This window comes from Cellulophaga tyrosinoxydans, assembly GCF_900176415.1.
In the GTDB taxonomy this organism is placed as follows: Bacteria; Bacteroidota; Bacteroidia; order Flavobacteriales; family Flavobacteriaceae; genus Cellulophaga; species Cellulophaga tyrosinoxydans.
The window spans coordinates 251,515-308,668 of sequence record NZ_FWXO01000003.1; the positions used below are offsets into that span (position 1 = coordinate 251,515).

66 protein-coding genes (1 of these 66 cut by a window edge) are annotated in these 57,154 nt (G+C 33.4%); 16 read left to right on the forward strand and 50 right to left on the reverse strand.

The genetic code is table 11. The annotated features are described in order from the left end of the window. Positions 1 to 249: 249 nt before the first annotated feature. Entirely contained in the window at positions 250 to 882 is a 633-nt protein-coding gene (locus B8963_RS10670; RefSeq protein WP_084061506.1) for a 7-carboxy-7-deazaguanine synthase QueE, read from the reverse strand. Between the two features lie 130 nt (positions 883 to 1,012). On the opposite strand from B8963_RS10670, the gene B8963_RS10675 reads away from it, so the two are divergent. The 5 genes from B8963_RS10675 (at position 1,013) to B8963_RS10695 (ending at position 4,951) form a co-directional block, all read left to right on the forward strand. Then, entirely contained in the window at positions 1,013 to 2,518 is a 1,506-nt protein-coding gene (locus B8963_RS10675; protein ID WP_084061507.1) for a helicase HerA-like domain-containing protein, read from the forward strand. A 35-nt stretch (positions 2,519 to 2,553) separates the two neighbouring features. Next, positions 2,554 to 3,168 (forward strand): hypothetical protein, encoded by a 615-nt coding sequence (locus B8963_RS10680; protein ID WP_084061508.1) that lies wholly within the window; start codon positions 2,554 to 2,556, stop codon positions 3,166 to 3,168. 111 nt (positions 3,169 to 3,279) lie between these two features. After that, complete coding sequence (locus B8963_RS10685) at positions 3,280 to 3,645, forward strand: cupin domain-containing protein (RefSeq protein ID WP_084061509.1); 366 nt, start codon at positions 3,280 to 3,282, stop codon at positions 3,643 to 3,645. Positions 3,646 to 3,654: 9 nt separating this feature from the next. Next, positions 3,655 to 4,494 carry an alpha/beta fold hydrolase gene (locus tag B8963_RS10690; RefSeq protein WP_084061510.1) on the forward strand — a complete coding sequence of 280 codons (840 nt, stop codon included), beginning with the start codon at positions 3,655 to 3,657 and terminating at the stop codon, positions 4,492 to 4,494. A 31-nt stretch (positions 4,495 to 4,525) separates the two neighbouring features. Then, on the forward strand, positions 4,526 to 4,951 hold the full coding sequence (locus tag B8963_RS10695) for a VOC family protein (RefSeq protein WP_084061511.1): 426 nt from the start codon (positions 4,526 to 4,528) through the stop codon (positions 4,949 to 4,951). Position 4,952: 1 nt separating this feature from the next. Here B8963_RS10695 and B8963_RS10700 read toward each other — a convergent pair whose 3' ends face one another. The 5 genes from B8963_RS10700 to B8963_RS10720 form a co-directional block, all read right to left on the reverse strand. Further along, complete coding sequence (locus tag B8963_RS10700) at positions 4,953 to 6,008, reverse strand: PAS domain-containing sensor histidine kinase (RefSeq protein ID WP_084061512.1); 1,056 nt, start codon at positions 6,006 to 6,008, stop codon at positions 4,953 to 4,955. Positions 6,009 to 6,162: 154 nt separating this feature from the next. Next, positions 6,163 to 8,172 (reverse strand): GAF domain-containing hybrid sensor histidine kinase/response regulator, encoded by a 2,010-nt coding sequence (locus B8963_RS10705; protein WP_084061513.1) that lies wholly within the window; start codon positions 8,170 to 8,172, stop codon positions 6,163 to 6,165. 150 nt (positions 8,173 to 8,322) lie between these two features. Continuing rightward, a complete protein-coding gene (locus B8963_RS10710; RefSeq protein WP_084061514.1) occupies positions 8,323 to 9,207 on the reverse strand; it encodes a bifunctional 5,10-methylenetetrahydrofolate dehydrogenase/5,10-methenyltetrahydrofolate cyclohydrolase in 885 nt (294 codons plus the stop codon). Between the two features lie 57 nt (positions 9,208 to 9,264). Beyond that, complete coding sequence (ffh, locus tag B8963_RS10715) at positions 9,265 to 10,602, reverse strand: signal recognition particle protein (protein WP_084061515.1); 1,338 nt, start codon at positions 10,600 to 10,602, stop codon at positions 9,265 to 9,267. 147 nt (positions 10,603 to 10,749) lie between these two features. Then, positions 10,750 to 12,459, reverse strand: coding sequence for a hypothetical protein (locus B8963_RS10720; protein WP_143312516.1), 1,710 nt, complete (start codon positions 12,457 to 12,459; stop codon positions 10,750 to 10,752). A 117-nt stretch (positions 12,460 to 12,576) separates the two neighbouring features. On the opposite strand from B8963_RS10720, the gene B8963_RS10725 reads away from it, so the two are divergent. The 3 genes from B8963_RS10725 (at position 12,577) to B8963_RS10735 (ending at position 16,635) form a co-directional block, all read left to right on the forward strand. Further along, positions 12,577 to 13,086, forward strand: coding sequence for an RNA polymerase sigma factor (locus tag B8963_RS10725; protein ID WP_084061517.1), 510 nt, complete (start codon positions 12,577 to 12,579; stop codon positions 13,084 to 13,086). A gap of 101 nt (positions 13,087 to 13,187) precedes the next feature. Beyond that, positions 13,188 to 14,102, forward strand: a complete 915-nt coding sequence (locus tag B8963_RS10730; RefSeq protein WP_084061518.1) for a FecR family protein — start codon at positions 13,188 to 13,190, stop codon at positions 14,100 to 14,102. Continuing rightward, the gene (locus B8963_RS10735) at positions 14,083 to 16,635 is read left to right on the forward strand and encodes a TonB-dependent receptor (RefSeq protein ID WP_084061519.1); all 2,553 of its coding nucleotides are present in this window, start codon (positions 14,083 to 14,085) and stop codon (positions 16,633 to 16,635) included. The genes B8963_RS10730 and B8963_RS10735 overlap by 20 nt, the downstream gene beginning before the upstream one ends. Here the strand turns inward: B8963_RS10735 and B8963_RS10740 are convergent, their stop codons facing one another. After that, positions 16,636 to 17,412, reverse strand: a complete 777-nt coding sequence (locus tag B8963_RS10740) for a zinc-dependent peptidase (RefSeq protein ID WP_084061520.1) — start codon at positions 17,410 to 17,412, stop codon at positions 16,636 to 16,638. A gap of 16 nt (positions 17,413 to 17,428) precedes the next feature. After that, positions 17,429 to 19,207 (reverse strand): arginine--tRNA ligase, encoded by a 1,779-nt coding sequence (gene argS / locus B8963_RS10745; protein WP_084061521.1) that lies wholly within the window; start codon positions 19,205 to 19,207, stop codon positions 17,429 to 17,431. Positions 19,208 to 19,499: 292 nt separating this feature from the next. Between argS and B8963_RS10755 the strand changes: the two genes are divergently transcribed. Together B8963_RS10755 and B8963_RS10760 are read left to right on the forward strand one after the other, a co-directional pair. After that, a complete protein-coding gene (locus B8963_RS10755; RefSeq protein ID WP_084061523.1) occupies positions 19,500 to 19,925 on the forward strand; it encodes a hypothetical protein in 426 nt (141 codons plus the stop codon). Then, complete coding sequence (locus B8963_RS10760; protein ID WP_084061524.1) at positions 19,922 to 21,358, forward strand: SDR family oxidoreductase; 1,437 nt, start codon at positions 19,922 to 19,924, stop codon at positions 21,356 to 21,358. The genes B8963_RS10755 and B8963_RS10760 overlap by 4 nt, the downstream gene beginning before the upstream one ends. A 7-nt stretch (positions 21,359 to 21,365) precedes the next feature. Here the strand turns inward: B8963_RS10760 and ctlX are convergent, their stop codons facing one another. From ctlX to B8963_RS16155, 40 genes are all read right to left on the reverse strand, one after another. Then, complete coding sequence (gene ctlX, locus B8963_RS10765) at positions 21,366 to 22,298, reverse strand: citrulline utilization hydrolase CtlX (RefSeq protein WP_084061525.1); 933 nt, start codon at positions 22,296 to 22,298, stop codon at positions 21,366 to 21,368. Positions 22,299 to 22,324: 26 nt separating this feature from the next. Beyond that, positions 22,325 to 23,236 (reverse strand): dimethylarginine dimethylaminohydrolase family protein, encoded by a 912-nt coding sequence (locus tag B8963_RS10770; RefSeq protein ID WP_084061675.1) that lies wholly within the window; start codon positions 23,234 to 23,236, stop codon positions 22,325 to 22,327. A gap of 109 nt (positions 23,237 to 23,345) precedes the next feature. Further along, positions 23,346 to 24,629 (reverse strand): citrate synthase, encoded by a 1,284-nt coding sequence (locus B8963_RS10775; RefSeq protein WP_084061526.1) that lies wholly within the window; start codon positions 24,627 to 24,629, stop codon positions 23,346 to 23,348. Between the two features lie 137 nt (positions 24,630 to 24,766). Next, entirely contained in the window at positions 24,767 to 26,308 is a 1,542-nt protein-coding gene (locus B8963_RS10780; RefSeq protein ID WP_084061527.1) for a glycogen synthase, read from the reverse strand. A gap of 140 nt (positions 26,309 to 26,448) precedes the next feature. After that, positions 26,449 to 27,741 carry a phosphopyruvate hydratase gene (gene eno / locus B8963_RS10785; RefSeq protein ID WP_084061528.1) on the reverse strand — a complete coding sequence of 431 codons (1,293 nt, stop codon included), beginning with the start codon at positions 27,739 to 27,741 and terminating at the stop codon, positions 26,449 to 26,451. Between the two features lie 118 nt (positions 27,742 to 27,859). Then, on the reverse strand, positions 27,860 to 28,972 hold the full coding sequence (gene carA, locus B8963_RS10790; RefSeq protein WP_084061529.1) for a glutamine-hydrolyzing carbamoyl-phosphate synthase small subunit: 1,113 nt from the start codon (positions 28,970 to 28,972) through the stop codon (positions 27,860 to 27,862). A 47-nt stretch (positions 28,973 to 29,019) separates the two neighbouring features. Further along, on the reverse strand, positions 29,020 to 29,688 hold the full coding sequence (locus B8963_RS10795) for a hypothetical protein (protein WP_084061530.1): 669 nt from the start codon (positions 29,686 to 29,688) through the stop codon (positions 29,020 to 29,022). Positions 29,689 to 29,776: 88 nt separating this feature from the next. Further along, a complete protein-coding gene (gene rplQ / locus B8963_RS10800) occupies positions 29,777 to 30,280 on the reverse strand; it encodes a 50S ribosomal protein L17 (RefSeq protein ID WP_084061531.1) in 504 nt (167 codons plus the stop codon). 63 nt (positions 30,281 to 30,343) lie between these two features. Beyond that, positions 30,344 to 31,336 (reverse strand): DNA-directed RNA polymerase subunit alpha, encoded by a 993-nt coding sequence (locus B8963_RS10805; protein ID WP_084061532.1) that lies wholly within the window; start codon positions 31,334 to 31,336, stop codon positions 30,344 to 30,346. An 18-nt stretch (positions 31,337 to 31,354) separates the two neighbouring features. Then, the gene (rpsD, locus tag B8963_RS10810) at positions 31,355 to 31,960 is read right to left on the reverse strand and encodes a 30S ribosomal protein S4 (RefSeq protein ID WP_084061533.1); all 606 of its coding nucleotides are present in this window, start codon (positions 31,958 to 31,960) and stop codon (positions 31,355 to 31,357) included. A gap of 105 nt (positions 31,961 to 32,065) precedes the next feature. Further along, positions 32,066 to 32,458 carry a 30S ribosomal protein S11 gene (rpsK, locus tag B8963_RS10815; RefSeq protein ID WP_084061534.1) on the reverse strand — a complete coding sequence of 131 codons (393 nt, stop codon included), beginning with the start codon at positions 32,456 to 32,458 and terminating at the stop codon, positions 32,066 to 32,068. A gap of 107 nt (positions 32,459 to 32,565) precedes the next feature. Beyond that, positions 32,566 to 32,940, reverse strand: coding sequence for a 30S ribosomal protein S13 (gene rpsM, locus B8963_RS10820; RefSeq protein WP_084061535.1), 375 nt, complete (start codon positions 32,938 to 32,940; stop codon positions 32,566 to 32,568). Positions 32,941 to 32,942: 2 nt separating this feature from the next. Then, entirely contained in the window at positions 32,943 to 33,059 is a 117-nt protein-coding gene (gene ykgO, locus B8963_RS10825) for a type B 50S ribosomal protein L36 (RefSeq protein WP_010181906.1), read from the reverse strand. Positions 33,060 to 33,068: 9 nt separating this feature from the next. Further along, positions 33,069 to 33,284, reverse strand: coding sequence for a translation initiation factor IF-1 (gene infA, locus B8963_RS10830; protein WP_013549436.1), 216 nt, complete (start codon positions 33,282 to 33,284; stop codon positions 33,069 to 33,071). 3 nt (positions 33,285 to 33,287) lie between these two features. Beyond that, positions 33,288 to 34,628 carry a preprotein translocase subunit SecY gene (gene secY, locus B8963_RS10835; protein WP_084061536.1) on the reverse strand — a complete coding sequence of 447 codons (1,341 nt, stop codon included), beginning with the start codon at positions 34,626 to 34,628 and terminating at the stop codon, positions 33,288 to 33,290. A gap of 10 nt (positions 34,629 to 34,638) precedes the next feature. After that, a complete protein-coding gene (gene rplO / locus B8963_RS10840) occupies positions 34,639 to 35,091 on the reverse strand; it encodes a 50S ribosomal protein L15 (protein ID WP_084061537.1) in 453 nt (150 codons plus the stop codon). A gap of 12 nt (positions 35,092 to 35,103) precedes the next feature. Then, positions 35,104 to 35,283 (reverse strand): 50S ribosomal protein L30, encoded by a 180-nt coding sequence (gene rpmD / locus B8963_RS10845; RefSeq protein WP_084061538.1) that lies wholly within the window; start codon positions 35,281 to 35,283, stop codon positions 35,104 to 35,106. A 12-nt stretch (positions 35,284 to 35,295) separates the two neighbouring features. After that, positions 35,296 to 35,820 (reverse strand): 30S ribosomal protein S5, encoded by a 525-nt coding sequence (rpsE, locus tag B8963_RS10850; RefSeq protein WP_084061539.1) that lies wholly within the window; start codon positions 35,818 to 35,820, stop codon positions 35,296 to 35,298. A 6-nt stretch (positions 35,821 to 35,826) separates the two neighbouring features. Further along, positions 35,827 to 36,183: a 50S ribosomal protein L18 gene (gene rplR / locus B8963_RS10855; protein ID WP_084061540.1), complete on the reverse strand. Its 357-nt coding sequence runs from the start codon at positions 36,181 to 36,183 to the stop codon at positions 35,827 to 35,829. Between the two features lie 11 nt (positions 36,184 to 36,194). Next, on the reverse strand, positions 36,195 to 36,737 hold the full coding sequence (gene rplF / locus B8963_RS10860; protein WP_084061541.1) for a 50S ribosomal protein L6: 543 nt from the start codon (positions 36,735 to 36,737) through the stop codon (positions 36,195 to 36,197). A gap of 19 nt (positions 36,738 to 36,756) precedes the next feature. Next, positions 36,757 to 37,155 (reverse strand): 30S ribosomal protein S8, encoded by a 399-nt coding sequence (gene rpsH, locus B8963_RS10865; RefSeq protein WP_084061542.1) that lies wholly within the window; start codon positions 37,153 to 37,155, stop codon positions 36,757 to 36,759. Between the two features lie 67 nt (positions 37,156 to 37,222). Next, a complete protein-coding gene (rpsN, locus tag B8963_RS10870) occupies positions 37,223 to 37,492 on the reverse strand; it encodes a 30S ribosomal protein S14 (protein WP_084061543.1) in 270 nt (89 codons plus the stop codon). 2 nt (positions 37,493 to 37,494) lie between these two features. Further along, a complete protein-coding gene (gene rplE / locus B8963_RS10875) occupies positions 37,495 to 38,046 on the reverse strand; it encodes a 50S ribosomal protein L5 (protein ID WP_084061544.1) in 552 nt (183 codons plus the stop codon). A 2-nt stretch (positions 38,047 to 38,048) separates the two neighbouring features. Next, positions 38,049 to 38,363, reverse strand: coding sequence for a 50S ribosomal protein L24 (gene rplX / locus B8963_RS10880; RefSeq protein ID WP_084061545.1), 315 nt, complete (start codon positions 38,361 to 38,363; stop codon positions 38,049 to 38,051). Between the two features lie 13 nt (positions 38,364 to 38,376). Continuing rightward, positions 38,377 to 38,745: a 50S ribosomal protein L14 gene (gene rplN / locus B8963_RS10885; RefSeq protein WP_084061546.1), complete on the reverse strand. Its 369-nt coding sequence runs from the start codon at positions 38,743 to 38,745 to the stop codon at positions 38,377 to 38,379. 2 nt (positions 38,746 to 38,747) lie between these two features. Beyond that, positions 38,748 to 39,005 carry a 30S ribosomal protein S17 gene (gene rpsQ, locus B8963_RS10890; protein WP_084061547.1) on the reverse strand — a complete coding sequence of 86 codons (258 nt, stop codon included), beginning with the start codon at positions 39,003 to 39,005 and terminating at the stop codon, positions 38,748 to 38,750. 13 nt (positions 39,006 to 39,018) lie between these two features. Then, positions 39,019 to 39,210, reverse strand: coding sequence for a 50S ribosomal protein L29 (rpmC, locus tag B8963_RS10895; RefSeq protein ID WP_084061548.1), 192 nt, complete (start codon positions 39,208 to 39,210; stop codon positions 39,019 to 39,021). Between the two features lie 19 nt (positions 39,211 to 39,229). Further along, on the reverse strand, positions 39,230 to 39,649 hold the full coding sequence (gene rplP, locus B8963_RS10900; RefSeq protein WP_084061549.1) for a 50S ribosomal protein L16: 420 nt from the start codon (positions 39,647 to 39,649) through the stop codon (positions 39,230 to 39,232). A 19-nt stretch (positions 39,650 to 39,668) separates the two neighbouring features. Continuing rightward, positions 39,669 to 40,388: a 30S ribosomal protein S3 gene (gene rpsC, locus B8963_RS10905; RefSeq protein WP_084061550.1), complete on the reverse strand. Its 720-nt coding sequence runs from the start codon at positions 40,386 to 40,388 to the stop codon at positions 39,669 to 39,671. 2 nt (positions 40,389 to 40,390) lie between these two features. Then, on the reverse strand, positions 40,391 to 40,798 hold the full coding sequence (gene rplV, locus B8963_RS10910; RefSeq protein ID WP_084061551.1) for a 50S ribosomal protein L22: 408 nt from the start codon (positions 40,796 to 40,798) through the stop codon (positions 40,391 to 40,393). A 3-nt stretch (positions 40,799 to 40,801) separates the two neighbouring features. Next, complete coding sequence (rpsS, locus tag B8963_RS10915) at positions 40,802 to 41,080, reverse strand: 30S ribosomal protein S19 (protein WP_084061552.1); 279 nt, start codon at positions 41,078 to 41,080, stop codon at positions 40,802 to 40,804. A 13-nt stretch (positions 41,081 to 41,093) separates the two neighbouring features. Beyond that, a complete protein-coding gene (rplB, locus tag B8963_RS10920) occupies positions 41,094 to 41,918 on the reverse strand; it encodes a 50S ribosomal protein L2 (protein ID WP_084061553.1) in 825 nt (274 codons plus the stop codon). 19 nt (positions 41,919 to 41,937) lie between these two features. Continuing rightward, on the reverse strand, positions 41,938 to 42,228 hold the full coding sequence (rplW, locus tag B8963_RS10925; protein WP_084061554.1) for a 50S ribosomal protein L23: 291 nt from the start codon (positions 42,226 to 42,228) through the stop codon (positions 41,938 to 41,940). Positions 42,229 to 42,235: 7 nt separating this feature from the next. Beyond that, positions 42,236 to 42,865: a 50S ribosomal protein L4 gene (gene rplD, locus B8963_RS10930; RefSeq protein ID WP_084061555.1), complete on the reverse strand. Its 630-nt coding sequence runs from the start codon at positions 42,863 to 42,865 to the stop codon at positions 42,236 to 42,238. Then, complete coding sequence (gene rplC, locus B8963_RS10935; protein ID WP_084061556.1) at positions 42,865 to 43,482, reverse strand: 50S ribosomal protein L3; 618 nt, start codon at positions 43,480 to 43,482, stop codon at positions 42,865 to 42,867. The genes rplD and rplC overlap by 1 nt, the downstream gene beginning before the upstream one ends. Positions 43,483 to 43,644: 162 nt before the next feature. Beyond that, a complete protein-coding gene (gene rpsJ, locus B8963_RS10940) occupies positions 43,645 to 43,950 on the reverse strand; it encodes a 30S ribosomal protein S10 (protein WP_084061557.1) in 306 nt (101 codons plus the stop codon). A gap of 10 nt (positions 43,951 to 43,960) precedes the next feature. Then, positions 43,961 to 46,093: an elongation factor G gene (fusA, locus tag B8963_RS10945; RefSeq protein ID WP_084061558.1), complete on the reverse strand. Its 2,133-nt coding sequence runs from the start codon at positions 46,091 to 46,093 to the stop codon at positions 43,961 to 43,963. Between the two features lie 9 nt (positions 46,094 to 46,102). After that, positions 46,103 to 46,579, reverse strand: coding sequence for a 30S ribosomal protein S7 (rpsG, locus tag B8963_RS10950; protein WP_024479348.1), 477 nt, complete (start codon positions 46,577 to 46,579; stop codon positions 46,103 to 46,105). A gap of 20 nt (positions 46,580 to 46,599) precedes the next feature. Beyond that, positions 46,600 to 46,974, reverse strand: coding sequence for a 30S ribosomal protein S12 (gene rpsL, locus B8963_RS10955; protein WP_013305196.1), 375 nt, complete (start codon positions 46,972 to 46,974; stop codon positions 46,600 to 46,602). Positions 46,975 to 47,061: 87 nt separating this feature from the next. After that, the gene (locus B8963_RS16155) at positions 47,062 to 47,190 is read right to left on the reverse strand and encodes a hypothetical protein (RefSeq protein WP_262487891.1); all 129 of its coding nucleotides are present in this window, start codon (positions 47,188 to 47,190) and stop codon (positions 47,062 to 47,064) included. Positions 47,191 to 47,348: 158 nt separating this feature from the next. Between B8963_RS16155 and B8963_RS10960 the strand changes: the two genes are divergently transcribed. From B8963_RS10960 to rlmB, 5 genes are all read left to right on the forward strand, one after another. Then, complete coding sequence (locus tag B8963_RS10960) at positions 47,349 to 50,540, forward strand: SusC/RagA family TonB-linked outer membrane protein (protein ID WP_084061559.1); 3,192 nt, start codon at positions 47,349 to 47,351, stop codon at positions 50,538 to 50,540. Between the two features lie 11 nt (positions 50,541 to 50,551). Next, positions 50,552 to 52,243 (forward strand): SusD/RagB family nutrient-binding outer membrane lipoprotein, encoded by a 1,692-nt coding sequence (locus B8963_RS10965; RefSeq protein WP_084061560.1) that lies wholly within the window; start codon positions 50,552 to 50,554, stop codon positions 52,241 to 52,243. Positions 52,244 to 52,269: 26 nt separating this feature from the next. After that, entirely contained in the window at positions 52,270 to 53,154 is an 885-nt protein-coding gene (locus tag B8963_RS10970) for a hypothetical protein (protein WP_084061561.1), read from the forward strand. Between the two features lie 11 nt (positions 53,155 to 53,165). Further along, on the forward strand, positions 53,166 to 54,020 hold the full coding sequence (locus B8963_RS10975; protein WP_084061562.1) for a hypothetical protein: 855 nt from the start codon (positions 53,166 to 53,168) through the stop codon (positions 54,018 to 54,020). Positions 54,021 to 54,113: 93 nt separating this feature from the next. Further along, a complete protein-coding gene (gene rlmB, locus B8963_RS10980) occupies positions 54,114 to 54,851 on the forward strand; it encodes a 23S rRNA (guanosine(2251)-2'-O)-methyltransferase RlmB (RefSeq protein ID WP_084061563.1) in 738 nt (245 codons plus the stop codon). Here the strand turns inward: rlmB and B8963_RS10985 are convergent, their stop codons facing one another. After that, on the reverse strand, positions 54,852 to 55,586 hold the full coding sequence (locus B8963_RS10985) for a rhomboid family intramembrane serine protease (protein ID WP_084061564.1): 735 nt from the start codon (positions 55,584 to 55,586) through the stop codon (positions 54,852 to 54,854). An 89-nt stretch (positions 55,587 to 55,675) separates the two neighbouring features. On the opposite strand from B8963_RS10985, the gene B8963_RS10990 reads away from it, so the two are divergent. Further along, complete coding sequence (locus B8963_RS10990; protein ID WP_084061565.1) at positions 55,676 to 56,953, forward strand: replication-associated recombination protein A; 1,278 nt, start codon at positions 55,676 to 55,678, stop codon at positions 56,951 to 56,953. On the opposite strand, the gene B8963_RS10995 is transcribed toward B8963_RS10990, so the two are convergent. Beyond that, positions 56,950 to 57,154: the 3' end of a hypothetical protein gene (locus tag B8963_RS10995; protein ID WP_084061566.1), read on the reverse strand. Its footprint extends 617 nt past the window's final position; only the last 205 of its 822 coding nucleotides appear in the window; its start codon lies beyond the right edge, outside the window; it ends in the stop codon at positions 56,950 to 56,952. The two genes, B8963_RS10990 and B8963_RS10995, sit on opposite strands and share 4 nt — an antisense overlap.

The window sequence follows — 57,154 nt, forward strand, 5'->3', positions numbered from 1 at the left end:
TGGTTGATGGTTGATGGTTGATGGTTGATGGTTGATGGTTGATGGTTGATGGTTGATGGTTGATGGTAATTTAAAAAAATTGAACCTGAAATTCAATAAAATTCAAAGCTAAAATGTCAGTTCGAGTGATTATTTTTTAATTCTTTCATTAAAAAATAATTGTATCGAGAACCAATGGTAATTAATCCGTGTAATGTCAAGAACTAATTGCTATTGAAAGCTTGTTTTCCCTATCCGGATAGTCCCAAATTAAGGAATATTAAGATATTTATGTGTTTGTAAAGAAACTTTCCATTTTGGATTTTTCATCACATAATCAACAATTAACGGCACCATTTTATCACGAACACTCCATTCTGGCTGCAAATACAGAATACAGTTTTTATTTGTTTTTGCTGCTTGTTCTTCTGCAAAAATAAAATCATGCTTATTGAAAATGATGATTTTTAATTCGTGGGCTTTATCATAGATCTCCCCTTCAGGAAGTTTATTTTTTTTAGGTGATAAGCAAATCCAATCCCAAACTCCAGAAAGCGGATAAGCACCTGAAGTTTCTATATGTGTTTGAAGATTTCTTTCTTTTAGCCCTAAGGTTAATGGTCCCATATCCCAAGTAAGTGGTTCACCTCCTGTGATTACAATGGTATCGGAATATTTTGCAGCATTAGAAATGATACTTTCAATTGCGGTAGGCGGATGCGTTTCGGCATTCCAACTTTCTTTAACATCACACCAATGGCAACCTACATCGCAACCACCCACTCTAATAAAGTAAGCAGCAGTTCCTTTGTGGAATCCTTCACCTTGAATAGTGTAAAATTCCTCCATTAGGGGCAACATCTCCCCTTTATTGACCAATGTCAAAACATCATTTTCTATCATTCGGCAAAGATACATTTTAGTTGGGATTCTTAAGCAGTACAATTAAAATTGTAAACTCTGAAAAAAACTAAGCCCAATTACATTTTCAAAGTTGCCTAAAAATCCCTTATTTTTATGCAAAATTAAGCACATGAGTACAAAAGACGATTTCTTTAAATATATAGAAGAAGGCTACACCACAAAAGGCGATTATATTACAATGGGTTCTGCTATTTTAGATGGCGAAACACTTACCAATGCCTTTGTTAAAATACCTTTAAAAACTTTAAACAGACATGGGCTTATAGCTGGTGCTACTGGTACCGGAAAAACAAAAACATTACAAGTAATTGCCGAAAATTTATCCGAAAAAAGCATTCCAGTGCTATTAATGGACCTTAAAGGTGATTTAAGTGGTTTAGCACAACCAAGTCCGGGGCATGCCAAAATAGAAGAACGCCATGCTAAAATTGGAATACCTTTTGAATCCAAAGGATTTCCAGTAGAAATATTATCGCTTTCTGAACAAGATGGTGTTAAATTAAGAGCAACTGTTTCAGAATTTGGACCTGTGCTTTTATCAAGAATTTTGGATCTATCCGAAACACAAGAAGGTATAGTAGCTGTAATTTTCAAGTATTGTGATGACAATAAATTACCGCTATTAGATTTAAAAGATTTTAAAAAGGTTTTACAATATGCCACAGAAGGCGGTAAGGAAGAATTTACCAAAAGTTATGGTCGTATAAACACCAGCTCAACAGGCACTATTCTTAGAAAAGTAATAGAACTAGAACAGCAAGGTGCCGAATTATTTTTTGGAGAAAAATCTTTTGATGTTAATGATTTAACCAGAATTGATGAAAACGGAAAGGGATATATTAATATTTTAAGGTTAACCGATATTCAAGATCGTCCTAAATTATTTTCCACTTTCATGTTAAGTTTACTTGCAGAAATATACAGCACCTTTCCAGAACAAGGTGATAGTGATAAACCAGAATTGGTGCTTTTTATAGATGAAGCACATTTAATATTTGACGAAGCTTCAAAAGCATTGTTAGATCAAATAGAGAATATTGTAAAACTAATACGTTCTAAAGGTATTGGCGTATACTTTGTAACCCAAAACCCTACAGATGTTCCAAATGATGTATTAGCGCAACTAGGGTTAAAAGTACAGCATGCTTTAAGAGCTTTTACTGCGCGCGATAGAAAAGCTATAAAACTTACCGCAGAGAATTATCCAGAATCGGATTATTATGACACTAAAGAGGTCTTAACATCATTAGGTATTGGTGAAGCACTAATTTCCGCACTAGATGAAAAAGGTAGACCAACACCTTTAGCCGCTACCATGCTACGTGCGCCTATGAGCCGTATGGATGTGCTAACCGATAAGGAATTAAAAGAACTAACCTCTAGTTCTAAACTAGTTAAAAAATACGAAGAGATTATAGATCGTGAAAGTGCTTATGAAATTCTAAATGAAAAAATTGAACGAGCAGATAAACTTGCCGAAAAAGAAAAGAGCCAGCCAAAAACAAGCTCAAGATCTAGAAGCACTAGCAACAGACAAAATCCAGTAATTAAAGTATTAACGAGCGCTACCTTCATACGAGGAGTTTTAGGAGTGCTAAAAAAAGTAATGCGTTAAAAAAACCAATAAAATTAAAAATTGATTCTATTAAAATGAAAAAAACACTTTTGGTTGCGCTATTTGCAACTTCTCTTCTTTTATTTAATTGTGAAAATGAAAATGCCGATTTTAAAATAACCAAAGACTCCATTGGCAAAATCAACAAAAACACTAAAGTATCCGAATTAGAATCAATTTTTGCAACAGATTCGATAGTTGCGGAAAACGGAGTTCCTAATTTAAATCTAGGACTAAATATTAAAATTGAACCACAAACGGATTCAACTTCAACAGGCATACAAGCCGGTTTTATTTATGATAAAATAGAGCTTTTTGAAAAAGGAGGCAATCAATTATTAAGCTTAACACCAACAAAAGATAGTGTTCCTACCATAGAAAATATAAGAATCTACGATCCACGTTACAAAACAGATAAAGGCTTAACAATCAATAGCACTTTTAAAGATATTTCAGAGAAGTATACTATTAAAAAGATAATTACTTCTATGAATAATGTGGTGATTTTGATTAAAGATTCTGGGTTATATTTTACTATTGACAAAAAAGAATTGCCGGAAAGTTTACGTTATGATGCTAGTTTAAATATTGAAGCGGTACAAATACCAGACGCTGCTAAAATAAAGTACATGATGCTCGCTTGGGAATAATCAGGTTATTGGGTACTGTCTTTTAGTTTAGGAGATTTTAACGAGGACACCAATCAAAAACAACCTAAACAGCCAAACAAAAAATATATTTTTGACATTTAAGTTTTACGCATGAAAAAGTATACGATTCAAAAATCACCTTTTGTGGTACCTACAACTGATGGTAAAGTAATAGAAGAGCATTTTGGAAAAGCTAGTACGCAAGACCCTAATTTAAGCCTTGCGCATATGATTGCCCCTCCTGGTTGGAAAGAGCCATTTCAAACTCCAGAATTTGACGAATACACCTATATTATAAAAGGCAAAAAACAGTTTATTGTAGCGGATGATATTGTTGTATTAGAAGCCGGACAATCTATTAAAATAACCAAAAATACTAGAGTTCAATACTCCAACCCGTTTAGTGAGCCTTGTGAGTATATTGCTATTTGTTTACCCGCTTTTGAGTTTAACAAAGTGCACAGAGAAAGTGAATAAACAATTGCTATGAAAAAACTTTTAAATAAATACATTCCCCTAGCTTACGGTAGTTATTTTAATACTGTGGCATTATTCTCAAAAGAGAAAGCTGCAAAAAAGGCATTTACCTTATTCTGTTCTCCAAGAAAAGGAAAGGTATTAGAACACCAAAAAGAATATCTGGATAGCGCCAAAAGCGATATTATACAAGTTGATGATTTAGCTCTACAAACTTACCATTGGCAAGGTAACAATGAAACAATTCTGCTTTTACATGGTTGGGAAAGCAATGTGTTTAGATGGCGAAATTTGATTGAATTTCTGCAAAAGGAAAACTATAACATTATTGCTTTTGATGCCCCTGCGCATGGTAATTCTTCGGGAACTATTTTGAATGTTCCTTTATATACCACATGTACCAATAAAATTATTGCCAATTATAATCCTAAATATATTATTGGACATTCTATTGGTGGAATGACTACGCTTTACAATCAATACAAAAATCCAAGGAACACCATTGAAAAAATTGTTTCATTAGGTGCTCCATCTGAACTTTCTGAAATCATTGGACATTACCAAAACCTTTTAAGGTTTAATGCTAAGGTAAAAGAAAGTTTGGATTTGTATTTCAAGCAAAATTTCAACTTTATGATTGATGACTTTTCAATCTCAAAATTTTCACAAAGTATATCACCTGAAGGATTAATAATTCATGATGAATACGATCTTATTGCACCTTTTAGGGCTTCAGAGCAGATACATAAAAATTGGAAAAATAGCACCCTTGTAAAAACTCAAGGCCTCGGACATTCATTACATCAAGAAGGAGTGAATACTAAAATTATCGATTTTTTAAAATCGTAAAAAATAAATACATTTAAATTAAAATAATCTTATGACCAATGTAACTCCTTTCCATATTGCAATTCCTGTTCATAATCTTGCAGAATGTAGAACTTTTTATCGCGATATTCTTAACTGTGAAGAAGGTAGAAGTAGTGATCATTGGGTAGATTTTAATCTGTTTGGCCATCAATTGGTAATTCATTACAAACCAAAATCTAAAACCGAAGAATTACACCACAATCCTGTGGACGGTCATGATGTTCCTGTTCCACATTATGGTGTAGTATTACCATGGGAAGTTTTTGAATCTTTTTCAAAGGAATTAAAAGCAAAAAACGTGAAATTTGTTATTGAGCCTTACATTAGATTTAAAGGTCAGGTTGGAGAACAGGCTACTATGTTTTTCTTGGACCCTGCTGGCAATGCCTTAGAGTTTAAAGCATTTAAAGATATTGGACAGTTGTTTGCTAAGTAATTTATTTAAAACTAATAGTAAAGATTGTCCCCCCATTTACCTTACTATCAATAGTAATTGTACCGCCTAATGAGGTAATATGATTATGCACCAAATAAAGCCCCACTCCTTTACTATCGGCATTATCATGAAATCTTTGATTTAGTTTAAATATTTTATCCCCTATCAAATCCATATCAAAACCAAGCCCATTATCAGTATAAATTAACTTTTTTTGACCATCAATTAATTTTGTTTCAATAGTTATTTTTGGCGATACTTCCGGCCTTGTGTATTTAATGGAATTGGTAATTAGATTTAAAAATATACTCTCCATAAAAGAATGGTTAAATGGTACACTTTCAATTTCTGAAAAATCGTGAGTAATACTAGCATTAGCACTTAGAATTAATGCACTAATAGATTGTTCTACCTGCTGCAATACTATGGAAAACCTTACAACTGCCAAGGCCGATTCAGATTTTTCAGCTTTAGTAAGTGAATCCATATAATTATTTAATGATACTTTTAAACCTTCTGCAGACTGCTGTATAAGATTAAAAATTTTCAAGGTCTCTTGATCCGAAATTTTATTCAAATCCAATAAATTACAAAGGGTAAGTAAATTATTTACCGGAGACCTTAAGTCGTGTGATGTTTTGTAATTTAAATTTTTAAGCTCTTGATTATTTCGATCTAGTTTAAGTAAATGCAAAGCGCGCTCCTCTTCTAATTTTTTTTTATAGGTTATATCTTTGGCTATTGCATAAATAACATTTTCGCTAGGAAGCGGAATTGAGGTCCAATGCAGCCATATAATTTTGCCAGACTTACTTACATACCTGTTTTCAAAATTTAATAATGGAAGGCTTTTTTTAAGAATTTTTCTATAACCAGAAGTTAACTTTCTATCTTCCTCGTATATAAATTCACTAATTTTTTTTGACTGAAGTTCTTCAATGGAATATTCTAACAGCTTAATAAAGGCTGGGTTTATTTTTTTAAAATAGCCATCATATCCAGCAATGCATAATAGGTCCAAGGATTTTTCAAAAAACGGCTCTAAGCTTAAACTCATTGGAATTTAGTAAATTTCAAAAACCTAAAATAGTTAAAAAATAACATCTTATCTAAATTATCAAATACATACTATATTTCAATGTATTTTTTGAGTGCTAATCAAATAGAGATATGTTTTAAAATTACCTATGCATAATTCATTTATTAATGCCTTATGCAACTTTAGCACCTTCAAAACATCTTATAGCATTTTTAAGATGTAATATAAGTTTTTCTGCCAAGTCAATAGATTTGGCTAACTGATTATTTCTAGCCATTTCTTCTAAATTCTTTGCCAATTCAACTCCCTTTTGAAAATTTAGCGCACCCATAGTTCCTGCAATAAAATGAGCTTTATTTTTTAAAGATAACAGATCTTTCTTATCTAAAGCCAATTGAATTTCTGAAATATCTAGCGGTGTTCTCTTTAAAAAAAACTCTTTAGTGTCATAAATCATGTCAACTCCATAGGTGTTTTTCAAATGAGCAATGACTATTGAAAAATCGTCATAATCCTCATTATATTTTTCCTGATGCCCTAAATTTAATTGGTTCAAGCCTATATTTTTAAAAGTAGTCTGAATAAGCTCCTCTTCACTATATGGTTTAGAAATATAATCATTCATGCCAGCTGCAAGACATTTTTTCATTTCTAGAGACTCAGAATTTGCCGAACATCCAATAATTGGGATTTTAAGTTTTAATTCTCGCCTAATTTTATTGGTAGTTATAAAACCGTCCATGACGGGCATTTGCAAATCCATAATTATTATATCATAGTCGTTTTTCAACAAAGCTTCAATGGCAACCTTTCCATTTTCGGCTATAGTAATTTCGGCTCCCCAACGCTTAAAATAGCTTTTGGCCAAAAGCTGATTATGAAAATTATCTTCTGCTAATAAAATTTTATGTTCTCCAAATAGATTTTCAGTTAAATCAACTTTCAAAGTTTCAATTTGTGGTTGAAATTCTGTACAATCTTTGAACTTTAATTCAAAACTAAATAAAGATCCTTTACCTTCCTCAGATTCTAGATGAATTTCACCTCCATATAAAGCAACTAGTTTTTTTACAATACTTAGACCCAACCCCGAACCACCGTAAAGTCGTGAAGTGCTTGTTTCTGCCTGTTCAAATCTTTCAAATATTTTTTGCTTTTTTTCAGAAGAAATACCAATTCCGGTATCTTTAACTTCAAATGTTATATTGGTTATTCCAATTTCCTTTGAGGTGACCAGTGTTCTTATTTCTACATAACCTTGTTCGGTAAATTTTAAGGCGTTGCTCACTAAATTATTTAGTATTTGACTAAGTCTAGTTTCATCACCATAAACAAATTGGGGCAACTCATGATCTAAACTTGTTAATAGCTTTATTTTTTTTGCTCTGGCATTGGGTGATTGTAATTTAACAATATGTTGAACCAATGCTGCTATTGACAATGGTCTTTCTTCTAATTGAATTTTATTGCCATCTAGTTTAGAAACATCTAGAATATCATTAATAATATTTTTAAGATTTTGTGATGCCGTATTAATTGTATTAAGATAATTCGATTGCTCCATATTTAATGGCGTTTTTCTTAACAAATCATTAAAACCCATTATGGCATTTAAAGGGGTTCTAATTTCATGACTCATATTGGAAATGAATTCATCTTTTAGCACAGATAATTTTTCTACCTCTATTCTCTCTCGCCTAAGTTGGATCAGTTTTAATGCTGTATTAGCGAGCAATTTTAATAAATTTTGTTGTTCTGTATTAAATTTACGGGGTTTTCTATCTATTACACAAAAGGAACCAATTGTAATACCTTCATTGTCGCGCAGAGGCACACCCGAATAAAAGCGCATTTCTGGTTCGCCGGTTACAAGGGGATTATCTATAAATCTTTTATCAATAAGTGTATCAGGGACCTCAAAAACATCCTCATCCATTATAGTATACTGACAAAACGATATATCACGACTAGTTTCTCTGGCATCTAACCCAATTATCGATTTGAACCACTGTCTATTTTCATCAATTAATGATATTGCACTAATGGGCACTTTTAAAATTTGTGCTGCCAATTTAGTTAAATCATCAAACATGGCTTCTGCCTCAGTATCTAAAATATCGTAATACTGTAACTTTCGGAGTCTAGCCGATTCATTTTCTGGTATAGGAAATTTATTACCCATCTTTTAGGTTTGTTTAAATTTTAACGCTAATTTTCTTACTTTATTACCTTACTACGAATAATAGGATTCTTAAAAAGCAAAAAACATATAATTTGGAGCAATAAAAAACCCGACATTTTTGATTGTCGGGTTTTTAAAATTTTTCATAATTTATTTTCTACTTCTATGTCGTTCTCTAGCCAATAGTGTGTTTTTAAGCAGCATAGCAATAGTCATTGGGCCAACACCTCCAGGAACAGGTGTAATAAATGAAGCCTTTTTACTCACGTTTTCAAAATCCACATCACCAGTTATATAATACCCTTTTTCTTTAGTATCATCTGTTACTCTGGTTATACCCACGTCTATAATTACAGCGTCGTCTTTAACCATTTCTGCTTTTAAGAAATTAGGCACCCCTAAGGCTGAGATAACAATATCTGCTTGAGAAATGATTTGAGTAATATTTTTAGTATGGCTATGCGTAAGTGTAACTGTCGAGTTTCCAGGCCATCCTTTACGCCCCATTAAAATACTCATAGGTCGTCCAACGATATGACTTCTGCCAATAACAACCGTATGTTTTCCTTTGGTATCAACATTATAGCGCTCTAACAGCTCTAAAATACCAAATGGAGTTGCTGGTATAAATGTGCTCATGTCTAAAGCCATTTTTCCAAAATTCATTGGATGAAAACCATCTACATCTTTATCAGGGTCTACGGCCAATAATACTTTTTGGGTATCTATTTGTGGCGGTAAAGGCAATTGCACAATAAAACCATCAATATCATCATTTTGATTGAGTTCTTCTATTTTGTTTAACAACTCTAATTCTGAGGTTGTACTCGGCATACGAACTAAAGTAGACTCAAAACCAACACGCTCGCAAGATTTTACTTTGCTACCCACATAGGTTAAACTTGCCCCATCATTACCCACAAGAACTGCCGCTAAATGTGGAACTTTCTCGCCTCTCTCGCGCATTTTAGCAACTTGAACAGATATCTCTTCTTTAATTTCGTTAGATACCTTTTTACCGTCTAATAATTTCATTTTGTTGGCTAGTGTTTATTTAAATAGAAGTGATTGTATATTTTTTTGACTCAAGTTTTATTTCATGCCCTTCATGGCACCCATCATCTGCATCATTTTTTTACCGCCACCACCTTGCATCATTTTCATCATTTTACTCATTTGATCAAATTGTTTAAGTAATTGATTTACTTCTTGAATTGTTCTACCGCTACCCTTTGCAATACGTTTTTTTCTACTTGCGTCTAATTTTGCAGGAGTTGAACGTTCAAGAGGCGTCATGGAGTGTATAATAGCTTCTACATGCTTAAATGCATCATCATCAATATCTAAACCTTTTAAAGCTTTTCCTGCTCCAGGAATCATCCCCATAAGGTCTTTGATACTACCCATTTTTTTAATCTGCTGTATCTGACTCAAGAAATCGTCAAAACCAAACTGATTTTTAGCAATTTTCTTTTGGATTTTTCTGCTCTCCTCTTCATCAAACTGTTCTTGCGCTCTCTCCACAAGTGATACCACATCACCCATTCCAAGAATACGTTCTGCCATACGTGAAGGATAGAATACATCAATAGCATCCATCTTTTCACCAGTACCTATAAATTTAATTGGTTTGTTGACAACAGATTTAATAGAAATTGCTGCTCCACCTCGGGTATCACCATCTAATTTGGTAAGAATTACCCCATCAAAATTTAGAATATCATTAAAAGCCTTTGCTGTATTTACAGCATCTTGCCCTGTCATGGCATCTACAACAAATAAGGTTTCTTGCGGTTGAATTGCTTTGTGGATATTAGCAATTTCATTCATCATTTCTTCATCAACAGCTAAACGTCCAGCGGTATCGATAATGACTACATTATGCCCGTTTGCTTTAGCGTAGGCAATACCTGCTTTAGAAATTGCTACCGGATCGGTATTTCCGCGATCAGAAAACACCTCAACACCTATTTGTTCCCCTACTACATGTAATTGGTCAACCGCTGCTGGTCTATAAACATCGCAAGCAACTAATAATGGTTTTTTGGTTTTCTTTGTTTTTAAATAATTAGCTAGTTTCCCAGAAAAGGTTGTTTTACCAGAACCTTGTAATCCAGACATCAATACAACCGATGGGGTACCTGACAAATTAATACCTTCAACATCACCTCCCATTAATTGGGTAAGCTCGTCTTTTACCAACTTCACCATTAATTGGCCTGGCTGAAGTGTAGTTAATACATCTTGGCCTAAGGCTTTTTCTTTTACTGTATTGGTAAATTCTTTGGCTATTTTAAAATTGACATCGGCATCAAGTAAAGCTCTACGAACTTCTTTTAAAGTTTCAGCAACATTAATTTCTGTGATCTGCCCATGCCCTTTTAGAACATGAAGTGCTTTATCTAACTTTTCGCTTAAATTATCAAACATAATAGTACCTTAATTATCAAGTGCTGCAAATTTAATAATAACAATGGGAAGTGCGAACTTAGTTTGTAAAAATATAAACACAAAAAAAGGGTAACCTTTAAAAGTTACCCCTTTTTTGAGATTAAGTTCCCTTATTTCTAGTAACGACTAGCACATCTTAGTCAAAACTATGATTTCTTCTCCTCTTTTTAATTTAAAAAATCCGTCTCCACATTCAATAACTGTCCACTCCCCGATATAATTTGCTAGAGTCATGCTCAAATCATTGAATTTCAATACATTTCCGTTTATAGCCCAGTTTCCTTCATCAACTACTGTATCATTTGGATTGTGAACATGAATATTCATATTTGAGAAATCTATTTTTAAATCTTGGAAAAAATTACCTTCTTCATCAGTGATTTTCCATTTACAATTCTGAATTAGTTGTGCAATGTACCCTTCTGAACATTCCGTACCTGAAGTTTCGCAATCTCTTTCAAGAATTAATTCGTAACCAGTTCCTGGTATTCCGAACTTTAAACGTTCATCCGCTAAATCCACCAATGGCCACTCAAAATTTAAATCTTGTTCTGAGCCCATAGTTATTGCCATTACAACAACACCTTGATCATTTGTTTGAATCATCCAAGTACCTTCAGACACTATGCCATCTTTACTTAAAGTAACAACATTATTGGCTTTAAATTTAAAATCGTAACCTAATAATCTTTCTACACTAGTGCCATTTACAAAGACTTTGGCAATTTCCCAATTACATTCTTTCAAAATAGTTCGTAATCTATCTGGAATATTGGCAATAACATCACAGTATTTCTTCATAATGATTCTATCACCATCGCCAGCATACAATTTTATTTTTCCTTCCTCTAATTCGTATACTAACCACTCCAATGTAAAGTCTACTAATGTATCAAAACTCAAGGTTAATTTAACTCTGTTTTCTCCTGCAGTAGTATTCCAAGTTCCTGTTAAAATATTTCCTTGTCTGTCATAAACTTTAACTTCTCCATTCTCTTTAAAGTTCATTACATATTCAAAATACTGATCTGTTTGACTTTCATTATTTCTCTTAACCTCCCTTACGATAAAAGGACATTCCATCAAATAATTATCCAAACGTTCTTTATTAAAATCATCATCATTATAATCATTATCATCATCCTCGTCGCAAGAATCCTTAGCACTTCTTATAGCATTAGCCAATTCAGCATGTGTATTTACAGTGATTTTTGAACCATCATATAATTCTAACTTCACAGGGAATTCCAAACTAACCACATCGTCATCGCCTAAGTCATGAAAAAATCTTCGTAATTGTCTATCATTTTCAACAACTACACTTCCTGTTTTTTGCTTGTTAATATCAAACGTGTAAAAAGTTAATGGAAATACAAAATCAATACACTCAATATCATCATCATCTCCACCTTCTACGCAATCTTCGGCAATTTCTTTTAACTGATTTACATTCGCTATTACAACCTCAGTAAAATCAGACAAAGTAATTGTTATTGGAAAAATAATGTCTAAAATATCCTCATCATCATCTAATTGATCAAAAATTTTCTCTATTACTTTTAAATCCTCAACAGAATCAATAGTAATTTCTAATCCATTCACCTCTACTGTATATGGAAATTGTATTGCAATACAACTAGATCCATCCACTATATTATCATAAGAACCATCATTTGCACTGGTTTGTATAATAAGTTCCGCTGTACTTGATGTAGCAGTAATTGTAGTTTGATCTTCTACAGTTGGTAATTCTTCAAACTCAGATTGGCATGAAGCAAATAATAAAGCAACAATAAGTAGGCTTAATGATGCAAGATTTTTGAATAAAGTTTTCATATTGATTTGGTTTTTTATGTTATTCAGTATTAAAACAACCCATTTAAAAAATACCCTACCTATTATTTTAATTATTTTTAAAATATCTTTGAGAAACACAATTATACTTTAGAATAAATGGATTCCAAAACGGATAATGTATGCGAAGAACAAGTTTACAACGCGCTCTTTAAGGCTAATTCTAAAACGATATTTAATTACATATATTATAAATTTGGCAATGAAGAAAAAGCTTACGATGCTGTACAAGAGGCATTTATAAAACTTTGGGAAAATTGCGCAAAAGTAACTCCCCACAAAGCCAAGGCATATGTATCTACCATTGCTAACAATTTGTATTTAAATGTTATAAAAGCTGAAAAAGTTAGATTAAAATATGCTGATAAGTCTTTAGCTATTTCCAATGAATCGCCAGAATATATTTTGGAAGAGAAACAATTTCATGAAAAGCTAGAAAAAGCATTAGCTGATTTACCAGAAAACCAAAGAACAACTTTTTTATTAAACAGAATTGATGGTAAAAAATATGCAGAAATTGCAGAAATGGAAAATGTAAGTGTTAAAGCGATTGAAAAACGCATGCATCTTGCATTAAAAACATTAAGAGAAAAGATAGAGGGAATTTAATGTATGATTTCCAGTATTATCAAAAAAAAATTAAAACTAAATAATAAATTAAAGTAGGGTTTTATACCACCTAATTGTTATAAATACATAAAGCATTAAGTATGCAAGAAAATTACTTAGCCAAATGGCTCAACAACGAATTAACTAAAGAGGAACTTGAAGTGTTCAAAAACACTGACGAGTATGCCTCATACAAGAAAATTGCAGATGCCTCTAGCAAACTGCAAGCACCTAATTTTGATATAGACAAAGCTTTAAATGACAGCATTGCTAATAGACCTACTTCTAAAGATGTTAAAGTAATACGTTTAAATCCGTTTAAAAAGCTACTGCGTATTGCAGCTGTGGTTTTGGTGCTTGTAACAGGCTCTTATTTTTACTATAATTCACTAGACGAGACTTTAAAAACAGATTTGGCAGAAAACAAAAGTTTGGTTTTACCCGATGCTTCTACGGTTTTTTTAAATGCAGATTCTAAACTATCCTACAACAAAAACAATTGGGATGAAAACAGAAAAATTTCTTTAAATGGTGAGGCTTATTTTAAGGTTGCTAAAGGAAAAAAATTTACTGTTGAAACCTCAGAGGGGTTGGTTACTGTACTCGGCACACAGTTTAATGTAGAAAATAGAAAAGGTTTTTTTGAAGTTACCTGTTACGAAGGCTTAGTAAGTGTTACCCATAAAAACAAAACTATTAAGTTACCAGGAGGAAATTCGTTTTTGGTAATTAATAATGAAATAATTGCAACTGAAGCCCCAAATACTTCAGCACCTTCTTGGATAACCAATGAAAGTACTTTTAAAAGTATTCCTATGCTTTATGTAATTCAAGAATTTGAACGACAATATAATATTACGGTTGACACCAAAAACATAGACACCAATATTTTATATACTGGAACTTTTACCAATAAAAATATAGAACTTGCTCTAAAAAGTATATGTCTTCCTAACCAAATAAAGTTTAAATTAGAGAAGAATAAAGTGCTTTTGTATGCCGAAAACGCACCTTAATAATTATCGTTTTTATTTATTAGTAGCCTTCTTTTCTATATCCTTATTATGCAACGGACAGGAAAAAAGCACAGCTCCTATACCATTAATTACCTTTTTAGAAGAATTAGAAAATAAGTTTCAAATTAAGTTTTCATACCTTGATGAAGACCTAAAAGATTTCCAAGTTAAAAAATTAGATTCAGACAATTTAAAGGATATTTTAACCAGTCTAAAAAATCAAACTAATTTATCCTTTTTAAAACTAGATGATCGCTATTATTCTATAACCAGTCAAAACATAACCATTTGTGCTCAGGTATTTGATAATTTTATGCAAAGTACCCTGCCCAATGCAAGTGTTCAGGTTTTAGAACCCTCAATATCAATAGCAACAGATGAATCAGGAACTTTTATTTTAGAAGACATTCCAAGAAAAGCAGTAATAGAAATTAGACATATAGGCTTTAAACCGCTTTTCATAACAGCTGAAGATCTTATTAAAAAAGGCAATTGTTCTAAAATACCTTTGTCACAAATATATCAGGAGTTAAAAGAAGTAATTGTTTATAAATTTTTAACCACTGGTATTCTAAAACAGCAAGATGCTAGTATACTATTAAAAACCAAAGATTTTGGTATTTTACCAGGGCAAATAGAGCCCGATGTTCTACAAACAGTACAAGCATTACCCGGAATTAAAAGCATAGATGAAACCGTATCCGATATTAATGTACGCGGAGGTACAAACGATCAAAACTTAATTCTTTGGGATGGGATAAAAATGTATCAATCTGGGCATTTTTTTGGTTTAATTTCAGCTTTCAATCCTTACTTAACCGAAAAAGTTACCACTATCAAAAATGGTACAAGCGCGGCATTTGGAGATGGCGTAAGTAGCGTTATCAGTATGGAAACCAAAGACGAACTTTCAGATACCTTTTATGGCGGTGGCGGCATTAATTTAATTAGCGGAGATGCCTACGGTCAAATCCCTATTTCAGATAAATTAGGGCTTCAATTTTCCGGAAGAAGATCAATTACAGATTTTCTAAACACCCCTACTTATAAGAGGTTTTATGAACGTGCATTTCAAGACACTGAAGTGAACAGCAATAATCCTAACCCAGATGAATTTATCAGAAATGAAGATTTTTACTTTTATGACTTTTCTGGAAAATTGTTATTTGATGTTAATGATACACACAAATTAAGACTAAATCTTATCGCTATAAATAATTTTTTAGACTATCAAGAAACCAATACAAATACCAATGAAACCACCCAAAGTGGACTCGCACAAACAAATTTCTCGATTGGTGGTAATCTTAATAGTTTTTGGAATGCTGATTTTTCTACCTTCTTAAATGTTTATTACACTTCATATAATTTAGACTCTCAGAACATAAAACTAAATCCTAGTCAACAATTATATCAGAATAACAAGGTCTTAGAAACAGCTATACACTTGAGATCTAATTATGTTTTTTCTAATCTTATTTCATGGGAAAATGGATATCAGTTTAATGAAGTTGGAATCACCAATTTTACGAACGTTACGCAACCTCCCTACAGAAGTAATATTAAAGGAGTTATTAGAACACATGCCTTATTTTCGGAGTTTACTTATGCCTCTGAAAACGAAAAATTTTGGATTAGAAGTGGCGCTCGACTTAATTTTATTGAAAATATAGATACCTTTAAGAAGCTTTTAATTGAACCAAGATTAAACTTAAACTACGAACTTGCAGAGGATGTTACGTTAGAATTACAGGGAGAATTTAAAAACCAAACTACAAATCAAGTAATAGATTTAAAACAAAACTTTCTAGGAATTGAAAAAAGAAGATGGGTGTTATCAGATGATAATACACTACCTGTTACTCAAAGCAAACAAGCCTCTCTAGGCATAAGCTATGATAAAAATAAACTCTTTATTGGCCTTGAAGGCTTCTATAAATTTGTAAATGGTATTAGTACATCAACACAAGGATTCCAAAATGAAGATCAATTTAATGGCGAAATTGGAAAATACACCGTCAATGGTTTAGAATTTCTTATTAATCAGAAATCAAAAAATTTAAGCAACTGGTTTAGTTATACTTACAACAATAACAGCTATACATTTGAAACGCTAAATCCTCAAAAATTCCCTAATAATATAGATATAAAACATACTTTAACATTTGCCAGCACGTACACTTATGAAAATGTAAAACTTGGTATAGGCTTAAACTACCACACAGGAAGACCATTTACAAAGCCTCAAGAAAACAATGCTGTGAATACCTCAACTTTTCCGTATACTATAAACTATCAAAGTCCTAATAGTAGTCGTATTAAAGACTATATTAGGGCTGATGCGTCTGCTGTTTATGATTTTAAAATTAGTGAGCGTATAGACGCTTCTTTTGGCGCATCTGTTCTAAACCTTTTAAATAGAAAAAACACGTTAAATACGTATTACAGATTAAATGATGCCGATGAAGTAGAAACTATAGAAAACATTTCATTAGGCATAACCCCTAATTTTAGTTTTCGCATTTTCTTTTAATTAAGCAACAAAAGGTTTAGCAAAGTCAAAATTTAGCATGCTTCGTATAAGCCTAAATAATTCGGGAAACTGTTGCCTAAATTCTAACGGCGTTTCCACATAATTTTCGACTACAACCGCAAAAAATTCGTGAATATTGGTTTTACTATAGTCCCTAAAATAAGCACTATTATTTAATTTATTTTGGAACGATGTGGAATTATATAATACACTGAGTTGTTCCATATTTTTACGAAAATTTCTATTCTCATAAGTTCTTTCTAAAAGGGCATTAAAACTTAATGCATGTGCAAATTCATGCACCCCAAGGTTTTTATTATCATTAGGTATTTCAAAACCCTGTTTCACATGCGCTGCAGAGAATACAATAGTTCTCAATCCTGGATTGTATTCTCCTATATGATTTTGACGGTTTAATTTGGAGAAATATTGATCTGGATAAATTATTAAACGCTGTATAGCGGGTATTTTATAATTTTTCAAACCTAGTGTTAGTATGGTCGCGGTAGCACTTAATAATAAGGCCATGTCTTCTTGTCTAGGAATAAGACCATGAAAAATAAATTGTTTATCTCTTCTAAAGCGCAACAATCGATATTCGAACTTTTGCTTTTGCCTTTTTGAAAGTTTCTTATAAACAGGAAAATTATTAAGAATCACCTTCTTTTCCGATAGTGTAAGTGGCTCTATATTTGAAAAATACAGACTGTAAGCATAATGCAAAATATATAAGAAATATGCGCCAACAACTAGTAAAATAAGTACTGGAATCCACATATTTTAAAATATAAATTTACATACGCTCGGGCACCTCAATACCTAATAATTTAAAAGAGGACTCAATAACCTCGCTCACTTTTTTAGATAATTGAACTCTAAATGCTTTACGTTTTTCGTCTTCTTCACCTAAAATAGAAACATTTTGGTAGAAAGAATTAAACTCTTTAACCAAATCATAGGTGTAATTGGCTATCAAAGCAGGACTATAATTAGCTGCTGCTAATTGAATTGTATCTGGGTAAAGTTCTAATTGTTTAATTAGTTGTTTTTCCTTTTCGTGTAGATCCTGTAAACCATTGTAATTAGAAAGGTTTAATTCCTCTGCTTTTCTTAGAATGGATTGAATTCTAGCGTAAGTATACTGAATAAATGGACCTGTATTCCCTTGAAAATCTACAGACTCTTCTGGATTAAATAATATTCGCTTTTTAGGATCTACTTTTAAAATGTAATATTTCAAAGCACCTAAGCCTATCATTTTATATAATTCTTCCTTTTCAGCATCGGCATAGTCATCTAACTTTCCAAGTTCTTGTGAAATTTCTCCAGCTGTAGCGGTCATATCCGCCATTAAATCATCTGCATCAACAACGGTGCCCTCTCTACTCTTCATTTTACCACTAGGCAAATCTACCATCCCATAACTTAAATGAAATAGGTTCTTGGACCAAGAAAATCCTAACTTTTTCAAGATTAAAAACAACACTTTAAAATGATAATCTTGTTCATTACCAACCGTGTAAACCATTCCTGCAACATCTGGATGATCTTTAACTCGTTGGATAGCTGTACCTATGTCTTGCGTCATATAAACTGCTGTACCATCAGAACGGAGTACAATTTTTTCATCAAGGCCATCTTCTGTCAAATCTATCCAAACACTGCCATCTTCTTTTTTGAAAAAAACACCCTTCTCGAGACCCGCAGTAACTACATCTTTACCTAATAAATACGTATCACTTTCGTAGTACAAGGTGTCAAAATCTACGCCCAAATTTTTATAGGTAACCTCAAAACCTTTATAAACCCATTGGTTCATTCTTTTCCATAGGTCAACAACTTCTTTATCACCAGCTTCCCATTTTAAAAGCATTTGTTGTGCTTCTATAAATATTGGTGCTTGCTTCTCGGCAACTTCTTTAGCTATTCCTGAAGCTACCAAATCAGCTATTTCTTGCTTATACGCCTTGTCGAATGCCACATAATAATTACCCACTAATTTATCACCTTTTAAACCAGTGGTCTCAGGTGTTTCTCCTTTTCCGAATTTTAGCCCAGCCACCATACTTTTACAAATATGGATACCACGATCGTTAATAATTTGGGTTTTATAGACTTTTTTACCAGATGCTTTTAGTATTTCTGCTACCGAATATCCTAATAAATTATTTCTTATATGACCAAGATGTAATGGTTTATTAGTATTAGGCGAAGAATACTCTACCATAATAGCATCTTTATCGTCTTGCTTTACAAAACCAAAAGTGCTATCCGTTGAAATTGAATTGAAATAATTTAAATAAAAAGCATCACTAACTACTAAATTTAAAAAGCCTTTTATAACGTTGAACGATGTAATTTCAGAAACTTCATTCACCAGATATTCTCCTATTTGGCGACCAATCTGTTCCGGATTACCTTTTACAACCCTAAGCATTGGAAAAATTACAACTGTAATGTCACCTTCAAAATCTTTACGTGTTGGTTGAAATTCTACTGTTGGTAATTCTGCCTGAAATGTTTTTGCAACGGCTTCTTTTACTTTAGTCTCTAAAACGTTCTGGATATTCATGGATATTTCACTTATCAAGCTGCAAAACTAATCATTTTTTGTGCTTTTAATAGTACGTTAAGATTTAAACCGCTTGTAATTTCATAACTTTAAAAGAAAAATTGCAAAATGAACTATTTAGAAAATGTATTTCAAAAGATTTATACGCTTATCGAAAGTGTAAAATCGATTAAAAATCAGATTTACAATACTTGTACGAAGAGCCAATCTGGCATCAACGGAAAAAAGATTCAATATTTAGCGCAACGTGTTGACGGAAAAAAAATTCCTATCGACAGAAAACTCTAATAAGATGCTTGTAAATGTTTCGTACAATAACAAAGAAATTACAAGAAAAGTTGATGATTTAGTTGGTAAGCCTTTTACTTTAAAAGAGCGTTGGAATATGAAAGGTATTGGTTCGCCAAAACTTTTTATTACTGATACCAGTATTGAAATTAACAATCTCTTAATTCTGGACAACAACACAAATTCTTGTAATGTAGAAATGCGTCCTAATGGGATTATAGTGCGCTTTAGGTCCTTATTAGAGACTTTTGCTCTGGTTATCCCCTATTATAAATTAACCATTTATAAAGGTGATTTTGCTATCTACTCCATTTATAAAGATCACTATTTTATTAAAGTGAAATCTGACACTAAAGCAATTCAGAATTATTTTAAGAAAATACTTGATTACAAAGCGGACAATTCCCCTACCTCAATTACCGATTTATGAAAATTCTACTTACTGGCGCAAATGGCTATATAGGCATGCGTTTATTACCACAATTACTGGAATTAGGGCATAGCGTCGTATGTGCAGTAAGAGACGAAAGTAGACTTTCAGTCGATAGTGAAATACGCTCTCAAATAGAAGTTATAGAATTAGATTTATTGGATGATGCTGTCTCAAATAAATTACCTTCAGATATAGATGTTGCCTATTTTCTAATTCATTCTATGAGTTCTTCTACGCATGATTTTGATAAAAAGGAAGAAACTACAGCTCTGCATTTTAATAAATACATGGCGCAAACTAATGTAAAACAAGTAATTTATTTAAGTGGAATTGTCAATGATGAAAAATTATCCAAACATTTAAGTTCTAGAAAAAACGTTGAAGACATTCTTTATAAAGGTAATTTTCAGCTGACGGTATTACGAGCAGGCATAATTGTAGGCTCTGGAAGTTCTTCGTTTGAAATTATTAGAGATTTATGTGAAAAGTTGCCTTTTATGATCACTCCTAAATGGGTATTAACCAAAACGCAACCCATAGCTATTAGAGACGTAATAAGTTTTTTAACTGGCGTTATTGGCAATAAAGATACGTATAATGACTCTTTTGACATTGCAGGCCCTGATGTACTTACTTACAAAGAAATGTTGCATCAGTATGCAGAAACAAGAGGATTTAAAAATTGGATTATAACAGTCCCAATAATGACTCCAAAATTATCTTCCTATTGGCTTTACTTTGTAACATCTACATCCTATAAATTAGCTTCAAATCTGGTTGATAGTATGAAAATGGAAGTTGTAGCGAAGGATAATAGACTTCAAAACTTACTGAAAATAAAACCCTATTCCTACAAAGAAGCCATTGAAATGGCGTTTTTAAAGATTGAACAAAATCTTGTAATCAGTAGTTGGAAAGACAGTATGGTAAGTGGCCGTTTTATTAAAAATTTAGAAAAATATGTTCAAGTACCCAAATACGGAGTACTCACCGATAAAAAAAGTTTAAAAGTTAGCAATCCACAATTAGCTTTAGAAAATATTTGGAGAATAGGCGGTGAAACAGGATGGTATTATGCAAATTGGCTGTGGAAAATAAGAGGTTTTTTAGATAAAGTATCAGGCGGTGTGGGCTTACGACGTGGAAGAACACATTCGGATAAAATCTACAATGGCGATGCTTTAGACTTCTGGAGAGTACTCCTAGCGGATAAAGAAAATAAACGCTTACTTCTTTTTGCTGAAATGAAATTACCTGGCGAAGCTTGGTTAGAGTTTAAAATAGATGAAAAAAATATGTTACATCAAACAGCTACTTTTAGACCAAGAGGATTAAAAGGCAGATTGTATTGGTATACCATTCTGCCTTTCCATTTTTTTATATTTGGAGGAATGATTCGAGGAATTGCAAATACATCCAAGCCAATTTAAAAGAACATTATTTAGCTTTAGGTAAGAACACTTCCGCCATCATACAACGTGCGCTACCACCCCCACAAGTTTCTATAGTTTCTAAAGAGCTGTGTATAATTTCGCAATGTTTATGTATGGCTGTTATTTGTTCTTTAGATAAGCTATTATACGCAGCAGAACTCATAACTAAAAAACGCTGATCATTTGCTCCTAGCACTTGCAGCATATTACCAGCAAAATGATGCATTTGTTTTTCTGTTATTCTAATGATCTCTTTTCCATCATTATGCAAATGATCTAAAACCGTTTTACGCTCCTTTTTATCATCAATTGTATCTGCACAAATAATAGCAAATGTTTCTCCTAAAGCCATCATAACATTAGTATGATAAATAGGCAAACGTTCGCCATTAACCGATTGATTTGCTGTAAAAATCACAGGAAAATAATCAAAGTCCTCGCAAAACTCAATAAACAACTCTTCATCTGCTCTATCAGATAAAGCGCAATAGGCTTTTTTATTTACTCTATCTAAGAGTATACTACCGGTTCCTTCTAGAAAAAAACCATCTTCTTCGGCAGCCGTATAATCCATAATATTAGCAATCTGGAATGCCTTTTCTTCCAAAATATCTAATACATCTTCGCGACGTTCATTTCTTCTATTCTCAGCAAACATTGGATACAATCCTACGGTACCGTCTTCATGAAAAGAAATCCAATTATTAGGAAAAATGGAATCTGGTGTATCTGGCTTTACAGTATCATCTACAACAATTACATCAACGCCTTTCTCTCGGAGCGCCAGCACAAAAGCATCAAACTCATGCTGTGCTTTTACATTTATTTCAGCATTTTTAATATCAAGATCTTCTTGAAAATAATTATTTACTGCTGTTTGTTCATTCATCCTAAAATTTATTGGACGAATCATTAATATTGTATTTGTTACTTGCATTATTTTAATTATGTAAAGTGAATTAGTTAATCTCTAATTAATGGCATTGTGCTACATCTTAACAATCCTTCTTGTTTGGCAATCTCGGCATAAGGAATTTCTTCTACTATAAAACCTTGCGCTCTTAACCAGTTATTTAATCTTGTAAAATTCTTTTCTGAAACAACTACTTCAGGAGAAATAGAAAATACATTACTAAACATATGATACATTTCATCGCTAGTGATTTCAAATATATTTTCACGCCCAAAATAATCTACTAACCATTGGTATTCTTCTTCAATTAAAAAGCCATTTTTGTGAAGTATAGCTTTGTTAGTGCCTACTGGTTGAAAACAACAATCTAAATGTAAAGCATTTTCCCTGGCATTGGTAGATTTCCGAAGTTCAAATGATTTAACCGTTTTATTAGGAAAATATTTCCGTATATACTCTACAGCAATTTTGTTAGTTCTAGCGGTAATTTGGTGTGAATAATTTTCTGCAGTGTACGTGCCAATAAAAATATAATCATTCCACGGCATTACATCTCCACCTTCTATATGAGCTTCCTCAGGGAGGTAAACTATTTTGTTTGGATCAATCTGTTCAAGTACATGATTTATTGCTAAAAATTCTTCTTCTCTGTCTGGTAATATATTGGCCTTAAAAAATACATCTTCAATTACAAATGCAATGTCTCTAGAAAATATTTGATTGCAATCTTTTAAAACGCTTGGTCTAAAAACTTGTACATTGTACTTAGTTAAAACCATATTAAAGGCTTCCATTTCATTGACCATATCAGCTTCAACAGGGTATGTTCCAGCTAAAATATGCTCTAATGATTTTGGATCATATGCGTCTTCTGGTTTAGGTGTAGGTCCACAACTTTCGGCCGTACCCAAAACAACGGCTCTCAGTTTTGAAGTTTCATTTGTAACATTTAACCTAAGCATAGTATTTTTTTTGCAAAGATGAAAAGTTATTTTAACAAATTCTAAATTTATGAATAAAAAAAGCTGCTTTTTCATAAAAAAAGCAGCTCGTTTTTAATAATACTAAATTTTATCTTTTTTCCAAAGGAACAAATGATCTAAGGTTTTCACCAATATAAACTTGTCTTGGTCTACCGATTGGCTCTCCATTTAAACGCATTTCTCTCCATTGTGCTATCCAACCTGGCAATCTTCCTAATGCAAACATTACTGTAAACATTTCTGTTGGTATGCCTAATGCTCTGTAAATAATTCCAGAGTAAAAATCTACATTCGGATATAATTTTCTATCTACAAAATATTGATCCTCCAATGCTTCTTTTTCTAAACCACGAGCAATATCTAAAATAGGATCTTCAATACCTAAATCCCCTAATACTTCATCTGCGGCTTTTTTAATAATTCTAGCACGTGGGTCAAAATTCTTATAAACTCTATGTCCAAAGCCCATAAGTCTAAACGGATCTTCTTTATCTTTAGCCTTAGCCATGTATTTTTTAGTGTCGCCACCATCTTTTTCTATAGCTTCAAGCATTTCTAAAACTGCTTGGTTAGCTCCACCATGAAGAGGGCCCCATAATGCTGAAATACCAGCAGATAAAGAAGCAAATAATCCTGCATGAGAAGACCCTACTATTCGTACAGTTGAGGTAGAACAGTTTTGCTCGTGATCGGCATGTAAAATTAATAATTTATCAAGAGCATCTATTACTGTTTTATTTTTATGGTATTCTTGATTAGGCTTTTTAAACATCATTTTATGAATGTTTTCTACATAACCTAAAGAGTCATCTCCATAATCCAGTGGCAAACCTTTTTTCTTACGCAAAGTCCATGCTACTAGAACAGGGAATTTTGCCATGATACGTACAATTGCCCAATACATTTCTTTTTCAGAACTTACGTTAACTGAACTTGGGTTAAAAGCAATTAATGCACTAGTTAAAGAAGATAATACTCCCATAGGATGTGCTGACTTTGGAAATCCATCCAAAATCTTTTTCATTTCTTCATCTACATGAGATTCTGATTTTATATCTTTATGGAATTGAGCTAACTTTTCTTTATTTGGTAGTTCTCCGAATATAAGTAAATAAGCAACTTCTAAAAAGTCCGCCTTTTCAGCCAACTCTTCAATGGAATATCCTCTGTAACGCAATATACCTTTTTCACCATCTAAAAAAGTAATGGCACTTTCGCAAGATCCTGTATTCTTATAACCTGGATCAATGGTTATCATTCCAGTTGAGGATCTTAAATTCTTTATATCTATTGCTAATTCTTCTTCTGTACCTTTTATAACAGGAAATTCATATTGTTTCCCATTGTATTCTAATGTAGCTTTTTCTGACATGTGTATTTGAACTTTTTATACTTCGTAAATTTATGAAAAAGGGTTGCGATTAACAATTACAAAAAAATCATTTATTGTTTTATTAACAAATGAAGTTTTAAAATGTATTTTTAGAACCTATTAGGGTAAAAGCTTAACTAAATCGTTATCGCATAGAGTAATTTATAATAGTCATCAACAGATTTTCCCCATGTAAACCGCTGTTTTTTGGCATTTGCCTTAATTTTATTCCATGCAGGTTTATCGTTTTTAAACATATCTAAAACTATATCAAAAGAATTGACCATGTTTTCGATTTTTTCATCTGTAGTTTTTCCATCAAATGCAAAGCCCGTTACCAAATGCTCAACAGTATCTTTTAACCCTCCGGTATGATGCACTAAACAAGGATGTCCGTTTCGCATTGCCAACATTTGACTTATTCCACAAGGCTCGAATAGACTAGGCATAAAATATAAATCTGATTCTAAATAAATACTATCTATTAAATCTTCCGACTGCCCATTAGTAAATATGAAATTTCTATGTTTATAACTTAGTTTTCTAAATAAATCCTCATACTCTGGGGCTCCTGTACCTAGAAGCATAAAAATACCATTAACCCTATCTAACTTCTCTAAAATTTGCACAAAAGCATCAGGTGAACGCATAATATAATAGAATTTTTGTTCCGTTAATCGTGCTACACTCGAAACAATGAAATCGGGTTTCTTCTCCACATAATCCATTATTTTTTCGCCTGTATGGGCTAAAAAATCATATTTATATTTTTTTGATTCTTCCTGCAACCATCCAAAAAGTGCTCTAACAGTATTTCTATATAATTTACCTGATGCTGCCGATCGAATATTATTATAATTTGCCCCATTAAGAATACCAAATAATCTACCTTCTAAATCGGCTTTCTTCAAATCTGCTTCTAAGCCTTCGCCTCCAATAAAATCTGGTGGATTACTGGGCAGCAAAACATCTTCTTTATAAGAAGGAGAAACCGTATGAACAGCATCTGCCAATCTAACTCCAACTGCCATTAAATTTATACAATCTTGGTAGCGGTAATCCATTAACCCATTATAATCCAATTCTATATCTGGAAACCAATTTCTCACAGAAGAATAATTATTTTCGAATGGTCTTATACCTTGTATTGCAAGATTGTGAATGGTATATACAAATCTTATTTGTTTTAATATGGAGTAAGAAGAATGGTATTTTCTTAAAAACAAGAGTAAACTACTATGCCAATCATGAAGATGAATAATATCTATTGTACCGAAAGCATTTTCTTTGACGGCTTCAGCAACTGCTGTACAAAAAATAAAATATTTAATTGCATCGGTATAAAAAGGCTCTTCTGGATCATTATGATATATATGTGCAATATCACCAGCTTCTATTTCTGGATGATGAATTACGTAATGATGTAGATTATCAAATTCTTTTTTTGGTTCAACTTTATATAACTCTGCAGTATAATTTTCCCCTCGTAGATTAAGGTGAAGATCCATGATAAACTGCCCATCAATATGAAGTCGCGAATAGGCTGGCACAATCACATGTGCACTGTCTCCTCTTTCTGATATTTGCCTTGGAACATCTCTAACAACATCTCCCATTCCACCTGCCTTACATTTAGGAATAGCATCATTTTCTGCAGCAACAAAAAGAAAATTTATCATTTAAAAAAAGGTATATAATAGTCCATCAATCATTTCTATTTCAAGATAATTATTTAATTCTGCATTTTGTTAAAAAACAAAATAATATTCAAAAAAAAAGCCTTTCTTTTAAAAGAAAGGCTTTTTAAGTAAATTATAAATTACTTTATTTTAAATGCTTTTTCCTGAGGATAATAAGCCATGCTACCAAGTTCTTCTTCAATTCTTAATAGTTGGTTATATTTAGCCATTCTATCAGATCTAGAAGCCGAACCTGTTTTTATTTGCCCTGTATTCAATGCTACAGCAAGGTCAGCAATAGTATTATCTTCTGTTTCTCCTGAACGGTGAGACATTACTGAGGTATAACCAGCATTTTTAGCCATGTTAACTGCAGCAATAGTTTCTGATAATGTACCTATTTGGTTTACTTTAATCAAGATAGAATTTGCAATACCTTTCTCAATACCTTTAGACAAACGTTCTACGTTAGTAACAAATAAATCATCACCAACTAATTGAACTTTATTTCCAACTTTATCAGTTAACGATTTCCATCCATCCCAATCATTTTCATCCATACCATCTTCGATAGAGATAATTGGATACTTACCTGCCAAATCAGCCAAATATTGCGCCTGTTCTTCAGAAGTTCTTACAACACCTTTATCACCCTCAAATTTGGTGTAATCGTATTTTCCATTTACATAAAACTCAGCAGCGGCACAATCTAAAGCAATCATAACATCATCACCTAATTTATAACCAGCCTTATCTACTGCTTTTGCAATAGTATCTAATGCATCTTCAGTACCCCCAGCTAAATTTGGAGCAAAACCACCTTCATCACCAACAGCTGTGCTTAACCCTCTATCATGTAATACCTTTTTTAAATTGTGGAATATTTCAGTACCCATCTGCATTGCATGAGAAAACGATTTTGCTTTTACAGGCATAATCATAAATTCTTGAAAAGCGATTGGTGCATCAGAATGCGAACCACCATTAATTATATTCATCATAGGAACTGGCAATGTATTTGCACTAACACCACCTACATAACGATATAAAGGCATACCTAATTCTTCTGCCGCAGCTTTTGCGACAGCTAAAGAAACTCCAAGAATTGCGTTAGCACCTAATTTAGATTTATTTGGCGTACCGTCTAATTCGATCATTGTTTGATCAATTAAGTTTTGTTCGAACACAGACATTCCAATTATTTCTTCAGCAATATCGGTATTAACATTAGCCACTGCTTTTGTTACTCCTTTGCCCATAAAAGCCTTTCCTCCATCTCGAAGTTCAACCGCTTCATGTTCTCCAGTCGATGCTCCAGATGGAACTGCAGCTCTACCCATTACACCATTCTCAGTAACCACATCAACTTCTACCGTAGGATTACCTCTTGAATCTAAAATTTGTCTTGCATGAATGCTAATTATAATACTCATATATTTTTATTTGATTTTTGATATTGAAACACAGCAAATATACAAAAGTAAGCTGTTAGAAAATCGCTACAAACCCTGAAAAACTGTGACAAATATGCATTATTTTAACTATAACGTTTTAGTTTACTTTAGTTTGTATCATTTTGAAAAAATCGTCAAAAAGATAGTCTGCATCATGAGGTCCAGGACTTGCTTCTGGGTGATATTGTACAGAAAAAACGTTCTTATTCTTCATTCGAATACCAGCAACAGTTTTATCATTTAAATGAACATGCGTTATTTCAATTTCAGGATGTTCTTCTGTCTCTTTTCTATTAATTGCAAATCCGTGATTTTGAGAAGTTATTTCTCCCTTTCCAGAAATTAAATTTATAACAGGATGATTAATTCCTCTATGCCCATTATGCATTTTATAAGTAGAAATACCATTTGCTAGTGCTATTACCTGATGCCCTAAACAGATGCCAAAAAGCGGTTCATCTGCCTTAATAATATCTTTAGCCGTGGCAATAGCATCTTTTAATGGCTCTGGATCTCCTGGACCGTTAGAAATGAAGTACCCATCCGGATTAAAATCTTGCATTTCTTTGAATGTAGAATTATAGGGATATACTTTTATGTAAGCACCTCTTTTAGCAAGATTTCGCAATATATTCTTTTTGATACCGATATCTAAAGCAGAAATTTTAATTGGTGCATTAACATCTCCATAATAATAGGGTTCTTTGGTGGAAACTTGTGAAGCTAATTCCAAACCTTCCATGCTTGGAACAATTTTTAATTTCTTTTTTAACTCTTCAATATTATCAACATCTGTAGAAATCACAGCATTCATTGCTCCATTGTCTCGAATATAGCTTACTAGCGCTCGAGTATCTACATCAGAAATTGCAAATAAATTGTTTTTATCTAGAAAATCTTCTAAACTTAAATCAGCAATTGATCTTGAAAAATTATAACTAAAATTTTTACAAATTAGACCTGAAATTTTTACGGAGTCTGATTCAATTTCTTCTTTATTTGTGCCATAGTTACCAATATGCGCATTGGTTGTTACCATTAGCTGTCCAAAATAAGATGGATCGGTGAAAATCTCTTGATAACCAGTCATACCTGTATTGAAACATACTTCTCCAAAGGCGGTGCCATCTTTGTCACCAACTGCCTTTCCGTAAAAAATAGTTCCGTCTGCTAATAAAATAAGGGCTTTCTTTCTAGTTTGATATTTCATCTCTGTTATTGAATTGTTTATATAAAATTATCGCTTAGTTTAATTATTTAAATAGTATTGTAAAAAGTAAATACTTTCTTAACATCCACTATATTATTGTATTTCAACCTGTTATCTTTAACGTAAGTATTTACTTTAGTTCTTTTACTTTCATCTATGAGATTTAATATTGATTTTTTATTCAATTTAAACTCAATAAGCTCATTATTCAAACTTTTCAAATAAAACTTACTATCAATAAAAACTTTTTTAGGTTCTAAAATTGTATTAGTTGTGGCGTGTACTTTGGCCTTTTCCTCTTTTAGATAAAACTCTTGCAAAACGTCACCGTGTTTTTCCAAAGAAACTAATTCCAAAAAAAAAGTGTCATTATAATTAATATAAGTCTTATTATTTATGCTAACTTTTTTTAAATTATAAAAAGTAAAAACTGAATCATTAGACATTTTTGTCGCAAATTTAGATTCGGAAGTATTGAAATTTATATTATCTAATTCAATTGAATTTTTACTACCAATAAGAGTTAAGATAGCATTATTACTCCATGAATCAAATAAATATATTTTACTCATATCAACTCCATTAGTTGGGGAAATAAATGCAGAAATGGTTCCACCACCTCCACCACCTTCAGAAAGAGAACTTGACCTTACAAAGGACTGTGACACACTATGAAGTGTGATAAAACATGTAAATAATACCATTAAATTTCTCATACTTTCAAATTATGTTTAAAATTAGGTAAAAAAAAAGGATAAGTTTTTCAACTTATCCTTTTTCTTATATTTTAAAACTACTTCCATTCTATTCCTCTGAACTTTCTGGTTGTGCAGTTTCTTTATTTGTCTCAGCAACTGGTGCATCAGATTTTTTTGCTCTACTTCTTCTAGTAGTTTTCTTCGCTGGTGTTTTTGATGCGTTGTATAATTCGTTAAAATCTACCAACTCTATCATTGCCATATCAGCATTATCTCCTAAACGAGTTCCAAGCTTAATAATTCTTGTGTAACCACCTGGACGATCAGCAACCTTTTCAGCAACTTGGCCAAACAATTCTGTTACAGCATATTTATCTCTAAGATTTTTAAAGACAATACGTCTGTTATGAGTTCCTTTATCAGCAGTCTGATTATTCTCAGCTTTTGATTTAGTAATCAATGGCTCAATAAATTGCTTTAAAGCTTTCGCTTTTGCAACAGTAGTATTTATTCTTTTGTGCTCAATTAGGGAACAAGCCATATTTGCAAGCATTGCAGTTCTATGCGCTTTTTTTCTACCTAAATGATTAACTTTTTTACCGTGTCTCATTATTTTTTTATTATCATCTTGCTACCAAACCACGTTCGTAACGCGGGAGCAAAATATGATTATTTAATCCTTATCTAATTTATATTTTGACAAATCCATTCCAAAGCTTAAACCTTTGTTGATTACTAGCTCTTCTAATTCTGTTAATGACTTTTTACCAAAGTTTCTAAACTTCATTAAATCATTTTTATTAAAAGAAACTAAATCTCCAAGAGTATCAACTTCAGCAGCTTTCAAACAATTTAGAGCACGAACAGAAAGGTCCATATCCACTAATTTTGTTTTTAATAACTGACGCATATGCAATGATTCTTCATCGTAAGTTTCAGTCTGTGCAATTTCATCAGCTTCTAATGTTATACGCTCATCTGAGAATAACATAAAGTGGTGAATCAAAACTTTAGCACCTTCCGTTAAAGCATCCTTTGGTGTAATAGAACCATCAGATTCTATTTCGAAAACTAACTTTTCGTAATCTGTTTTTTGCTCTACACGAAAGTTCTCTATACTATATTTTACGTTTTTTATTGGTGTAAAAATAGAATCGATTGCGATCGTACCCAATGGAGCGCCAGACTTTTTATTTTCTTCAGCAGGTACGTAACCTCTTCCTTTTTCAATTACTAATTCCATATTGAAATTAACTTTAGCATCCATATTACAGATAACTAAATCAGGATTTAATACTTGAAAACCAGAGATAAATTTTTGAAAATCTCCAGCTGTAAGTTGATTTTTACCACTTACTGAAACAGAAACAGTTTCTGTATCTACATCTTCGATTTGTCTTTTAAAACGAACTTGCTTTAAGTTTAGAATAATTTCTGTTACATCTTCTACAATTCCAGATATCACAGAAAATTCATGCTCAACCTTATCAATTCTTACCGATGTAATAGCAAAACCTTCCAAAGACGAAAGCAATACTCTTCTTAATGCGTTCCCAACAGTCAATCCATAACCAGGTTCCAAAGGGCGGAATTCAAACTTCCCTTCGAAATCTGTTGAATCAATCATTATAACTTTATCGGGTTTTTGGAAATTAAATAATGCCATAATTGGATCAGTGTTGTTTTATTTAGAGTATAACTCGACGATTAATTGTTCTTTGATATTCTCAGGAATCTGAAGTCTTTCAGGCACAGAAACAAACGTACCTTCCATTTTTGCAGTATTCCAGGTAATCCATTCATAAACACTGCTACTAGCAGCTAATGAATCTTGTATAGATGAAATTGATTTTGATTTTTCTCTAACCCCTACAACATCTCCAGCTTTTAAAGTATAAGAAGGTATGTTAACCAATTCTCCATTTACTGTAATGTGTCTGTGAGAAACTAATTGTCTCGCTCCACTTCTAGAGTTAGAAATTCCCATTCTGTAAACTACGTTGTCTAAACGACATTCACATAATTGAAGTAAAATTTCACCAGTAACACCTTCTTTTCTTTTTGCTGAAGCAAATATGTTTCTGAATTGTTTTTCTAAAATACCATAGGTATATTTAGCTTTTTGCTTTTCCATTAACTGGACAGCATATTCAGATTTTTTTCCACGACGTCTTGCATTACCGTGTTGCCCTGGAGGGAAATTTCTTTTTTCGAAAGATTTATCATCTCCGAATATTGCTTCGCCAAATTTACGAGCAATCTTTGTTTTTGGTCCTGTATATCTTGCCATTTTCTTTTTATTTGAAAGTATGATTATGAATTAAGGCTTATCCTTCGATAATCGTATCAATACTTTCTGTGAAACATCCTTTTTAGTGGACTATTTATTAATTAATTATACTCTTCTTCTTTTAGGAGGTCTACATCCGTTATGTGGCATTGGAGTAACGTCGATAATTTCAGTTACTTCTATACCTGCATTATGTAAAGATCTAATCGCAGATTCTCTTCCGTTTCCTGGACCTTTTACATAAACTTTCACCTTTCTCAAACCAGCTTCATGCGCTACTTTAGCACAATCTTCTGATGCTACTTGTGCAGCATAAGGTGTATTCTTTTTAGAACCTCTGAAGCCCATTTTTCCAGCCGATGACCATGAAATAACGTCTCCTTTTTTGTTTGTCAAAGAAATGATAATATTATTAAAAGAGGCTGTAACGTGAGCTTCACCTACAGACTCAACAATAACTTTACGTTTCTTTGTTACTTTTGTATTTGACTTTGCCATATTTTTTTAGTTTCTAGTTGTTAGTTCTTAGTTATTGGAATCCTAGACTTTTACATTTCAAGCAGATTCTTCTAACGTCCAAATACTAATTGACTACTGTCTAGTTATTATTTAGTTGCCTTTTTCTTGTTAGCAACTGTTTTTCTTTTACCTTTTCTTGTTCTAGAATTATTCTTGGTTCTTTGTCCTCTTAAAGGAAGACCAGATCTATGACGAATACCTCTGTAACAACCAATATCCATTAAACGTTTAATGTTTAATTGAGTTTCAGAACGAAGCTCACCTTCTATGGTGAAAGCCGCAACTGCCTCACGGATACGACTAATTTCATCGTCATTCCAATCAGACACTTTTGTATCTTCACTCACTTGGGCATTTGCTAAAATTTCTTTAGCTCTACTATTACCTATTCCGAAGATATAAGTAAGCGCAATTACCCCTCTTTTCTGTTTTGGTATATCAACACCTGCAATTCTTGCCATAACTACCCTTGTCTTTGTTTAAATCTAGGATTCTTTTTGTTTATTACGTACAATCTACCTTTTCTGCGAACAATTTTGCAGTCGGCACTTCTTTTCTTTAATGATGCTCTTACTTTCATCCTATTATCTTAATATCTATATGTAATTCGTGCTTTACTCAGATCATAAGGACTCATTTCTAATTTCACCTTATCACCCGGTAATAATTTAATATAATGCATACGCATTTTACCAGAAATATGCGCTGTAACAACATGTCCGTTTTCTAACTCTACACGAAACATGGCATTTGATAATGCTTCGATTATGCTACCATCTTGCTCTATTGCTGATTGTTTAGCCATAACTTATGCTACTTTTCTATTTTTACCCGTTTTCATTAAGCCATCATAATGACGGTTTAATAAATAAGAATTTACTTGTTGTACTGTATCTATAGCAACACCTACCATAATTAATAGTGATGTACCTCCATAAAACATTGCCCATCCTGCCTGAACATCCATAAGCTTTACTACTATTGCCGGCAATACAGCCAACAAAGCTAAGAAAACCGATCCAGGTAATGTTATTAATGACATAATTTTATCTAAGAAATCACCTGTTTCCGCACCTGGTCTAATTCCAGGAATAAAACCGCCACTTCTTTTTAAATCATCTGCCATTTTATTTGTAGGAACTGTAATCGCTGTATAGAAGTATGTAAACACAATGATTAAAAATGCAAATAATAAATTATATGCTAAACCAAATATATCTTGAAACTGAACTTCTAACCACTGACCCCATGCCGTTTCATTAAACGTCTGACCAATCAAACCTGGTGCAAACATAATTGCCTGAGCAAATATTATCGGCATAACCCCAGAAGCATTAAGTTTCAATGGGATATACTGTCTAGTTCCCATTGCATCTTTCTCATAACCTCCAGAAGCAGATCTTCTTGCATACTGAACAGGTATCTGTCTTGTAGCCATTACTAATAATACACTAAGCAATATAACCACAAACCAAATAATTACTTCTATTAAAACCAACATTGGACCACCAGTACCATTCCATCTAGAAATAGCTTCTTGAGCAAAAGACTGAGGTAAAGTTGCAATAATACCCACCATAATTAATAGTGAAATACCATTTCCAATTCCCTTATCAGTAATCTTCTCACCTAACCACATTGCGAACACTGTACCTGTTACTAAAATAATAACAGCTGGCACCATAAAATCTAAACCTTTACCTAATAAAAAGGCACTATCTGGAACTCCAAACTGACTTAATCCTAATAAATAAGTAGGTGCTTGAAGTATACATATACCAATAGTTAACCATCTTGTTATTTGGTTAATGGTTTTTCTACCACTTTCACCTTCCTTTTGAAGTTTCTGTAAGTAAGGAATTGCTATCCCCATTAATTGAACAACAATTGATGCAGATATATATGGCATAATACCTAACGCAAAAACAGATGCCTTAGCAAAAGCTCCACCTGTAAATGCATTTAATATACCAAATATTCCATTTTCTGTACCTGAAGATAATGCTCCTAATTGTGCGGTATCAATACCCGGAAGTGCTATTTGTGCTCCAAATCTATAAACTAATAACAAACCAAGTGTTACAAGGATTCTCCCTTTTAACTCTTCAATCTTCCAAATATTAGATAATGTCTCGAAAAATTTCTTCATAGTATACTTCTTATAAACTTATTGCTTCGCCACCCGCAGCCTCAATAGCAGCTTTAGCAGTAGCAGTAAATTTATGTGCTGATATTTTTAAAGATGCTTTTAATTCACCTCCACCTAAAATTTTAACTAAATCAGATTTACCAGCCAATCTATTTTCAACTAATACGTCGAACGAAACAGTATCTTTTACTATACCATTATCAACTAAAAGTTGCAATTTATCCAGATTAATTCCTGTATACTCTTTTCTATTAATGTTTGTAAAACCAAACTTAGGAACACGTCTTTGTAATGGCATTTGACCACCTTCAAAACCTATCTTTTTAGAATATCCAGATCTAGATTTAGCACCTTTATGACCTCTAGTAGCAGTACCACCTTTTCCTGAACCTTGTCCACGTCCAACAACTTTACCTGCACGATGTGTAGCCCCTTCAGCTGGTTTTAAACTATTTAAATTCATCTTTATATATTTTTAAGCTTCCTCAGTTGAAACTAAGTGATTAACTTTAGCAATCATTCCCAATACACTTGGAGTATTATCATGCTCTACAACTTGTCCTAATTTTCTTAAACCAAGCGCCTCAAGAGTTCTCTTTTGGATCTGAGGCTTTTTTATAGCACTCTTAACTTGTTTTACTTTAATTTTTGCCATAATTCCTTTTATTTATCCCTTAAACACTTTCTCAAGAGAAATTCCTCTTTGAATAGCAACAGTTTTAGCATCTCTAATTTGCAATAACGCATCAAATGTAGCTTTAACAACATTATGTGGGTTAGATGAACCTTGAGATTTAGATAATACATCATGTACTCCTACAGCCTCAAGTACCGCTCTAACAGCACCACCAGCAATTACTCCAGTACCATGAGATGCAGGTTGAATATAAACCCTTGCACCACCAAATTTACCTTTTTGTTCGTGAGGTATAGTACCTTTATTTAAAGGAATTCTAACTAAATTCTTTTTAGCATCTTCAATTGCCTTAGCAATAGCAGTAGCAACTTCTTTAGATTTTCCTAAACCTTGACCAACTACTCCATTTTCATCACCTACAACAACTATAGCAGAAAAACCAAATGCTCTACCACCTTTTGTTACTTTCGTTACTCTTTGTACACCAACCAAACGATCTTTTAATTCAAGACCTCCTGGTTTAACAACTTCTACGTTTCTGTATTTCTGGTACATATATAATTAGAATTTAAGTCCTGCTTCTCTAGCTCCTTCAGCTAATGATTTTACTCTTCCGTGATATAAACATCCTCCTCTATCAAAAGCAACAGCTTCAACACCTGCCTTTTTTGCTTTTTCAGCGATAGCTTTCCCAACGAGGTTAGCTATCTCAGATTTTGTTCCCTTTGCACTAGCTATTTCTTTATCTCTAGAAGACGCAGCAACCAAAGTCACTCCATTGTTGTCATCTATAACTTGTACATATATTTCCTTGTTACTTCTGAAAACCGATAATCTTGGTCTTGCAGCAGTTCCGAATGACACCTTACGTATTCTTCTTTTAATACGTTGTCTTCTTTCAGTCTTTGATAATCCCATAATTCTACTTATTATGCTGATTTACCAGCTTTTCTTCTTAATTGTTCTCCAACAAACTTAATTCCTTTTCCTTTGTAAGGTTCTGGCTTACGGAAAGATCTAATTTTAGCCGCAACTTGTCCAACTAATTGTTTATCGAAAGATGTTAATTTAACTATTGGGTTTTTACCTTTTTCTGATATTGTTTCAATTTTCACTTCTGGAGCTAAATCCAAAACAATATTATGTGAAAAACCTAAAGCTAAATCTAATTTTTGACCTTGATTGCTTGCACGGTAACCTACCCCTACAAGTTCCAATTCTTTAGTCCATCCTTTTGATACGCCATCAACCATATTTCTAACCAATGATCTATACAAACCATGTTTAGCTTTATGCTCTTTAGAATCCGAAGGTCTAGTTACATAAACTTTACCATCTTCAACTTTAATTTCAACAGCGCTATATTCTTGGGTTAATTCACCCAATTTACCTTTTACAGTAATTACATTCTCTTTTATCTCAACGGTTACCCCTTCAGGTATCGCTACTGGATTATTACCTATTCTAGACATTTCTTAAATCTTTATAGTATTAATAAACGTAACATAATACTTCACCACCAACTTTTTCTAGCTTAGCCTGCTTGCTTGTCATTACTCCATGTGAAGTTGAAACAATTGCAATACCCAATCCGTTAAGTACTCTTGGTAAATCAGCAGAACCAGCATACTTACGTAATCCTGGCTTACTTATACGCATAATTTTTTTTATTACCGGTTCTTTAGTTAGCTTATCATACTTCAAAGCTATTTTAACCGTTCCTTGAACCTTGTTTGGTTCAAATTTATAACTTAAAATATACCCTTGTTCGAATAATATTTTAGTTATTTCTTTTTTTAAATTAGAAGCAGGAATCTCGACAACTCTGTGTCCAGCTCTACTAGCATTTCTAATTCTTGTTAAATAATCCGAAATTGGATCTGTTACCATATGTATTAAATTGCAGTAACGGTTTTTAGCACTATTGCTAAACCTGAAACCAGTTAATATTCTTTTTTTACCAGCTTGCCTTTTTAACTCCAGGTATTAACCCTTCATTAGCCATTTCTCTAAAAGTAACCCTAGAGATACCAAAAGTTCTCATGTAACCTCTTGGTCTACCAGTTAATTTACATCTGTTGTGTAAACGAATTGGATTTGCATTTCTTGGCAATTTCTGTAAGCCTTCATAGTCTCCAGCTTCTTTCAAAGCTTTTCTCTTTTCAGCATATTTTTCTACAGCCTTTTGTCTTTTAACCTCACGGGCTTTCATTGATTCTTTAGCCATTCTTAATTCTTTTTAAAAGGTAATCCCAATTGAGTTAATAATGATTTAGCCTCTTTATCTGTTTCAGCAGAAGTTACAAAGGTAATATCCATTCCGTTTATTCTATTGATTTTATCAATATTTATCTCAGGAAAAATAATTTGCTCAGTAATACCTAAGTTATAATTACCACGACCATCAAAACCAGTAGCCTTAATGCCTTGAAAATCTCTAACTCTTGGAAGTGCACTAGTAACTAAACGATCAAGAAATTCAAACATTCTATCACCTCTTAGTGTTACTTTACATCCAATTGGCATTCCCTTTCTAAGTTTGAAAGAAGCCACATCCTTTTTAGACATTGTAGCGATAGCCTTTTGACCAGTGATATTAGTAAGTTCTTCAACCGCATGATCAATTAACTTTTTATCAGCAACTGCTGCACCAACACCTCTACTAACTACAATTTTCTCCAATTTAGGAACTTGCATAACATTCTTATACCCAAACTCCTCTTTAAGCGCATCAATAACACGCTCGTTATATTCTGTTTTTAACCTTGTAACGTAAGCCATAACTATATTACTTCATTAGATTTTTTAGAGACTCTCACTTTTTTGCCATCTCTAACTTCATAACCTACTCTTGTAGTGCTACCAGATTTAGCATCAATAAGTGCCAAATTTGAAATATGGATAAGCGCCTCTTTCTTTACGATACCCCCTTGTGGGTTTTTAGCACTAGGCTTTTCATGTTTAGATACTAAATTAGCACCTTCAACTATCGCCTTATTCTTTTCGAAATCGATCTTCATAATCTTACCCTCAACACCACTATGGTCTCCAGCAACGATTCTTACGATATCTCCTACTTTTATTTTTAGCTTTTTCATCTGATTCTAAATGTTATAGCACCTCAGGAGCTAATGATACAATTTTCATGAATTGCTTATCACGAAGTTCTCTTGCCACCGGTCCAAAAACACGTGTTCCTCTCATTTCGCCAGCTGGATTTAAAAGAACACAAGCATTATCGTCAAAACGAATATAAGAACCATCTTGTCTTCTTACTTCCTTTTTTGTTCTAACAACTACCGCAGTTGATACAGCACCTTTTTTAATAGTACCGTTTGGAGTAGCTTCTTTAACAGCCACTACAATTTTATCCCCTACAGATGCATATCTTCTTTTTGTACCACCCAATACTCTAATGGTCAAAACTTCTTTTGCCCCAGTATTATCAGCTACCTTTAATCTTGATTCTTGCTGTAACATAATTATTTAGCTCTTTCAATGATTTCAACTAATCTCCAACACTTAGTTTTACTTAAAGGACGTGTTTCCATTATCCTTACAGTATCCCCAATATTGCAATCGTTTTTTTCATCGTGTGCAACATATTTTTTAGTTCTCAATACGAACTTTCCGTACATAGGGTGCTTTACTCGCTTAACTTCTGAAATCACAATTGACTTCTCCATTTTGTTGCTAGTAACAACGCCTATTCTTTCTTTTCTTAAGTTTCTTTTTTCCATAAAGCAGAACCAGTTATTGGTTTTCCCTTTTAGTTATTTCTGTCGCTAATCTCGCCACTGTTCTTCTCACTTTTCTTATTTGAAGAGGATTCTCCAATGGTGTAACGCTGTGCGCTATTTTCAAATCTGAATGTTGCTTCTTCGCTTCAGCCAATTTAAGACCTAACTCTTCAACAGATAATTCCTTTACTTCTGATTGTTTCATAATTCCTTACAATTAAAAATTAAGCTGAATAATCTCTAGCAACAATAAACTTTGTTTTTACAGGTAATTTCTGTGCCGCAAGACGTAAAGCCTCTTTTGCAATCTCTTGAGATACCCCAGCGATTTCGAACATAATTCTACCAGGTAAAACCACAGCAACAAAATATTCAGGAGCACCTTTACCTTTACCCATACGAACCTCTAGAGGTTTTTTGGTAATAGGCTTGTCTGGAAATATTTTAATCCACATTTGCCCCTCTCTTTTCATATATCTAGTAGCTGCGATACGCGCTGCTTCTATTTGTCTAGACGTAATAAAACTCGTTTCCAAAGATTTTATACCGAACATACCATTTGAAAGTTGGTGACCTCTTCCAGAGATCCCTTTCATTCTACCCTTCTGTGTCTTACGAAACTTGGTTCTTTTTGGTTGTAACATTTTTCTACTTCTTTAAAAATTACTTTCTACGACGTGGCTTTTTGTTACCTTCTTGCTTACCACCTTTTGCATTTTGGGTCTTTTCCATACCAACTAAAGGCGATAAATCTCGTTTACCATAAACCTCACCTTTCATGATCCATACTTTGATACCCAATCTACCATAGGTAGTATGCGCTTCTTGCAAAGCATAATCAATATCTGCTCTAAAAGTAGATAATGGAATTCTTCCTTCTTTATAAGATTCAGAACGAGCCATTTCCGCTCCATTTAAACGTCCAGAAATCTGAACTTTAATACCTTCAGCATTCATACGAATTGCTGCAGCGATTGCCATTTTTATAGCACGTCTAAATGATATTCTATTTTCGATTTGACGAGCAATACTAGCAGCTACTAAATTAGCATCTAATTCTGGTCTCTTAATCTCAAAAATATTTATCTGAACTTCTTTATCAGTAATCTTTTTAAGCTCTTCTTTTAACTTATCAACCTCTTGACCACCTTTACCAATAATGATACCTGGTCTTGCTGTTGTAATTGTTATAGTAATTAGCTTTAAAGTACGCTCAATAATAACTCTTGAAACACTAGCTTTAGCTAAACGAGCATGAACATATTTTCTGATTTTATCATCTTCGGCTAATTTATCGCCGTAATCATTTCCACCATACCAGTTAGACTCCCATCCTCTAATGATGCCTAAACGAATTCCGATTGGATTTGTCTTCTGTCCCATATCTAGCTTTGTACATTGTTGTTAGAATCCAATACTAGTGTAACATGATTGGAACGTTTTCTAATTCTGTGTGCTCTTCCTTGAGGCGCTGGTCTAAGTCTTTTTAACATAGCTCCACCATCTACTCTTATTTCTTTGATAAAAAGATCAGCATCTTCAATACTTGCATCTTCATTCTTAGATTGCCAATTAGCAATTGCAGATAAAAGTAATTTCTCAAGTTTACGAGAAGCTTCTTTTGAATTGAATTTTAAAATAGCTAGTGCCTTTTCAACCTGAACACCTCTAACCAAATCAGCGACTAATCGCATTTTTCTTGGCGAAGTAGGACAGTTATTCAATTTAGCAAAAGCAACTTGCTTTTTTTCTGCCTTTATTCTTTCGGCCATTTGTTTTTTACGAACTCCCATAGCTTACTTTTTACCTTTATTTTTCGAACCACCGTGACCTCTAAAAGATCTTGTTGGTGAAAATTCTCCTAATTTATGACCAACCATATTCTCTGTTACATAAACAGGAACAAATTGTCTACCATTATGTACCGCGATAGTTTGACCTACGAAATCCGGTGTTATCATCGAAGCTCTTGACCATGTTTTAACTACAGCCTTTTTACCAGAATCTATATTCTGTTGAACTTTCTTTTCTAAACTAAAGTGAACGTAAGGTCCTTTTTTTAGTGAACGTGCCATTTCTTTCTACTTTTTATTTCTTTCTACGTTCTAATATATATCTATTTGTAGCCTTAGTCTTAGAACGAGTTCTATAACCTTTTGCAGGTATACCGTTCTTAGATCTTGGGTGACCTCCAGAAGCTCTACCTTCACCACCACCCATTGGGTGATCGACAGGGTTCATCGCTACTGGTCTAGTTCTTGGTCTTCTTCCTAACCATCTGCTTCTACCCGCTTTACCAGATACAAGTAATTGATGATCAGAGTTAGAAACCGCACCTATTGTCGCTAAACATAATACTAGAACTAATCTAGTTTCTCCAGAAGGAAGTTTTACAGTTGCAAACTTTCCATCTCGAGCCATTAATTGAGCAAACGTTCCAGCACTTCTTGCCATTACAGCACCTTGACCTGGACGTAATTCAATACAAGAAATAATAGTACCTAAAGGAATAGCACTTAAAGGAAGCGCGTTACCTATTTCAGGAGCTGCATTTTCTCCAGAAGAAATCTCCTGACCTACTTGCAATCCGTTTTGAGCTATTATATATCTCTTTTCTCCATCAGCATACTTAACTAAAGCAACGAATGCTGTTCTGTTAGGATCATATTGAATTGATTCAATCACACCAGCAACATCTTGCTTGTCTCTTTTGAAATCAATTAAACGATACCTTCTTTTATGACCACCACCCTTATGGCTGATAGTCATTTTTCCTTGACTGTTTCTACCTCCGGACTTTTTTAACGGAGCAAGCAAGCTCTTCTCCGGCTTATCAGTAGTAATCGCGTCGAATCCGTTTACTACTCTAAAACGCTGTCCTGGAGTGATTGGTTTTAATTTTCTAACTGACATTTTTTGTCTTTAGTCTTAATTATAGATTACTGTAATAATCAATTATATCTCCCTCAGCAACTTCAACTATGGCTTTTTTATAAGCATTAGTTTTCCCGTGTTGCACTCCGGTTTTTGTATAACGAGTCTTTCTTGAAGGCCCGTAATTCATAGTTCTAACTTTTTCAACAGAAACCCCGTAAGCTGTTTCAACTGCTTCTTTAATTTGAAGCTTGTTAGCGTTAGGGTTTACAATGAAGCCATAACGATTATACAACTCACTATCTGAAGTCATTTTTTCTGTTATAATTGGCTTTATCAACACACTCATGTTCTTACTATTTAGTTAAGTTAGACTCAATTCCTTCTAAAGAACCTTCTAGAAGCACAATATTGTTAGCATTTAAAATCTTGTAAGTGCTTAAATCTGAGTTAGTTACAACTTCAGACCCCTTTAAATTGCGTGACGACAAATATACGTTATTATTTGAATCACCCAACACAAATAAAGATTTTTTATTTTCCAATCCTAAAGACTTTAAAATATTCTTAAAATCTTTTGTTTTTGGAGCATCAAAATTGAAATCTTCAACAACCAAAATCGCCTTTTCATTTGACTTTATAGTTAAAGCAGATTTTCTAGCTAAACGCTTTAAGTTCTTATTCAATTTTTGCTTATAATCTTTAGGTCTTGGACCGAATATACGTCCACCACCTCTAAACACAGGAGACTTAATACTTCCCGCACGAGCTGTACCTGTTCCTTTTTGTTTTTTGATTTTTCTTGTACTACCAGCTATTTCCGCTCTTTCTTTAGACTTATGCGTACCTTGTCTTTGGTGCGCTAAATATTGTTTTACATCTAAATAAACAGCATGTTTATTTGGCTCTATAGCGAATACAGAATCAGAAAGCTCAATCTTTCTACCTGTTTCTTTTCCCTTAATATCTAAAACTGCTACCTTCATTACTTTTCAATAGTTACGTAAGCGTTCTTATGACCAGGTACACAACCTTTTAAAACTAAAAGATTCTTTTCTGGAACTACTTTTAAAACTCTTAGGTTTTGAACAGTTACCTTATCTCCACCCATTCTTCCGGCCATTTTAATACCTTTAAATACTCTAGCAGGATAAGAAGCAGCACCTACAGAACCAGGAGCTCTTAATCTGTTATGTTGACCATGCGTTGCTTGACCAACTCCTGCGAAGCCATGTCTTTTTACAACACCTTGAAAACCTTTTCCTTTTGTTGTACCAATAGCATCAACAAATTCACCTTCTACAAATAGATCAACACCAATAGTGTCACCTAATTTGTAATCTCCTCCAAAATCTCGGAATTCAACGACTTTTTTCTTAGGAGAAACACCTGCTTTTTTAAAATGACCTGTTTCGGCCTTATTAGCACGTTTTTCTGCCTTGTCATCGAAACCAAGTTGAAGGGCATTATACCCGTCCACCTCTAAGGTTCTGACTTGGGTAACTACACATGGACCTAGTTCGATTACTGTACACGGAATGTTTTTTCCGTTTTCATCGAAAATACTAGTCATGCCTACTTTTTTTCCTATTAACCCAGACATATTTAATTTAATTAATTAGTATTTACTTATTTATTATACTTTACTTTCAAGTAAAAAAAAGGGTCAAAAATAAATCGACCCTGATTTTATTTTTTTCCGTTTTTCCCTCGCACGAAGCTCAGGACATGTCACTCACAACTAAAATAGTTGAGAGCAGATGCATTATACTTTAATCTCAACTTCAACTCCACTTGGTAACTCTAACTTCATTAGAGCATCAATAGTTTTTGAAGAAGAACTGTATATATCTAAAAGTCTTTTGTAAGAACTCAATTCAAATTGTTCTCTTGACTTTTTATTAACGTGAGGAGAACGCAACACAGTAAAGATTTTTTTATGTGTTGGTAACGGAATTGGACCCGTTACTACTGCTCCTGTAGTTTTTACAGTCTTAACTATTTTTTCAGCAGATTTATCCACTAAGTTATAGTCGTATGATTTTAGTTTTATTCTAATTTTTTGACTCATTTTCGTAAAATTAAGCGGTTAATCCTTTAGCTGCTTTGATTACTTCTTCAGAAATATTTGAAGGTGTCTCCGCATAATGTGAAAATTCCATTGTAGAAGTAGCTCTACCAGATGACATAGTTCTTAATGCAGTTACATAACCAAACATTTCAGATAAAGGAACCTCTCCTTTTATAACCTTAGATCCAGCTCTATCACTCATATTAGTAATAGTACCTCTTCTTCGGTTTAAATCTCCAACGATATCCCCCATGTTTTCCTCAGGAGTTAAAGCTTCAATTTTCATTATTGGCTCCATTATTACAGCACCAGCAGCTTTACCTGCAGCCTTGTAACCCATTTTTGCTGCTAATTCAAAAGAAAGAGCATCAGAATCCACTGGGTGGAAAGAACCATCTTTCAAAATAACCTTCATACGATCCATCTCGTAACCTGCCAAAGGTCCTGCTTTCATAGCTGCAGTAAATCCTTTTTCAACAGCAGGAATAAATTCTTTTGGAATACGACCACCTTTAATTTCATCTACGAACTGTAATCCAGTTCCCTCAAATGAATCATCAGCAGGCCCCATTTCGAATACGATATCTCCGAACTTACCACGTCCACCAGATTGTTTTTTATACGTCTCTCTATGAGAAGCCATTTTAGTTAAAGCCTCTTTGTACTCAACCTGAGGTTGACCTTGATTAACTTCAACCTTAAATTCACGTCTTAAACGATCCACAATAATATCTAAGTGAAGCTCACCCATACCTGATATAATTGTTTGACCAGAAGCTTCATCAGTTCTAGCTGTAAACGTAGGATCTTCTTCTGCCAATTTAGCAAGAGCCATTCCTAATTTATCAACATCTGCTTTTGTTTTTGGCTCTACAGCAATACCAATAACTGGATCTGGGAAATTCATACTCTCCAAAATAATTGGATGTTTCTCCGCAGACAATGTATCTCCAGTTTTAATATCTTTAAAACCAACAGCAGCACCAATATCTCCAGCTTCAATAAAATCAATTGCATTTTGCTTATTCGCATGCATTTGATAGATTCTAGAAATACGTTCCTTATTACCGGAACGATTATTTAACACATAAGAACCCGCATCTAATCTTCCAGAATACGCTCTAAAGAAAGCTAAACGACCCACAAACGGATCCGTTGCAATTTTAAAAGCTAAAGCAGCAAATGGCTCCTTTACATCAGGTTTTCTTGAAATAGGCTTTTCTGTATCAGGATCTGTTCCTACGATAGCATCTTTATCTAATGGTGATGGTAAATATCTACAAACAGCATCTAATAAAAACTGAACACCTTTATTTTTGAATGAAGACCCACAAATCATAGGTATGATACTCATATCCATAACCGCAGCTCTTAAAGCAGCATGCACTTCATCTTCAGTAATAGAATCTTCATCTTCGAAAAATTTCTCCATAAGAGTTTCATCATACTCAGCAACCGCTTCAATAAGATTTGCTCTATATTCTTTTACTTCAGCCTTCATCTCTTCAGGAATATCAACTACATCAAAAGTTGCCCCAAAGTTATCTTCATGCCATACTATAGCTCTATTCTTAACTAAATCTACAATACCTCTAAAATCTTGCTCATCTCCAATTGGCAAAACAATTGGAACTGCATTAGATTTTAACATTTCTTTTATTTGATTACATACCGCAAGAAAGTTAGAACCTTGTCTATCCATCTTGTTTACAAAGCCCATTCTTGGCACTTTGTAATTATCAGCAAGTCTCCAGTTAGTTTCTGATTGAGGCTCAACACCATCAACCGCACTAAACAAGAACACCAAACCATCAAGTACACGCAATGAACGGTTTACTTCAACCGTAAAATCAACGTGACCAGGAGTATCTATAATATTAAAATGATATGGCTTAGTTTCATCAATAGCCTGACCATTCTTCATTGGAAAATTCCACGTACAAGTTGTAGCTGCAGAGGTAATTGTAATACCACGCTCTTGCTCTTGCTCCATCCAGTCCATAGTAGCAGCACCATCATGCACCTCTCCTATTTTATGACTAACACCAGTGTAGAATAAAATACGTTCTGTTGTTGTTGTTTTTCCCGCATCAATATGAGCAGCAATACCTATATTTCTAGTAAATTTTAAATCTCTTGACATTTCTGATAATTAAAATCTAAAGTGAGAGAAAGCTTTATTAGCTTCTGCCATTTTGTGAGTATCTGTTCTTTTCTTGACTGCAGCACCTTCTTCTTTAGCAGCTGCTAATATTTCTCCAGCAAGTTTTTGAGACATAGCTTTCTCGTTTCTTTTACGAGCATAACTAATTAACCATTTCATTGCTGTTGATATTTTTCTGTCTGGTCTAATCTGCATAGGAATTTGGAATGTAGCACCCCCAACTCTTCTACTTCTAACCTCAACATGCGGCATTACATTAGAAAGTGCATCTTTCCAAATTTCTAAAGCCGTTTTTTCTTCATCTGTTTTCTTTTCTTCCACAATATCAATTGCATCGTAGAATACTTTGTATGCTATAGACTTTTTTCCATCCCACATCATCATGTTAACGAAACGCGTCACTAACTGATCATTAAATCTTGGATCTGGTAAAAGAGGTCTCTTTTTAGCCTGTTTTTTTCTCATTGCTTCTGTTTAAAGTTTGATTACTTTTTAGGTCTTTTAGCACCATACTTAGATCTACGTTGAGTTCTTCCAGCAACACCTGCTGTATCCAAAGCACCTCTAACGATATGATACCTAACACCTGGTAAATCCTTAACTCTTCCGCCCCTTACTAATACTATCGAGTGCTCTTGTAGATTGTGACCTTCTCCAGGGATGTATGCGTTTACTTCCTTACCATTAGTCAACCTAACCCTTGCAACTTTACGCATTGCAGAGTTTGGTTTTTTAGGTGTAGTAGTGTAAACACGAGTACAAACCCCTCTTCTTTGAGGACAAGAATCCAAAGCAGCCGATTTACTCTTCTTAGTAATCGTGGCCCTTCCTTTTCGTACTAATTGTGAAATTGTTGGCATACTATAATTGTATCTATATATAACTTACCCTTTTTTAAGGGTCGGCAAATGTAGTAATAATTCGCAATAATTCAAATGGTTAATGATTTATTTTATTTTTTTTTCAAATTTAATAGAAATAATTACTTCGAATCCGCCTCCAGTATTAACTATAAAAATCTGCATACCGCATACAATTTGGTTTAGATTTTCTTCATCCAAAATGTAATTTTTCATAAGAAACAAATCAGAAAAACATATAATTCGTAAATTTTGAGCATCATATTTGTATTTAACATTCTTTTTAACACAACCTTAAAATATTCTTAAATTTTGTTAGGATAATTAACAAGGATTTAAGACTTTCGCAGGTAACTAATTCAAATAACATAATAATGAAAACAAAAGTAAATGGAATCCTTACGCTTTTTTTGGCGTTTGTTGTGCACTTGACGTTTGCACAAGAAAAGACGATTTCAGGAACGGTAACAGACCAAGATGGCTTACCCTTACCTGGAGTTAACATTGTTGCTGTTGGCACAACTAATGGTACCCAAACAGACTTTGATGGTAATTACTCCATTCAAGCTAAGGTTGGAACTACCCTTTCTTTTTCCTATGTAGGACAAAAAGAAGTAAAAAAAGTTGTAGGTGCAGGATCAACAATTAATGTTCAAATGATTGAAGATGCACAAAGCTTAGAGGAAGTTGTTGTGACTGCTCAAGGTATCAAGAAAGAGAAAAAGGCATTAGGATATGCTGTTTCTACAATTTCTTCTGATGATATTGGTAGTAGACCAGCCACAGACGTTGCCCGAACATTAACAGGTAAAGCTCCAGGAGTTAACATTCAGCAAACGAGTGGATTATCTGGTTCTGGAACCAATATTATTATTCGTGGTTATTCATCAATTAATGGTAGTAACCAACCTTTATTCGTTGTTGATGGTGTGCCTTTTAATTCTGACACAAACTCTGATAATAACTTCGTTCAAGGTAACACTACAGCATCAAGTAGATTTTTGGATATTGATCCAAACAACATTAAGGAACTTAGTGTTTTAAAAGGATTAAGTGCAACTACTTTATATGGTCAAGCTGGTAGAAATGGTGTGGTGTTAATAACCACAAAATCAGGATCAACAAGTGATGCTCAGAAAAAGTTAGAAGTTACTTTTAATCAATCTTTTTTCTTTAATGAAATAGCAAACACTCCTGATTATCAGGACAACTATGGTAATGGTTTTTATCAGAATTATTCTCAAGCATTCAGTAACTGGGGGCCAAACTTTAATTCTCGTGGAACTAATGGTATAGCGCTTGATGGAACTGTTGCTCATCCTTATGATAGAGAATCCTTAGCAACTGCATTTCCTGAATATCAAGGAGCTCGCTATGATTACAAACCTTATAATAGTGTTGAACAATTCTTCAAAACAGGTGGTGTTACCACAACTTCATTGAATGTTTCAAGTGCTAACGAAAAAGGAAGTTTTAATGTTGGAGTTGGACACACAAATGACGAAGGGTTTGTACCTAATAACAACTACGTAAGAACAAACTTTAGTATAGGTGGTACAACTAAATTATCCAATAAAATTAATGTTAGTTCTTCCTTTAATATTGTTCGCACAGACACAAAGGCACCTCCAACCGCAGCTGGTTTTGGAAGTAATTCATCTAACGGTACAGCATCTTTATTTGCCAATCTTTTATACACACCTAGAAGTGTAGATTTGTTTGGTTTACCTTTCGAAAATCCATTGGATAATTCTAGTATATATTATCGAGGTGGTAATGATATACAAAATCCTCTTTGGACATCGAAAAACATAAATACTAAAGAAAAGGTAAGACGTGTTTTTGGTAATATTTCTTTAAATTATGATATTACAGATTGGCTTAACCTTTCTTATAGAATGGCCTTAGATCAGTATACTCAAATACAAGAATTTTCAGCAAACAAGGGTGGAACCCAAATTGTTGGAGGGGCATTTAATACAAGTAGTAGATTAAATACTGTTTGGGACCATACATTAAGTCTTAATTTCAACAAAAGATTTGGCGCGGAAGAAAAATTTGATATCAATGGTACGATAGGTTTCAACCCTAGAAGAGAAACTAGAGACTTTACTGCAACATCAAGTACTCAACAATTTGTTTACGGATTATTTACCCATAACAATTTTGAAGAGCAAATTGCAGGTAGTTCATTTAGAGAAGAAAACATTGTTGGTGCTTATGCATCTGCTACTTTTGGATATGATAACTTTATTTACTTGAATCTTCAGGGAAGAAATGATACATATTCTTCATTACAGCCAAGTACAAGATCAATCTTTTATCCTTCTGCAAGTATTTCATTTGTACCTACTTCAGCAATAGAAGGACTTAGAAATAATAAAACCTTAAATTATCTTAAACTTAGAGTTGGATACGGTTCTTCAGCAGGATTCCCTGACCCTTACTCTACTGTAGTAGGGCTTGGTAGTGCCACCAATGTGTTTATAGATCCAGCTGATGGTAGCGTTATAAATTTATTAACAATATCTAATCAACTTGGAAACTTAAATCTGAAACCTGAATTAATTACTGAAATTGAGGCAGGTATTGAAGCTAAGTTGTTTGATAACAGATTAGGTATTGATTTATCTGTTTATTCTAAAACCTCCAGTGACCTTATATTAACAAATAAATTATTAGACCCTTCATCTGGATTTACATTTACAGCTGATAACCCGGCTGAAGTTAGCAATAAAGGTATTGAACTTGGATTTAATATTACTCCGATAAAGCCTAAAAATGATTCAGGATTCAGATGGGATATTACTGGTTCATGGTCTGTAAACGAAAACATAGTTGAAAGTTTAGGAACAGATAGTGAAGCTGAGGTAATTGCCGGATTTACAACACTAGGTAACTTTGCGATTGCTGGAGAAGCATATGGAGTTATACAGGGAAGTTCTATCGCTAGAGATGCAAATGGAACTCCAATTGTAGCTGCTGATGGTAATTATTTAGCAAACAACGATTTATCTATTATTGGTGATCCAAATGCAGACTGGAGAATGACGGGTATAAGTGATTTCTCTTACAAAGGCGTTGGACTAAGAATGCAATGGGAATATGTGCACGGTGGTGATATTTATTCAACAACTGCTGCAGCCTTATTATCAAGAGGGTTAACTACTGACACTGACTTTGACAGAACACAAGGTTTTATTTTACCTGGGGTTAAACAAAACGGTGATGTTAACGATTTAGTAATAGCCGCAACTGATTATGGTTTTGTAAACTCTGGTTTTTTCATTGATGAACAAGCTATTTACGATGCTACTACTATAAGATTAAGAGAGATTGCACTTTCATATGATTTACCTAAGAAATTTTTAGAAAAAACTCCATTTGGCCGTATATCCTTCTCGGTAATAGGTTCAAATCTTTTCTACAAGGCTGTTAATTTCCCTGATGGCTTAAATTTTGACCCAGAGGTTATTAGCCTTGGTGTTGGTAATGGTCAAGGATTTGACTTCTTGACTGGTCCTACTTCCAAAAGATATGGATTTAGCCTTAATTTAACTTTCTAATAAAAAACGACATGAAAAATAAATATATAAAATTCATTCTAGCACTATCTTTCGTGGGGATTTTTTCCTGTGAAACAGTAGAGCTAGATATAACTAAAAGCCCTAATCAGGTTTCTATTGACAATTTAGATCCTGACTTTTTATTCAACAGTGTACAATTAAATTTTGCGGGATTTGTTGAAAACGTTGCAGGTGTGGGTTCATTTACAGCATCTGTAAGTAGACAATTTGCCATGACCGGTGGGAATACCTATGAAAATGCTTATTCTCCTTCAAGTTTTTCTGGAATTTGGGCATCTGCCTATTCGGAAACTCTTGCTGACATTGCAGCATTAGAACCAATAGCTACAGAATTAGATTTGAAATATCATTTAGGTGTTTCAAAATTAATGAAAGCTTACATTTATATTACGCTAACTGATTTATTCGGAGATGTTCCTTACTCTGAAGCACTTTTAGGAAATGCAAACTTAAATCCAGTTGCTGACGATCAGATTGAAATCTACAAAGCAATGCTTAATGAAATTGATGAAGCGATTGTTTTGTTATCAGGTGTTAGTGCAACTTACCCACCAGAGGATTTCTATTTTTCTGATGGCGGTACAGTAAATGCTTCAACACAAGCAAGATGGATAACTGCAGCTAATAGTTTTAAATTGAGAGTACTTAATAATGCAAGATTGGCAGGTTCAGATTTAGGAATTAATATTTCTGCTGAAATCAATGCTATTTTAAGTGCAAATAATATTATCGATACACCAGAAGAAGACTGGGTAATTCAATATGGTAGTAATAGATTAAACCCAAATACTAGACATCCAGGCTATACAAACTATTACGAGGCATCAGCAGGTGGGTATATGTCTAACTACTTAATGTGGGAAATGATTTCTGAAAAAGGATTTGATGATCCTAGATTGGCTTATTATTTCTACAGACAAGATACTAATGCGACTAATGAAGATATTTTTACATTAGGCTGTGCTAACGCACCAGCACCATCACATTATTCAATTTATACTTCTATCTACGAACCAACCGTAGGAATGCCTTTTTGCACAGCTAATGCACCAAGAGGATACTGGGGTAGAGATCATGGAGATAATGGTGGAATTCCACCAGATGATGAGAAAAGAACAGTTTATGGTTTATATCCTGTAGGTGGTAGTTATGATGATGGTAGTGCTGATAGTGCCCAAGAAGAAGGTTCTACAGGACAATTAGGTGCAGGAATCACTCCTATTATTACTAGTTTTTTCATGGATTTCATAAAGGCTGAATCTGCTTTAACAACTGGAACAACAGGTGATCCAGCAATTTTATTAGAAAGTGGAATTCGAGGTAGCATGAATAAAGTTATTGGTTTCTTAGGAGTTCAAGGTACTTCGACGACTAATGATGTCGACAATTATGTTGCCTTTGTCTTAGATGCTTATACTAATGCTAATAATGATACTGAAAGATTAGAATTAATAATGAAAGAAAATCATATTGCTACATTTGGTAATGGTCTAGAAGTATACAATGCGTATAGAAGAACTGGCATGCCAAGTAATATGCAACCTACTTTAATTCAAGCTTCAGGTGATTTCTATAATTCAGCACTTTATCCTGCTAATTACGTGAATCTTAACAGAAATGCCACTCAAAAAGCTAGAACTGAAAGAATATTTTGGGATAAAAATAATATTACCCTACATTAATTTTAATTGTTAATAATTTAAATAAAATGAAAAATATATATATATTAATCGCGTTTGGTTTTCTCGCATTAGGACTAAGTTCTTGCGAAGAAGAAACAAAAAATCCGCTTTACGAACCAGAGGTAGCGGCCTATGTTTTCATTGATATTGAAAGTCCAGTATTAGATGTTACAGATATAGCCAATTCAACATTTGGCGGTGTAGTTACAGCACCAGCAAACAACGTAGAAAGCTTTACTGTTAAAGCAAGAAGAGTATCAAATGGTATAGCTTCCAATTATGCAACTGTATTTACTACAAGTACATTTCCAGTTGACATGAGAATTTCAGGTCCGGATATTGCTGATGCATTAGGTATTGATACTGCAGAACTAGCTGCAGGAGATCGTTTCGATTTTGTAGGAACCTCTGTTGGTACAGATGGTTCAATTGTAACCTTTAATTCTTTAGCTCCAGACATTCAAGCAGAACCTGGTCAAAAGCAAGCTTATGCTTTAACTGCGTTTATTGCATGTCCTTTTAATCAAGCTGATATGATCGGTACATATACGTTCATAGAAGATAGTGGTTTCTCTGCAACAGGAAAAACTACATTTGATATTATTGCTGGTGATACTCCTAATGAGATTGTTTTAGTAAACCCATTTGACTCTGCAGGTAATTATAATATTACCGTTAATGTTAATGATTTTGGTATAGCAACATTTGAAAGACAAGATGCTGTTTTAACATCTGAAATTTGTTGTGCTGGATATTCTCCAACTAATATTCGCTCAAGTTCTGCCGTTTCCTTGGCACTTTCTTGCATTGGTTACATTGAATTAAAATATAGTACTGCTTTAAGTTTAGCTGGTGGAACTGGAACAGGTTTTACATTTGGTGATCAAGTACTTATCGCACAAAAAAATTAAAAAATTAAATTATGAAAAATATATTTAAAAAATTACTGTTTAGCTTGCTCTCGCTTACAGTATTAAATAGTTGTACGGAAGAGGAAGAATTAATAGGTTTTCCTTTAGAAATACAAACAGAAGCCACAGAAATTGTTGGAACAGTGAGCTCGAACCCTACAAGTTTCTTTGAAGGTTTACCACTTAATATTACTGTGACATTACCACAAACTTTTGCATCTGATGCTGATGTTGAGGTTACAGCATTATTTAATAGTGGAGCACAAACAGTTGCCACAGTAACAGTTCCTGCTGGAGCAACTACTGCAACAGGTAAAATTACTTTACCAAGTAGCGATGGCTTTAATTCTGGAATTTTTGAAGGATTATTAAATTATTGCCAATTAAGTCTTACAGCAATTTTACTTGACGAATTAGAACCAGGGAAAGCATATACCATTACTTCAAACAATTTTGGCGTAAATATTCTTGATCAATATTCTGCGTATACTACCGCGGTAGCTAATAGTAGAATGAATTACTTATTAGATTGGGCAAACCCTGAGGACAATGATTTAGATGTATACATAGCTGGATTGGAATCTTCTGAAACAGGAACAAGGTATGAAAGTGATATTTTCAACGCAGAATATCCTGACGGTGAATACACCATTGAAGTAGGCTTATATATTGTAAGTGAAACTTCTATACCTTGGAAATTATTTTTTGTACACCCAGATCAAGTAACAGTTGATGTTTTTGAAGGCACATTCGACAATTTAACCATTGGAACTGGACTTAATGATAATATCGACATTGTAACTTTTACAAAAACTACAGATCCTGACACTGGTGATGTAACCTTTGTTGCCGGTCTATCTAATTAAGAATAAATTTTTCTTAAAACTTAATAACTCCAGAAATTTTAAATTTCTGGAGTTATTTTATTTTAAACAAGTGTTTTAACTACCTTTACCCCAATGGAAAATAATACTCAAATTTACGGTATCAGAGCAGTCATTGAAGCTATAAAAGCTGATAAGCCTATTGATAAAGTTTTTATTCAAAAAGGAATAAAAGGTGACTTATTTAAAGAATTTGAAACCTTAATACGTAAAAACGGTATCAACTCCTCTTACGTTCCCATTGAAAAGTTAAATAGATTAACTAAAGGAAATCACCAAGGTGTAGTTGCTAATATATCACCCATTCGATTTTTTTCCTTAGAAGAATTAGTCGAAAAAGTATCTACCAAAGAAACAGCACCTTTGTTTCTTCTATTAGACCAATTATCAGATGTGCGTAATTTTGGAGCAATAATTAGAACTGCCGAATGTACTGGTGTAGATGGAATTATAATACAGAAAAAAGGAGCAGCACCGGTTACTGGCGACACTATTAAAACTTCAGCTGGAGCGGCATTTAAAGTGCCTATTGCAAAGGTTGACCATATTAAAGATGCCGTTTTCTATTTACAAGCTTCTGGTATTAAAATTATAGCCGCAACAGAAAAAACTGAGAGTTCTATTTATGACATATCTTTTAAAGAACCTTGTGCGATAATTATGGGTGCTGAAGATGTTGGAATTTCGCCTTCCATTTTAAAAGTTGCAGATGATAAAGCAAAACTTCCGTTATTAGGAGAAATTGAATCTTTAAATGTTTCTGTAGCTTGTGGCGTATTTTTATATGAAGCTGTTCGACAAAGAGCCTTGTAGTTAATCGAAAGACTTATCTTCTTTATACTCGTAATTTATTTTAATTTCTAAACCCTCTATTTCTTGCTCTGGTTTTTTCTCAATGAAATTTCCATTTTCATCAAAATGCTGAAGGAATTCATCTTCTTCTTCGTTAAAATCTTCCCTTTGCCAATCATATAATTTAATTTCTGGCATTGGCGTTTTTAAAAAATACGCAAAAATCAATCCGACTAAAAATCCAGACAAATGTCCTTCCCATGATATTTCGTCCTTTACTGGAAAAATATACCAAAGCATACTCCCATAAATAAATACTACCACTAACGACAACGCTACCATTCTATAATATTTGGAGAATATTCCTTTGAAAAATATAAAACTTGCAAGCACATAAATTAAGCCACTAGCCCCAATATGATAGGACTCTCTACCTATTAACCAAGTTAAAATACCGGAAACCATTACGCCAAATACAATTACAGTAAAAGCATTCTTTCTATAAAAGTATAAAAGAGCTGCTGACAGAACCGCTAAAGGCACAGTATTGTTAAACAAATGCTTGGCGGACCCATGGATAAACGGACTGAAAATTACACCTCGCAACCCTTTTAGGGTTCTAGGTAGAATGCCATAATTATTGAAATTTAAACCAAATCTTATTTCAATTAAATATATCGTCCAAATAAGTAGCGCTAATACCATTGGTATAATTACCACAGCATTACTAAATTGAAAATGTTTTGACTCAGTCATTCTGTTAATTTATAAAATTGTTCGCAAAAATGTATCCAGAAGTATTAAACATGATAAATTGTCATTCTAAGAATTTGTATTTTTGATTTATGAATGAACCATTAGCAGAAAGGGTACGTCCTAAAACTTTAGAAGACTATATTAGTCAGCTACATTTAGTTGGCGATAAAGGTTCGTTAACACATCAAATAAAAAAAGGCATTATTCCATCTTTAATACTATGGGGGCCACCAGGGACAGGAAAAACCACATTAGCTAATATTATTGCTACAGAAAGTGGTCGGCCCTTTTACACTTTGAGTGCCATTAATAGTGGCGTAAAAGATATTAGAGAAGTAATTGATAAGGCCAAACAAAGTGGAGGCTTGTTTACTGCCAAAAACCCTATATTGTTTATTGATGAAATTCACCGATTTAGTAAATCGCAACAAGATTCTTTACTCGCTGCTGTTGAAAAAGGTTGGGTTACTTTAATAGGAGCTACTACTGAGAATCCAAGCTTTGAGGTAATACCTGCATTACTTTCTAGGTGTCAGGTATACATTTTAAATGAGTTTGGTAAAGATGATTTAATAGCTTTATTAAACAGAGCAATAGCGCTTGATTCTTATTTAAAAACTAAAAATATTACGCTCAAAGAAACCAACGCACTATTGAGACTATCAGGTGGAGATGGTAGAAAGCTTTTAAATATATTTGAATTGGTAGTTAATTCTGAAGAAGGTAATGCTATTGTTATTACTGATGAATTAGTGATTCAAAAAGTCCAAAAAAATACGGTCAGATATGATAAAACTGGTGAGCAACATTATGATATCATTTCTGCTTTTATAAAATCTATTAGAGGTAGTGATCCTAATGCAGCAGTTTATTGGTTAGCTAGAATGATTGAAGGTGGAGAAGATGTGAAGTTTATTGCCCGTAGAATGTTAATATCTGCTTCAGAAGATATTGGTTTAGCAAACCCTACAGCATTGGTTATGGCCAATACAACCTTCCAAGCAGTAACAACAATTGGTTATCCCGAAGCTCGAATAATACTTAGTCAATGTGCTATTTATTTAGCCACATCTCCAAAAAGCAATGGTAGTTATATGGCCATTAATAGAGCTCTTAAAACAGTTTCCGACACAGGAGATTTATCAGTTCCGCTAGCTTTGCGAAATGCACCAACTAAATTAATGAAAGATTTAGGATATGGATCTGATTACCAATACGCACATGACTATCGAAATAACTTTGTAGCTGCAGAATTTTTACCAGAAGAAATTTCAGGCACAACCTTTTACACTCCCAATCAAAATCAAAGAGAAAATGCGATTAAAGATTTTCTTAAAAACAGGTGGAAGGATAAATATTCTTTTTAGAATTTAATATTTAAAGATTCTTTTTTTAATTCTTCTCCAGCATAATACTCAAAATACCAAGCTCCGTTTACTGAATATAAAAGACCAGAAACACCATTTTCTTTTTCACCAATGAATATATTTGGTTGAGACGTTTTATATAACTTCATTACAATTTTAGGAGTGCTATCCACCAATTGATAACCATTTGTAATCCCCTGA

Bases quoted from the DNA above. Each gene is read 5' to 3' on its own strand.
- rplR (WP_084061540.1), bottom strand. From the start codon at position 36,183: ATGGGATTATCAAAGACTGAAAGAAGACAACGTATTAAAAGAAGAATA.
- rpsK (WP_084061534.1), bottom strand. From the start codon at position 32,458: ATGGCAAAGTCAAATACAAAAGTAACAAAGAAACGTAAAGTTATTGTT.
- B8963_RS10685 (WP_084061509.1), top strand. From the start codon at position 3,280: ATGAAAAAGTATACGATTCAAAAATCACCTTTTGTGGTACCTACAACT.
- B8963_RS10730 (WP_084061518.1), top strand. From the start codon at position 13,188: ATGCAAGAAAATTACTTAGCCAAATGGCTCAACAACGAATTAACTAAA.
- rplQ (WP_084061531.1), bottom strand. From the start codon at position 30,280: ATGAGACACGGTAAAAAAGTTAATCATTTAGGTAGAAAAAAAGCGCAT.
- rplB (WP_084061553.1), bottom strand. From the start codon at position 41,918: ATGTCAGTTAGAAAATTAAAACCAATCACTCCAGGACAGCGTTTTAGA.
- B8963_RS10970 (WP_084061561.1), top strand. From the start codon at position 52,270: ATGAAAAATATATATATATTAATCGCGTTTGGTTTTCTCGCATTAGGA.
- rplE (WP_084061544.1), bottom strand. From the start codon at position 38,046: ATGGCTTACGTTACAAGGTTAAAAACAGAATATAACGAGCGTGTTATT.
- B8963_RS10740 (WP_084061520.1), bottom strand. From the start codon at position 17,412: ATGTGGATTCCAGTACTTATTTTACTAGTTGTTGGCGCATATTTCTTA.
- rplC (WP_084061556.1), bottom strand. From the start codon at position 43,482: ATGTCTGGGTTAATAGGAAAAAAAGTAGGCATGACTAGTATTTTCGAT.
- rplP (WP_084061549.1), bottom strand. From the start codon at position 39,649: ATGTTACAACCAAAAAGAACCAAGTTTCGTAAGACACAGAAGGGTAGA.
- rplD (WP_084061555.1), bottom strand. From the start codon at position 42,865: ATGAAGGTAGCAGTTTTAGATATTAAGGGAAAAGAAACAGGTAGAAAG.
- rpsS (WP_084061552.1), bottom strand. From the start codon at position 41,080: ATGGCACGTTCACTAAAAAAAGGACCTTACGTTCACTTTAGTTTAGAA.
- B8963_RS10725 (WP_084061517.1), top strand. From the start codon at position 12,577: ATGGATTCCAAAACGGATAATGTATGCGAAGAACAAGTTTACAACGCG.
- rpmC (WP_084061548.1), bottom strand. From the start codon at position 39,210: ATGAAACAATCAGAAGTAAAGGAATTATCTGTTGAAGAGTTAGGTCTT.
- B8963_RS10710 (WP_084061514.1), bottom strand. From the start codon at position 9,207: ATGAAATTATTAGACGGTAAAAAGGTATCTAACGAAATTAAAGAAGAG.
- rpsH (WP_084061542.1), bottom strand. From the start codon at position 37,155: ATGGTAACAGATCCAATTTCGGATTATTTAACAAGAATTAGAAATGCT.
- B8963_RS10675 (WP_084061507.1), top strand. From the start codon at position 1,013: ATGAGTACAAAAGACGATTTCTTTAAATATATAGAAGAAGGCTACACC.
- B8963_RS10775 (WP_084061526.1), bottom strand. From the start codon at position 24,629: ATGTCAGAAAAAGCTACATTAGAATACAATGGGAAACAATATGAATTT.
- rpsE (WP_084061539.1), bottom strand. From the start codon at position 35,820: ATGTACCAGAAATACAGAAACGTAGAAGTTGTTAAACCAGGAGGTCTT.
- B8963_RS10705 (WP_084061513.1), bottom strand. From the start codon at position 8,172: ATGGGTAATAAATTTCCTATACCAGAAAATGAATCGGCTAGACTCCGA.
- B8963_RS10680 (WP_084061508.1), top strand. From the start codon at position 2,554: ATGAAAAAAACACTTTTGGTTGCGCTATTTGCAACTTCTCTTCTTTTA.
- B8963_RS10755 (WP_084061523.1), top strand. From the start codon at position 19,500: ATGCTTGTAAATGTTTCGTACAATAACAAAGAAATTACAAGAAAAGTT.
- ykgO (WP_010181906.1), bottom strand. From the start codon at position 33,059: ATGAAAGTAAGAGCATCATTAAAGAAAAGAAGTGCCGACTGCAAAATT.
- rplX (WP_084061545.1), bottom strand. From the start codon at position 38,363: ATGAAAAAGCTAAAAATAAAAGTAGGAGATATCGTAAGAATCGTTGCT.
- B8963_RS10760 (WP_084061524.1), top strand. From the start codon at position 19,922: ATGAAAATTCTACTTACTGGCGCAAATGGCTATATAGGCATGCGTTTA.
- ffh (WP_084061515.1), bottom strand. From the start codon at position 10,602: ATGTTTGATAATTTAAGCGAAAAGTTAGATAAAGCACTTCATGTTCTA.
- B8963_RS10805 (WP_084061532.1), bottom strand. From the start codon at position 31,336: ATGGCATTATTTAATTTCCAAAAACCCGATAAAGTTATAATGATTGAT.
- secY (WP_084061536.1), bottom strand. From the start codon at position 34,628: ATGAAGAAATTTTTCGAGACATTATCTAATATTTGGAAGATTGAAGAG.
- rplF (WP_084061541.1), bottom strand. From the start codon at position 36,737: ATGTCTAGAATAGGTAATAATCCAGTAGCGATACCTGAAGGGGTAACC.
- rpsN (WP_084061543.1), bottom strand. From the start codon at position 37,492: ATGGCTAAAGAATCAATGAAAGCCCGTGAGGTTAAAAGACAAAAGGCT.
- argS (WP_084061521.1), bottom strand. From the start codon at position 19,207: ATGAATATCCAGAACGTTTTAGAGACTAAAGTAAAAGAAGCCGTTGCA.
- eno (WP_084061528.1), bottom strand. From the start codon at position 27,741: ATGAGTATTATAATTAGCATTCATGCAAGACAAATTTTAGATTCAAGA.
- B8963_RS10700 (WP_084061512.1), bottom strand. From the start codon at position 6,008: ATGAGTTTAAGCTTAGAGCCGTTTTTTGAAAAATCCTTGGACCTATTA.
- B8963_RS10670 (WP_084061506.1), bottom strand. From the start codon at position 882: ATGATAGAAAATGATGTTTTGACATTGGTCAATAAAGGGGAGATGTTG.
- carA (WP_084061529.1), bottom strand. From the start codon at position 28,972: ATGAAATATCAAACTAGAAAGAAAGCCCTTATTTTATTAGCAGACGGA.
- rpsM (WP_084061535.1), bottom strand. From the start codon at position 32,940: ATGGCAAGAATTGCAGGTGTTGATATACCAAAACAGAAAAGAGGGGTA.
- B8963_RS10780 (WP_084061527.1), bottom strand. From the start codon at position 26,308: ATGATAAATTTTCTTTTTGTTGCTGCAGAAAATGATGCTATTCCTAAA.
- B8963_RS10990 (WP_084061565.1), top strand. From the start codon at position 55,676: ATGAATGAACCATTAGCAGAAAGGGTACGTCCTAAAACTTTAGAAGAC.
- rpsQ (WP_084061547.1), bottom strand. From the start codon at position 39,005: ATGGAAAAAAGAAACTTAAGAAAAGAAAGAATAGGCGTTGTTACTAGC.
- B8963_RS10795 (WP_084061530.1), bottom strand. From the start codon at position 29,688: ATGAGAAATTTAATGGTATTATTTACATGTTTTATCACACTTCATAGT.
- ctlX (WP_084061525.1), bottom strand. From the start codon at position 22,298: ATGCAAGTAACAAATACAATATTAATGATTCGTCCAATAAATTTTAGG.
- rpsC (WP_084061550.1), bottom strand. From the start codon at position 40,388: ATGGGACAGAAGACAAATCCAATCGGAATTCGTTTAGGCATCATTAGA.
- B8963_RS10690 (WP_084061510.1), top strand. From the start codon at position 3,655: ATGAAAAAACTTTTAAATAAATACATTCCCCTAGCTTACGGTAGTTAT.
- rlmB (WP_084061563.1), top strand. From the start codon at position 54,114: ATGGAAAATAATACTCAAATTTACGGTATCAGAGCAGTCATTGAAGCT.
- B8963_RS10720 (WP_143312516.1), bottom strand. From the start codon at position 12,459: ATGAAAACTTTATTCAAAAATCTTGCATCATTAAGCCTACTTATTGTT.
- rplO (WP_084061537.1), bottom strand. From the start codon at position 35,091: ATGAATTTAAATAGTTTAAAACCAGCTGAAGGGGCTACACATCGTGCA.
- rplV (WP_084061551.1), bottom strand. From the start codon at position 40,798: ATGGGAGTTCGTAAAAAACAAATGGCCGAAAGAATAAAGGCAGAAAAA.
- B8963_RS10770 (WP_084061675.1), bottom strand. From the start codon at position 23,236: ATGCTTAGGTTAAATGTTACAAATGAAACTTCAAAACTGAGAGCCGTT.
- B8963_RS10695 (WP_084061511.1), top strand. From the start codon at position 4,526: ATGACCAATGTAACTCCTTTCCATATTGCAATTCCTGTTCATAATCTT.
- fusA (WP_084061558.1), bottom strand. From the start codon at position 46,093: ATGTCAAGAGATTTAAAATTTACTAGAAATATAGGTATTGCTGCTCAT.
- infA (WP_013549436.1), bottom strand. From the start codon at position 33,284: ATGGCTAAACAATCAGCAATAGAGCAAGATGGTAGCATAATCGAAGCA.
- B8963_RS10960 (WP_084061559.1), top strand. From the start codon at position 47,349: ATGAAAACAAAAGTAAATGGAATCCTTACGCTTTTTTTGGCGTTTGTT.
- B8963_RS10965 (WP_084061560.1), top strand. From the start codon at position 50,552: ATGAAAAATAAATATATAAAATTCATTCTAGCACTATCTTTCGTGGGG.
- B8963_RS10975 (WP_084061562.1), top strand. From the start codon at position 53,166: ATGAAAAATATATTTAAAAAATTACTGTTTAGCTTGCTCTCGCTTACA.
- B8963_RS16155 (WP_262487891.1), bottom strand. From the start codon at position 47,190: ATGAAAAATTACATTTTGGATGAAGAAAATCTAAACCAAATTGTATGC.
- rpsJ (WP_084061557.1), bottom strand. From the start codon at position 43,950: ATGAGTCAAAAAATTAGAATAAAACTAAAATCATACGACTATAACTTA.
- B8963_RS10985 (WP_084061564.1), bottom strand. From the start codon at position 55,586: ATGACTGAGTCAAAACATTTTCAATTTAGTAATGCTGTGGTAATTATA.
- rpsD (WP_084061533.1), bottom strand. From the start codon at position 31,960: ATGGCAAGATATACAGGACCAAAAACAAAGATTGCTCGTAAATTTGGC.
- rpsG (WP_024479348.1), bottom strand. From the start codon at position 46,579: ATGAGAAAAAAACAGGCTAAAAAGAGACCTCTTTTACCAGATCCAAGA.
- B8963_RS10735 (WP_084061519.1), top strand. From the start codon at position 14,083: ATGCCGAAAACGCACCTTAATAATTATCGTTTTTATTTATTAGTAGCC.
- rplN (WP_084061546.1), bottom strand. From the start codon at position 38,745: ATGTTACAGCAAGAATCAAGATTAAAGGTAGCTGATAATACTGGGGCA.
- rplW (WP_084061554.1), bottom strand. From the start codon at position 42,228: ATGAGTGTGTTGATAAAGCCAATTATAACAGAAAAAATGACTTCAGAT.
- rpmD (WP_084061538.1), bottom strand. From the start codon at position 35,283: ATGGCAAAAATTAAAGTAAAACAAGTTAAGAGTGCTATAAAAAAGCCT.
- rpsL (WP_013305196.1), bottom strand. From the start codon at position 46,974: ATGCCAACAATTTCACAATTAGTACGAAAAGGAAGGGCCACGATTACT.